The organism is Deinococcus hopiensis KR-140, assembly GCF_900176165.1.
Taxonomy (GTDB): Bacteria; Deinococcota; Deinococci; order Deinococcales; family Deinococcaceae; genus Deinococcus; species Deinococcus hopiensis.
In genome coordinates, this window is the sequence record NZ_FWWU01000008.1 from 165915 (window position 1) to 223585 (window position 57671).

At 59.9% G+C, this 57671-nt stretch carries 47 protein-coding genes and 4 pseudogenes (1 of these 51 only partly in view); 23 read left to right on the plus strand and 28 right to left on the minus strand.

Annotated elements, in window-relative coordinates:
- Nucleotides 1-348: the 5' portion of a hypothetical protein gene (locus B9A95_RS11315; RefSeq protein ID WP_084047389.1), read on the minus strand. Its footprint begins 51 nt before the window's first position; the window shows 348 of its 399 coding nt (coding positions 1-348); it begins with the start codon at nucleotides 346-348; the stop codon falls past the left edge of the window.
- A gap of 197 nt (nucleotides 349-545) precedes the next feature.
- A complete protein-coding gene (locus tag B9A95_RS11320) occupies nucleotides 546-746 on the minus strand; it encodes a hypothetical protein (RefSeq protein WP_084047390.1) in 201 nt (66 codons plus the stop codon).
- Nucleotides 747-1073: 327 nt separating this feature from the next.
- Here B9A95_RS11320 and B9A95_RS11325 point away from each other — a divergent pair, with 327 nt between their 5' ends.
- The gene (locus B9A95_RS11325; protein ID WP_139806698.1) at nucleotides 1074-3179 is read left to right on the plus strand and encodes a hypothetical protein; all 2106 of its coding nucleotides are present in this window, start codon (nucleotides 1074-1076) and stop codon (nucleotides 3177-3179) included.
- 358 nt (nucleotides 3180-3537) lie between these two features.
- Nucleotides 3538-4525: pseudogene (locus B9A95_RS11330) on the plus strand (transposase).
- On the opposite strand, the gene B9A95_RS11335 reads toward B9A95_RS11330, so the two are convergent.
- Nucleotides 4449-5051 carry a transposase gene (locus tag B9A95_RS11335; RefSeq protein ID WP_084047392.1) on the minus strand — a complete coding sequence of 201 codons (603 nt, stop codon included), beginning with the start codon at nucleotides 5049-5051 and terminating at the stop codon, nucleotides 4449-4451. The pseudogene B9A95_RS11330 and the gene B9A95_RS11335 sit on opposite strands and share 77 nt — an antisense overlap.
- 403 nt (nucleotides 5052-5454) lie before the next feature.
- Here B9A95_RS11335 and B9A95_RS11340 point away from each other — a divergent pair, with 403 nt between their 5' ends.
- The 10 genes and pseudogenes from B9A95_RS11340 to B9A95_RS11380 form a co-directional block, all read left to right on the plus strand.
- Nucleotides 5455-6987: a sensor domain-containing diguanylate cyclase gene (locus B9A95_RS11340; protein ID WP_084047393.1), complete on the plus strand. Its 1533-nt coding sequence runs from the start codon at nucleotides 5455-5457 to the stop codon at nucleotides 6985-6987.
- Nucleotides 6988-7533: 546 nt separating this feature from the next.
- Nucleotides 7534-8421 (plus strand): GAF domain-containing protein, encoded by an 888-nt coding sequence (locus B9A95_RS35385; RefSeq protein WP_245808258.1) that lies wholly within the window; start codon nucleotides 7534-7536, stop codon nucleotides 8419-8421.
- Entirely contained in the window at nucleotides 8422-9057 is a 636-nt protein-coding gene (locus B9A95_RS35390) for a GGDEF domain-containing protein (RefSeq protein WP_245808259.1), read from the plus strand. It abuts the gene before it with no gap.
- A gap of 270 nt (nucleotides 9058-9327) precedes the next feature.
- A complete protein-coding gene (locus B9A95_RS11350; RefSeq protein ID WP_084045069.1) occupies nucleotides 9328-9738 on the plus strand; it encodes a transposase family protein in 411 nt (136 codons plus the stop codon).
- A gap of 8 nt (nucleotides 9739-9746) precedes the next feature.
- The gene (locus B9A95_RS11355; RefSeq protein ID WP_245808063.1) at nucleotides 9747-10133 is read left to right on the plus strand and encodes a transposase family protein; all 387 of its coding nucleotides are present in this window, start codon (nucleotides 9747-9749) and stop codon (nucleotides 10131-10133) included.
- A gap of 1016 nt (nucleotides 10134-11149) precedes the next feature.
- Nucleotides 11150-13186, plus strand: coding sequence for a beta strand repeat-containing protein (locus B9A95_RS11360; RefSeq protein ID WP_139806699.1), 2037 nt, complete (start codon nucleotides 11150-11152; stop codon nucleotides 13184-13186).
- A 476-nt stretch (nucleotides 13187-13662) separates the two neighbouring features.
- Nucleotides 13663-14083, plus strand: a pseudogene (locus B9A95_RS32110) (IS4 family transposase); the annotation flags it as partial.
- An 87-nt stretch (nucleotides 14084-14170) separates the two neighbouring features.
- A complete protein-coding gene (locus B9A95_RS11370) occupies nucleotides 14171-14470 on the plus strand; it encodes a transposase (protein WP_084045091.1) in 300 nt (99 codons plus the stop codon).
- Nucleotides 14467-15318 (plus strand): IS3 family transposase, encoded by an 852-nt coding sequence (locus tag B9A95_RS11375; protein ID WP_084047242.1) that lies wholly within the window; start codon nucleotides 14467-14469, stop codon nucleotides 15316-15318. Before B9A95_RS11370 ends, B9A95_RS11375 begins: the two co-directional genes overlap by 4 nt.
- Nucleotides 15300-15940, plus strand: a pseudogene (locus B9A95_RS11380) (transposase family protein); the annotation flags it as partial. The gene B9A95_RS11375 and the pseudogene B9A95_RS11380, both read left to right, overlap by 19 nt.
- A gap of 1004 nt (nucleotides 15941-16944) precedes the next feature.
- Here B9A95_RS11380 and B9A95_RS11385 read toward each other — a convergent pair.
- The 7 genes from B9A95_RS11385 to B9A95_RS11415 form a co-directional block, all read right to left on the minus strand.
- Nucleotides 16945-20796, minus strand: a complete 3852-nt coding sequence (locus tag B9A95_RS11385; protein WP_084047396.1) for a beta strand repeat-containing protein — start codon at nucleotides 20794-20796, stop codon at nucleotides 16945-16947.
- 627 nt (nucleotides 20797-21423) lie between these two features.
- Entirely contained in the window at nucleotides 21424-24597 is a 3174-nt protein-coding gene (locus B9A95_RS11390; protein WP_139806700.1) for a hypothetical protein, read from the minus strand.
- 1 nt (nucleotide 24598) lies between these two features.
- A complete protein-coding gene (locus B9A95_RS11395; protein ID WP_245808260.1) occupies nucleotides 24599-27394 on the minus strand; it encodes a DUF11 domain-containing protein in 2796 nt (931 codons plus the stop codon).
- Nucleotides 27395-27547: 153 nt separating this feature from the next.
- The gene (locus B9A95_RS11400) at nucleotides 27548-29776 is read right to left on the minus strand and encodes a DUF11 domain-containing protein (protein ID WP_084047398.1); all 2229 of its coding nucleotides are present in this window, start codon (nucleotides 29774-29776) and stop codon (nucleotides 27548-27550) included.
- A gap of 67 nt (nucleotides 29777-29843) precedes the next feature.
- Entirely contained in the window at nucleotides 29844-30338 is a 495-nt protein-coding gene (locus B9A95_RS11405) for a hypothetical protein (RefSeq protein ID WP_084047399.1), read from the minus strand.
- 455 nt (nucleotides 30339-30793) lie between these two features.
- Entirely contained in the window at nucleotides 30794-31159 is a 366-nt protein-coding gene (locus tag B9A95_RS11410; protein ID WP_139806701.1) for a hypothetical protein, read from the minus strand.
- 68 nt (nucleotides 31160-31227) lie between these two features.
- Nucleotides 31228-33303 (minus strand): hypothetical protein, encoded by a 2076-nt coding sequence (locus B9A95_RS11415; protein ID WP_139806702.1) that lies wholly within the window; start codon nucleotides 33301-33303, stop codon nucleotides 31228-31230.
- Nucleotides 33304-34123: 820 nt separating this feature from the next.
- Here B9A95_RS11415 and B9A95_RS32115 point away from each other — a divergent pair.
- From B9A95_RS32115 to B9A95_RS11420, 3 genes are all read left to right on the plus strand, one after another.
- Nucleotides 34124-34366 carry a hypothetical protein gene (locus B9A95_RS32115; RefSeq protein ID WP_139806703.1) on the plus strand — a complete coding sequence of 81 codons (243 nt, stop codon included), beginning with the start codon at nucleotides 34124-34126 and terminating at the stop codon, nucleotides 34364-34366.
- A 341-nt stretch (nucleotides 34367-34707) separates the two neighbouring features.
- A complete protein-coding gene (locus B9A95_RS33600; protein WP_170928595.1) occupies nucleotides 34708-34920 on the plus strand; it encodes a hypothetical protein in 213 nt (70 codons plus the stop codon).
- Nucleotides 34921-34988: 68 nt separating this feature from the next.
- Nucleotides 34989-35216 (plus strand): hypothetical protein, encoded by a 228-nt coding sequence (locus B9A95_RS11420; RefSeq protein ID WP_084047402.1) that lies wholly within the window; start codon nucleotides 34989-34991, stop codon nucleotides 35214-35216.
- Between the two features lie 265 nt (nucleotides 35217-35481).
- On the opposite strand, the gene B9A95_RS11425 is transcribed toward B9A95_RS11420, so the two are convergent.
- A complete protein-coding gene (locus B9A95_RS11425; RefSeq protein ID WP_084047403.1) occupies nucleotides 35482-36042 on the minus strand; it encodes a site-specific integrase in 561 nt (186 codons plus the stop codon).
- A 92-nt stretch (nucleotides 36043-36134) separates the two neighbouring features.
- On the minus strand, nucleotides 36135-38174 hold the full coding sequence (locus B9A95_RS11430; RefSeq protein ID WP_139806704.1) for a hypothetical protein: 2040 nt from the start codon (nucleotides 38172-38174) through the stop codon (nucleotides 36135-36137).
- Between the two features lie 532 nt (nucleotides 38175-38706).
- Here B9A95_RS11430 and B9A95_RS11435 point away from each other — a divergent pair.
- Together B9A95_RS11435 and B9A95_RS11440 are read left to right on the plus strand one after the other, a co-directional pair.
- Nucleotides 38707-39165, plus strand: coding sequence for a transposase (locus B9A95_RS11435; protein ID WP_170928596.1), 459 nt, complete (start codon nucleotides 38707-38709; stop codon nucleotides 39163-39165).
- A gap of 516 nt (nucleotides 39166-39681) precedes the next feature.
- On the plus strand, nucleotides 39682-40842 hold the full coding sequence (locus tag B9A95_RS11440) for a branched-chain amino acid ABC transporter substrate-binding protein (RefSeq protein ID WP_084047406.1): 1161 nt from the start codon (nucleotides 39682-39684) through the stop codon (nucleotides 40840-40842).
- On the opposite strand, the gene B9A95_RS11445 is transcribed toward B9A95_RS11440, so the two are convergent.
- Nucleotides 40839-41054 carry a hypothetical protein gene (locus B9A95_RS11445; RefSeq protein WP_084047407.1) on the minus strand — a complete coding sequence of 72 codons (216 nt, stop codon included), beginning with the start codon at nucleotides 41052-41054 and terminating at the stop codon, nucleotides 40839-40841. The two genes, B9A95_RS11440 and B9A95_RS11445, sit on opposite strands and share 4 nt — an antisense overlap.
- 587 nt (nucleotides 41055-41641) lie before the next feature.
- Here B9A95_RS11445 and B9A95_RS11455 point away from each other — a divergent pair.
- Nucleotides 41642-42655, plus strand: coding sequence for an IS110 family RNA-guided transposase (locus tag B9A95_RS11455; protein ID WP_245808261.1), 1014 nt, complete (start codon nucleotides 41642-41644; stop codon nucleotides 42653-42655).
- Nucleotides 42656-42709: 54 nt separating this feature from the next.
- Here the strand turns inward: B9A95_RS11455 and B9A95_RS11460 are convergent.
- Both B9A95_RS11460 and B9A95_RS11465 read right to left on the minus strand, forming a co-directional pair.
- Nucleotides 42710-43703 (minus strand): annotated as a pseudogene (locus B9A95_RS11460) (transposase family protein).
- A gap of 121 nt (nucleotides 43704-43824) precedes the next feature.
- On the minus strand, nucleotides 43825-45183 hold the full coding sequence (locus B9A95_RS11465; RefSeq protein WP_084047409.1) for a replication initiator protein A: 1359 nt from the start codon (nucleotides 45181-45183) through the stop codon (nucleotides 43825-43827).
- Between the two features lie 1006 nt (nucleotides 45184-46189).
- On the opposite strand from B9A95_RS11465, the gene B9A95_RS11470 reads away from it, so the two are divergent.
- Both B9A95_RS11470 and B9A95_RS11475 read left to right on the plus strand, forming a co-directional pair.
- Nucleotides 46190-46429 (plus strand): hypothetical protein, encoded by a 240-nt coding sequence (locus B9A95_RS11470; protein ID WP_139806705.1) that lies wholly within the window; start codon nucleotides 46190-46192, stop codon nucleotides 46427-46429.
- Between the two features lie 123 nt (nucleotides 46430-46552).
- Nucleotides 46553-46972, plus strand: a complete 420-nt coding sequence (locus B9A95_RS11475; RefSeq protein WP_084047411.1) for a response regulator — start codon at nucleotides 46553-46555, stop codon at nucleotides 46970-46972.
- Between the two features lie 1248 nt (nucleotides 46973-48220).
- Here B9A95_RS11475 and B9A95_RS33605 read toward each other — a convergent pair.
- From B9A95_RS33605 to B9A95_RS34580, 4 genes are all read right to left on the minus strand, one after another.
- A complete protein-coding gene (locus B9A95_RS33605; RefSeq protein ID WP_170928597.1) occupies nucleotides 48221-48388 on the minus strand; it encodes a hypothetical protein in 168 nt (55 codons plus the stop codon).
- 336 nt (nucleotides 48389-48724) lie between these two features.
- Nucleotides 48725-49096 (minus strand): hypothetical protein, encoded by a 372-nt coding sequence (locus B9A95_RS11485; RefSeq protein WP_084047413.1) that lies wholly within the window; start codon nucleotides 49094-49096, stop codon nucleotides 48725-48727.
- A 385-nt stretch (nucleotides 49097-49481) separates the two neighbouring features.
- A protein-coding gene (locus B9A95_RS34575) for an IS630 family transposase (protein WP_212648311.1) occupies nucleotides 49482-50490 on the minus strand; the annotation gives its coding sequence in 2 pieces (ribosomal slippage) (nucleotides 49482-50013 and nucleotides 50012-50490; 1011 coding nt in all).
- Nucleotides 50491-50636: 146 nt separating this feature from the next.
- On the minus strand, nucleotides 50637-51062 hold the full coding sequence (locus tag B9A95_RS34580; RefSeq protein WP_212648312.1) for a hypothetical protein: 426 nt from the start codon (nucleotides 51060-51062) through the stop codon (nucleotides 50637-50639).
- 348 nt (nucleotides 51063-51410) lie between these two features.
- On the opposite strand from B9A95_RS34580, the gene B9A95_RS34585 reads away from it, so the two are divergent.
- The gene (locus tag B9A95_RS34585) at nucleotides 51411-51713 is read left to right on the plus strand and encodes a hypothetical protein (protein WP_084047416.1); all 303 of its coding nucleotides are present in this window, start codon (nucleotides 51411-51413) and stop codon (nucleotides 51711-51713) included.
- Between the two features lie 878 nt (nucleotides 51714-52591).
- Here the strand turns inward: B9A95_RS34585 and B9A95_RS11515 are convergent.
- The 4 genes from B9A95_RS11515 to B9A95_RS11530 form a co-directional block, all read right to left on the minus strand.
- A complete protein-coding gene (locus tag B9A95_RS11515) occupies nucleotides 52592-53149 on the minus strand; it encodes a hypothetical protein (protein ID WP_084047418.1) in 558 nt (185 codons plus the stop codon).
- Nucleotides 53150-53515: 366 nt separating this feature from the next.
- Entirely contained in the window at nucleotides 53516-53866 is a 351-nt protein-coding gene (locus B9A95_RS11520) for a hypothetical protein (RefSeq protein WP_084047419.1), read from the minus strand.
- On the minus strand, nucleotides 53863-54288 hold the full coding sequence (locus tag B9A95_RS11525) for a hypothetical protein (RefSeq protein ID WP_139806707.1): 426 nt from the start codon (nucleotides 54286-54288) through the stop codon (nucleotides 53863-53865). Before B9A95_RS11525 ends, B9A95_RS11520 begins: the two co-directional genes overlap by 4 nt.
- A complete protein-coding gene (locus B9A95_RS11530) occupies nucleotides 54200-54775 on the minus strand; it encodes a hypothetical protein (protein WP_139806708.1) in 576 nt (191 codons plus the stop codon). The genes B9A95_RS11525 and B9A95_RS11530 overlap by 89 nt, the downstream gene beginning before the upstream one ends.
- A 357-nt stretch (nucleotides 54776-55132) precedes the next feature.
- Here B9A95_RS11530 and B9A95_RS11535 point away from each other — a divergent pair, with 357 nt between their 5' ends.
- On the plus strand, nucleotides 55133-55357 hold the full coding sequence (locus tag B9A95_RS11535) for a hypothetical protein (RefSeq protein WP_084047422.1): 225 nt from the start codon (nucleotides 55133-55135) through the stop codon (nucleotides 55355-55357).
- 48 nt (nucleotides 55358-55405) lie between these two features.
- Nucleotides 55406-55900, plus strand: a complete 495-nt coding sequence (locus B9A95_RS11540) for a hypothetical protein (protein ID WP_084047423.1) — start codon at nucleotides 55406-55408, stop codon at nucleotides 55898-55900.
- 50 nt (nucleotides 55901-55950) lie between these two features.
- On the opposite strand, the gene B9A95_RS33610 is transcribed toward B9A95_RS11540, so the two are convergent.
- Genes B9A95_RS33610 through B9A95_RS11565 form a run of 5 tightly spaced genes read right to left on the minus strand, consistent with a single transcriptional unit; the run spans nucleotide 55951 to nucleotide 57563 of the window.
- The gene (locus B9A95_RS33610) at nucleotides 55951-56127 is read right to left on the minus strand and encodes a hypothetical protein (RefSeq protein ID WP_170928598.1); all 177 of its coding nucleotides are present in this window, start codon (nucleotides 56125-56127) and stop codon (nucleotides 55951-55953) included.
- Between the two features lie 6 nt (nucleotides 56128-56133).
- Nucleotides 56134-56514 carry a hypothetical protein gene (locus B9A95_RS11550; RefSeq protein ID WP_084047425.1) on the minus strand — a complete coding sequence of 127 codons (381 nt, stop codon included), beginning with the start codon at nucleotides 56512-56514 and terminating at the stop codon, nucleotides 56134-56136.
- Nucleotides 56511-56723 (minus strand): hypothetical protein, encoded by a 213-nt coding sequence (locus B9A95_RS11555; protein ID WP_084047426.1) that lies wholly within the window; start codon nucleotides 56721-56723, stop codon nucleotides 56511-56513. The genes B9A95_RS11550 and B9A95_RS11555 overlap by 4 nt, the downstream gene beginning before the upstream one ends.
- A gap of 51 nt (nucleotides 56724-56774) precedes the next feature.
- Nucleotides 56775-57080, minus strand: a complete 306-nt coding sequence (locus B9A95_RS11560; protein ID WP_139806709.1) for a hypothetical protein — start codon at nucleotides 57078-57080, stop codon at nucleotides 56775-56777.
- A 21-nt stretch (nucleotides 57081-57101) separates the two neighbouring features.
- On the minus strand, nucleotides 57102-57563 hold the full coding sequence (locus B9A95_RS11565; RefSeq protein ID WP_084047428.1) for a hypothetical protein: 462 nt from the start codon (nucleotides 57561-57563) through the stop codon (nucleotides 57102-57104).
- Nucleotides 57564-57671 lie beyond the last annotated feature (108 nt).

Consider the following 57671-nt stretch of genomic DNA (forward strand, 5'->3'; position numbering starts at 1 on the left):
CCTCGCCGCCTGCGGCTCCAGGTACTCGTACAGCGCCCACCGGAAATGCAGGGACTGATGCCCGCCCACCCGCTCCACCATCGCCACGAACCGCTCGCGCTGGGTCTTTTCCTGCCGGAAGGCCGTCTTGACCAGGCCCTCCAGTTTCTGATGCCGATCCGCGAGGTACGTCCGAGGGTCAGGGCTGTAGACGTCTCGCTCCAGATAGCTGTCAATCGCTCGCCGGACGTGGCCCGTCAGTGTCCCACCACCAAGGGCGACGATGGCGTCCAGGCGTTGCCGTTCCGCCGCGTCTTGCCGGAAGGAGATCAGGACTGATCCTTCTTGCAGCAGGACCCGTGGGAGCACGCCGGGAGGCCGTTTTCTGCCCGAGGGGGAGCGAGAGTCCGTCGTCATTGCGCCACCCATTGTGCCCCGAGGGGGGGCGGGACAAACGCCCGCACGCCAGGGGGGTCTGACGGGGGTGGGGCCTGAACGACCAGGACCTTGCGCGCGCCGCCATGTGGGAAGCCGCCGGACGCCCTGTCAATCTGGAGCAGTCACCCTTACTTCGCCAGCCAGGCGTGCATTTCACGCCAGCTTCCGCGCCCGTACCCGTCGTCTCCGCCACCACGCAGCTGCCGCCACTGACAGCTGCCCTCCTCGCGGCTCATGGTGGCCCACTCACCGCTCACGCGCTGGGCGTGGTACAGCTGCCGCTCCAGGGGAACGCGGCTCTGGAGAGGAGATAGGAAGCTGATCCTCACCTGCGCAGGCGACCTTGGTAAGGAGATGGCTACAGCTACAGCTTTTCGGAGCGCCAAGGGCGCTCGCCCCCCTTCCTCCCCTTGCTTCAGGCAAGGGGAGGAAGGGGGGCCTTTGGTGAAAAGGAACTCATTCTCACCCCCCACTAAAATGTTGCTTCACTATATCGAAGCTTAAGAAAATAAAGGACAGCGAAATCAGAAACTTGTCAATTCCGCCCTTGTAGAGGACAGATTCTCCATACCTTCAACCTTAAGAAGATGTTAGAAGTTTATCTAACTGTTAGTAAAGTGTAATTTTTCCCTCACTAATCTGGAGGAAGACGTCGGGTGAGCTTTCCCGATGTGTTCGCGCATTTTTTTTCTTCCTCCAGGAGTTTATCCATGCCCTATTCTCAAGCCATCGCCTTGATGGCCGCTCTCGCTTTAGGCAGTGCCGCCGCCGCCCCTCTCGCCACGGGAAACAGCGCGGGAACGAATGCTGGCACCAGCATCACCAACATTGCCGATGCTGTCTTTGATGACCCGGCAGGTGGCGCCACGGCCCTAACCTCCACCTCCAACACGGTCGTCACGAAGGTCAACGCCATCACTGGCTTTGACATTATCTACAGCGATGGCAGTACAGACGACGTCGCTTCCACAAACGCACCAGCAAATTACAGCAAGACCAACATTTTGCCCGGCGCAACTGTTTACAGCAGTTACCGAGTCGTCAACAACAGCAACATCGACAACTACGTCATCAACATCAGTGCTTATGGCAATCTCGGCGGTCCTTCCGTCAAGTACTACTTGGACGCGGACCAGAACGGGGCTCCCGACGATCTGAACAGCCCAATTACGTCCGTCACCCTGACCAACGGTGGGTACAAGGACATCGTTCAGGCCATGACGGTGCCCTCCATCGCATCTGCCAACAACCAGTACTACGCAAGCCCAATGGGCTATGCCCCGACCATGGTCATCAATGGGATCGGATTTGCGCCCTACAGTGAGCCTTCCAACCAGAACACGCCTGGTACGGCGGCCACCAACATGGACTTGCAGCCGACCACAGCTCGGATCTACGTTCCCGGTGCACAACTCGGCCCGAACGGCTACCCAGCAGGAGACGGTACGGGTACGTACGCTGATCCCAGTACTCCTACCACCAGCATCTCGAGGCAGGGTGACCAACAGACGGCTACAGTCCAGGCTGGGACCACGTCCGTCACCTTCATCGACACCATCAAGAACACGGGAACGCTCACCGACAGCTATGCCCTTCTGGACCGTCCTTCCGGTGTGGTAGTCACGACACCGAGCGGCGCTTCCATCACCAGCACGCCAACCGTAGAGAACGGCATCACGTACGTCACTGACAGCGGCGGCACACCCACGATCAAGAATGTGCCTGCTGGCGGTACGGCCAACTATCGGGTGACCTTCTCATACGCCACTGGGACGACTCAAGTTGGGTTTACGGTCGGAATCGATGCCTTAAGCGCTCCAAACGGTGTTCTGGAGGACACCACCTTCCACATGATCCTCGTGCCCAAGGTCCTGTTCGGTGACAAGACCAACACAGGGCCGGATGCCACACTGAACCCCAATCCCAGCGGCGCACCTGGAGCAACGACCACCCTGTCGATGCAGGTCAAGAACACTGGCGGATCCAGCGATACGTACTCGTTCACGAGTACTCAGGTGGCCTTCCAAGTCGTGGACACCAACGGTAACATCACCACGCAAAACGTGCCCGTCACGTACGCTGCGGACACGAATTGCAATGGCACCACGGACGCAAGTGAAACCCTGCCCTTGACGCTTGCCGCCAACACTACCGGGTGTGTGATTGCAACCGTAGCGGTGCCCAGCAACGCCATCAAGGGCCAGACGCCGGTGTTTACACAGACCCTGACGGGCGCCAGCACGATTACCGCACAGGACAGCAACGATACGGTGAATGTGACCCTGACGTTTAGCCCCACCCCCAGCAATAAGGGTGTGTTGGTGGCCAAGTTCACCGCGAAGGCGGGCGTAACGGCGAACAGCGAGACCGAGTCCAACACGGGGCTCACCAATCCAGCAAACTACACATTGAGTCAGACCACGTCTCTACCTGGGAGCAACGTCAGCTACCGGATCGTGGCGAAGAATGTTTACAACACCAGCGTGACAAAGTTCTATCTCAAGGACACCGTGCCCGCGAACACCACCTTGCAGTCCTACACCTTGACCAAAAATAATGTCCTCGTCGCACTCACCGATACGATTTTCAGCGTTGACAATGGGACAACTTGGACGGCGGTGCCCAATGGGGCGAGTGTCAATCCCTCTGCAGCTTCTGGAACGACTTACCTGGTGGCGGTCGACACGGATCACAACAATGTTCCGGACGCACTGGGACCCAACCAGACCCTGCAACTGGATTTTGTGGTGAAGATCAATTGAGCCAGACCCCTCTGTCCCCGGTCCAGCAGTTCTCCCTTCCGTAAAAGGCCCCCCTCCCCGCCGCCAGCTTCAGGCCAGCGCAGGGAGGGGGAAGCGTTTTGACGGAGGTTATCCGTGCGCCATGAGGAATCTACACCGAGCAGCTCAGGAGATGACAACTTCTCTTTTCATCGTTCAGAACGATGAAAAGCCGTTTTCCCGTGTGTCCCTGGACAGGGACGACGACAGGCAGTGTGTTGAGGTATGCGACCTACATGCCCTCCCTGCTGCACTACTGAATTGACGGCCCACTTCAAAACCTGTGTGCCCTTTCTACGCACCGACACCCTCCAGCGCGCCAGGGATGTGCATGAAGGCCATGATCACCGCCCAGCGTGTCAACCACCGCGACCTTGGTCCTCATCTTCCGGGAACCAGCTCCACCGAAGCTAAGAAACGGCGCGTTCAACGCGCCGTCCACGACGAGCAGCTCACGGCTCAGGTCTACCTGGCGCTGCTGTTGGCACACCTTCCCCCAGGAAAAATCCTCATGGGCCTGGACCGCACCACCTGGGAACATGGGGAGTCCCCCCTCAACCTCCTGGTGCTCGGTGCTTTCATCCACGGATTCACGATCCCTCTGTACTGGGTGGCCTTGGATCACACTGGCAACAGTGATACCCGGGCGAGAATGTGGGTCGTCTCCAAGCTGCTGGAAGCCCTTGCAGCGCGACGCTGGAAGGGCGGCCTGGTGACGGACCGGGAGTTCATCGGTGCCGAGTGGTTCCGCTTTCTGCGTCGCAAAGGCATTCTTCAAGCCGTTCGGATTCGCAAGGACACCGTGCTGGACGAGCTCTTCGCAGACGAACGGTTCCAGGATCTGCAACCGGGTCAATTCCGGATCATCGCCGAGAAAACGCAGGTTTTTGGGGAACGGATGTGGGTCGTGGCCACCAGGTCACCCGCGGGTGACCTGGTCATCATCGCAACAGATTTCGCCGTATGGGAGACATGGAAGCTCCATGGGCTCCGCTGGACCATCGAATGCACCTTCAAGTTCGCAAAAGATGCGGGGATTCGATCTGGAGCGCACTGGAGTCACGGACAAGAAGCGCCTGAAGCGCTTGTTCGGGCTCGTCACTTTGGCGAAGTTAACCTGCTTGCGAGTGGGGATCTGGCGCCATGAGATCAAACCCATCCCCGTTTTGGCTCATGGCCCGGCGGCCATGAGCCAGGTGCGTTACGGATCAGAACTCCTGCGCAACGTGTTGCGCTGGGTCCCGCACCAACTCAACGAAATCCTTGAAGTCTTGGCAAGTCCTTTTCCTCCACTGAAACGACAAAAAAGTGGAGTTGTCGACTACTGAGCTTCTGGCCGAATTTGCTGAAAGTAAAGCGGCTCTTCAAGGTTTTGAAGAGTGCCCCGATTTTCCACCTGCGCCGACCTGTTTGCTTCGCGGTTCTGGGGGTCCTACGCTGGGAGAACACGAGAAAACGTTGTTCCTGTCGTTCCTCCTGTTTGGCGTGAAGCCAGATCCAGTACAGCCACAGCGGCAGGTCTGACAGACCCTGGAAAAAGACGCGACGCTGTTGCGCTGTGATGTCTTTCAGACGCTGACCGTCCACGGTCAGCCGGTCTGCCCGCATTCCCACGGTAAATTCCAGCCCCAATGCCTGGAGGTCAGACATGAAGGCGGCACTGCCAAACCCGGCATCGGCGAGAAGATGAACCCGTTTGGCTCTGGAGCGCACTTCCAGGGGAAGCTGCCGGACCAGCCGCAATGCCAGGTCTGCCGGAGAGGGTGTTCCTTTCCCACGCCAGATCTTGATCCCCCAGGGCGAGCGGAGATCACCACAACAGATGTAGAGCATGACGACATGCAGGCCACGCACCCCGTTCAGGGTGTGCAGCCATCCAGCTCAGCGAACACGCCTTCTTTGGCGGTGGAAGTGGTGTCCATGATGATCTCGATGAGCGGTGGACGCCCCGGCGTCCACGGAGGTACGTCCGGAACGTGTCCAAGGCATGCTGGCGCATCACCCGCAGAAGGGTGCGTGCACTCTAGCGTTGGTGGTTGAGGAAACGGGAGATCCCCAGCGCTTCCAGGAAGTAGCTCAGGACAACCTGCAGGTTGTCCCGATATTGCTTGCGGCAACAGGAGGTGAGCATGGCAGAATGGGAGCCGTCCAGCACGGTCATTTCGTTGAATCACACCCTCAATATGAGCTGGGAAGCCGTCCAGGACGGCCTTTTCCCAAACTGAAAAATGTCAGTTCATTTACTTACACTCTAGGAATGTCAGGAGCGCCGGTCCCCCCAGATGAAGCTGCCCGCTTGTTAGACCTCGCGCAGTACCACATCCTCGATACTGCCCGCGAAGAAGTCTTTGACCGTATCACCCGCCTCGCTGCCCGGCTCCTCCGCGTGCCCGTCGCCGTCGTCAACTTCGTGGACGTGGACCGACAATGGGGCAAGGCCATGGTCGGCCTTGACGACACTGAAGCGCCCCGTGAGTACTCCTTCTGCGCCTGGGCCATCTTGCAGGACACCCCCTTCGTCGTTCCCGACGCTACCGCCGATCCCCGGTTTACAGACAATCCGATGGTCACGGGCGAACCGCACATCCACATGTATGCGGCTGCTCCGCTCGTCACGCCGCGCGGGCACCGTATCGGGACGCTGTGCATCACCGACGATCAACCTCATCCTCTGGATGAGGAGGACCTCCGTGCCCTGCAAGACCTTGCTGCCACCGCTATAAGCGAGCTGGAACTCCGTAGTCATGTCCAACGGCTCCAACAGCAGGTGGGGGCACAGGCCGAGCGCGAGGCGGACCTGCAGCGCAACCTCGCCCACGCGCAAACGCTCGAAGCCGTCCATGAACTCATGGACCTGCCCCTCTCGCCGGAAGACTCGGCCCACCAAGCGGCGGGCCTGATCGGGCAGGCCATTCACGCGGACTGGACGGGGCTGGTCATCTTCGAGAACGGCAAGCCTCACATCCAGCGGGTGTACGGAGAGGCGGACCTGCACCCTCTGTTGTTCGAACTGGCAAACCACCTCAACCTCAGTGACCGGAGCGTCACGCATACCCTGAAAGACCTGAAAGCGCCGTTCTATCTGGATGTGTACCGGGAACATCCCGAGGCCCGACCTGCGTTTATTGAGGCAGGCCTCCAGGCCGCGGCATGGATTCCGCTGGGTACGTGGCAGGGCAAGACGTTCCTGATGCTGACCTTGCGGGCAGATCAGGAGCGGGAATTGCCCTGGAGGGGAAGTGACCGGACCCTGCTGGAAGCAGCGGGGCGGAGCGTGCGGGCCGCACTGTACGAACGGGCGAGGATGGAGGCTTCTCTTGAGTCAGCCAGGGAGGACGCCTTGACGAGCGTGCTGAACCGCCGCGCCTTCGATGAAGACCTGGAACAGTGTCAGAGCCTGGGCGAAGCCTTCACGCTCGCCCTAATGGATTTGGACGGATTCAAGGGACTCAACGACACTGAGGGGCATGCGCAGGGCGACAAGGTGCTGCAACTCTTCGCGGGTGCGCTGAAAGCAGAGCTCCAGGGCCAGGGCAAGGTGTACCGGTTGGGAGGCGATGAGTTCGTGCTGCTGCTGCCGGGAGCGTGGGCGGCTGAGGACGTGGATGAGATGGTGGATGTGGCGGTCCCTGCGGCTCAGCAGGCGTGTGTGAGCCGGATTGGGGCCAGCGTTGGGGTAGCGAAGGCGGGAGAAGCAGGAACATGCATGGAGCTGATCAAGTTGGCAGATGCGCGGATGTACGAGGTCAAGCGCCGCCGCAAGGCACTCCGCACCGAGCGAAAAGTGTAACCCGGACGTCATGTTCCTCCAGCTCCAACACGGTCTGCCAGGCTTCCCACGCCCCAGCCCTGGCCTCCTCGTGGCAGCCCAGGTCGTCCGCGAGGGCCAAGCGCTCGTGCTCGTCCAGCCCAGCAGAGCCCAATGTCAGTGCCATGAGGTGAGAGCGAGAGACGCCGATGTTCCGTCCAGCCCAGCCTCAGGGAGACCGCGTACCGCCATGTTCCCCTGCTTCCGGGCCATCCAATTCCAGTCGCATTGTCACCAGTTCCGCCTGAGCGAAGTGCTCGCGGTGGGTGGCTGCCAAGCCCGCCGCAGTTGCAGGACCTGCGGAGAGGTCACCCGATAGGTGTCCAGCACGCGCTCCAGCATCCTGAGATCACTCTGATTGCTGATCCTGTTCCAGCGTACTTCAGTCCCCCTGGACGCGCTCGCGCACCTGCTCGGCGACTTCTCCAGGAGAGCGGTCCTGAGCTTCTACCTAAACACGGGCCCCACGCACAGTTTCACAGACCCCTTTCATACCCAACAATGGCCAAAATATTAAGATGCTGAACAATGCCCCGCGTACCCCAGCCGCCAGATGAGTATGTCCGTCTGATGAACCTCGCTCAATATGGCATTCTGGACACCCTTCCAGAAGCGTCCTTTGACCGCATCACCCGTCTGGCGGCGCTCCTTCTCCACACGCCCATCGCGGCCATCAACTTCGTTGATCAATTCCGACAGTGGAGTAAATCTGCCGTCGGCGTGCCTGACACCAACTCCTCTCGCGACGACTCTTTCTGCGCCTGGACCATCCTGCAGGACACCCCCATGGTGGTGGAAAACGCCTCTGTTGACCCCCGTTTCGCCGAGAACCCCATGGTTACGGGCGGACCGCACATTCACATGTACGCTGGTGCCCCACTGGTCACCCCTGCTGGTCACCGGGTGGGCAGCCTCTGCGTTATTGATGACCGCCCACATCCGCTCACGTCAACAGACCTCCAAGCGCTTCAGGACCTGGCGGATCTCGTGGTCAGCGAGCTGGAACTACGTGTCCGGAACGAGTACCTGAGCCGTACGCTGGGCGCGAAGGATCAATTCCTGCAGGACATGCAGCGGAGTCTGAAGCACGCGCAGGTTCTGGAGAGTGTGAATGAGCTGATGGACTTCGCGCTCTCCCCAGAAGACATGACGTTGTCCGCTTCTGCCCTGATTGGTGAAGCGTTGCAAGCGGACTACACGGGACTGCTCCGCTTTGAGGGGAAGTCCTTGAGGATAGAGGCGGGATATCAGCATCCCCGGGTTCCCGCTGTTGTCCTCGATGTTCCCAACCAGTTGCCCTCCTGGCCTCAGAGTGTGACGCGAACGCTCCGAGACGCCACTGCACCGCTCTACCTGGACGACTACCCGGCACATCCCAGAGCCATCAAACAGGTGGTAGACGCCGGCATCCAGTAGATGGCGTGGTTTCCTCTGGGAACCCACGGTAACATCACGTCGCTCCTCATGGCTGTCCGGCTCAAGGATCATCCTGTACCCAACTGGCGGACCAGTGACCAGGCCTTGATTACGGCGGTCGGGCGCAGTGTTCAAAACGCCCTCGACCGCTATACCGCCGTGGACTTGGCCCAGCAGCAAGCCCGGCGGGACGCCCTGACGGGACTGCTCAACCGGCGTGCTTTTGACGAGGACCTGGCTGCACAAGAGCGCCTGCACGTCCCTTTTTCCGTGGCGTTGATGGACCTGGACGGACTCAAGGGCGTGAATGACTTGGAGGGTCATGAGCAAGGAGACAAGCTGCTGCGCGTCTTTGCAACGACCCTGTCGGTCGAGCTTGGGGAGCAGGCACGCGCCTACCGTCTAGGCGGAGACGAGTTCATGGTGCTGCTTCTGGACTTGGAAGAGGAAGGGCTCCAAGAGGCGGTGGACGTGGCGGTGCTCGCAGGCAAGCAGGTAGCCCACCTGAAGGGAGCGAGCCTCGGTCTGGCGCGGAGTGATGAAGCGTCTGGGGCAACTCTGGTCGCCCTGGCAGATCAGCGGATGTATGAGGTCAAACGGCGTAGGCAAGCCTTGCGTGCGGAAGTACTGCGCTGAAGGTCATTTGGTCCAGATCGTTTGTGTTTAGCGTGGCCGCCTCTACAGCAGAACGGGTACGCTACCGCTCACGCGACGTAAAGATCATGGACAGCCGCGCCCCTCAACTTCATGGGTACTCTGCAGGAGCGTGGCCCTAAAGGTCGGCCAGATGGTGTGCAGCAGCGTCGTTCATCTCCAAGAACGGCGACTCCAATCTTTAGACCTCTTGCGAAAGTCGTAGGCTAAGCTGGGAGGGTGGAGCGAGACCGTCTGACACGCACGCTGAAGATGAATCGCAAGCAGTTCCGTCGACGCACCGGGGTCTACCCGGAAACGTTTGCTGAGATGGAAGAGGTGCTGACCCTACGCGAAGGACAGAAAAAGAAATCAGGCCGCCCCGCCGCGCTCAGCGTGGCGGAACAACTGCTGATGACCCTGGAATTCTGGCGCGAGTACCGGACCTTCGCCCACCTGGGTGACGACTGGGGTGTGCACGAAGCCACCGTGCATCGCACGGTGGAACGCGTGGAAGCGGCTCTGATTGCCAGTGCACGGTTCCAGCTGCCCAAGAAACGCGTGTTTCAGGAAGCACAACTCGTGTACAGCATCGTCGCGGTCGATGCTTCCGAAGTGCCCTGTGAACGGCCCAAAAAAAGCAGCGCGCGTGGTACAGCGGCAAGAAAAAGCGGCACACCCTGAAATTTCAGGTGCTGATGTGCACAGTGACGCAGCGCATCCTGGGCACCGCCACGAGCGCTGGGGCGGTTCATGACCTAAAGCTGTTTCGTCAGTCAGGCGTTCGTTTTCCTCACCAAACGGCGCTTATTGGAGATGCAGGGTATCAGGGCCTGTGGAGAAGCCACAGGCACGCCCTTACCCCCCATAAGGCGACGCAGGCGTCGCCTCTGTCCGCGGAGCAGCGCCAGGACAACCGTGTCCTCGCGCATACCAGGCAGGCAATCGAGCATATGATCCGTCGCATGAAGATCTTCCGTGTGCTGAAGGGCGTGTACCGACATCGGCGGCGTCGGTTTGCACTCCGGGTTCAGCTCATCGCAGCGCTGTGCAACCTCACCCAAGCCTGCCGATCGTGACTTTCGCAAGAGGTCTTTTGTATGAAGCGTTCCTTCCGGAAATGCCGTCGGCGGCTGAGGCGCAGTGACGCCTTGTGGATGCCGCTTTTGGTGATGGGGGTAGTGCTGACCACGCTCTTGATCACGCGCTAACTCCTGGCGCCCTCACCCATCCTGCCCAGGACTCAGCCTCGGGCGGGTTTCGCTTTTCTGCAGGGAGAAGGGAAGTCAGGAGCAGCACATTAAGCCCACCGGGGACCCCCTCCGGTAAGGGCAAGAGGGGCACGGTCATAGCGCACGGCCTTCCTGCACGGCCGGGGCGAACGCGGCGGCACTACCGCAAGTGATTCAGATACGCTCGGTTAACATAACAGGCGGAGTTCAATGATCGCCGCAATCCCTACATGCTTGGTGTGCAGCAGATCTGAAAGCTTCCCGTCAATGGACGTTCAGCTGCAAAAGATGCGGGGATTCGATCTGGAGCAGACCGGAGCGACCAACAAGGGGCGCTTGGAGCGCTTCCCTGGACTCAGGTTGAGCTCCTACGGTTGGGGAGCCAGCGCCGTGAGACCCAATCCATCTAAGTCCCATCCTATGACTGGCGGGTCAGGAGCTTGGTTCAGTTTGGATCCAAGATCTCGCGCAACGTGCTGCGCTCGGCCCCTCACCAACTGATAGAGACTCATCAAATCCTCGGCGAGCCTTTTCCCTCACCTGACCGAGTAAAAAGTGAAGTTGTCATTCCTGAAAGGGGAAAGAACCCTACCCCAGGCAAGCTGTCACATATCCTTTCAAAGCTTAAGAAAATAAAGAGAGTCTAAAACTAAAAATTCGGTGTTTCCTCGTATTAGGGGGAGTATTTTCGCTGTCTCAACCTTAAGAAAGCCTCCGAAATTTACCCCATTGTTATTAAGCGGTAATCTTCTCCTCACTAATCTGGAGAAAGGCACCGGGCGCCTTTCCTCGATGCTTCCGTGCGTTTCCCTCTTTCCCGCCGTAGGAGTTCCTCCATGTTTCACTCTCGTACCCTTGCCCTGATGACCGCCCTCACGATGGGCAGTGCCGCCGCCGTCCCTCTCGCTACAGGAAGCAGCGCGGGAACGAGTGCTGGCACGACCATTACCAACACCGCCGCTGCCGGGTTCGACGACCCCTCTGGCGGCGCTACCCCATCAACAGTTACGTCGAACACAGTCGTCAGCAAAGTCACTGCTATCGCTGGCTTCGACATCCTCTACGGAGACGGCAGCACCGACGATGTCGCCTCCAGCAATGCGCCCACGAACTACAACAAAACCAACGTCGTCCCCGACGACACGGTCTACTCCACCTACCGCGTCGTCAATAACGGCAACATAGAAAATTACGTTGTCAACCTCACTGTAACCGGGAGCTTACCCACCACACAGGTGAAGTACTACCTCGACGCGGACCGAAACGGTACGCCAGACGACATCAATAGCCCCATCACTTCTGTGACCCTCCCCAACGGTGGCTACGTAGACATCGTTCAAGTCGTCAACGTCCCAACAACACTTGGCCGCGGGACCGTGGTCTACGAAGGTCCCCTTGGATACGCGCCCGGCGGGACGATCAACGGCGTGAGCTACAACACGTACAACGAGTCGTCCAACGAAAACACCCCCGGCACCCCAGCATCAAACGGCGACCTGCAGCCCACGAGCATCAGTATCTACGCTCCAACTGCGGTGGTTGGCCCAAACAGCTACCCAGATGGAAACGGTACCGGCACATACACCGATCCCAATACGTCCAGCACCAACATCGTACGCCAAGGCGACACGCAAACGGCGACTGTGCAACCGGGGACGTCGACGGCCGCTTTCATCGACACGATCAAGAACACAGGGGCCATCTCCGATAGTTTCGTCCTCTCTACGTCCGCTTACACCAACATGACCAGCGTCGTTTTCAAAACGCCCAGTGGTGCTGCCATTACCAGTACACCAGTGGTCGAGAACGGCATCACCTACGTCACGGACAGCAACGGCAACCCTGTGGTCAAAAACATTCCTGCGGGCGGCACCGCCAACTACCAGGCCATCGGAACATACGATGCTCGGTACAGCACCACAAGCTTCACGGTGGCCATCGAGAGTACCAGTGACTCGGACAGCGTCACCGAAGACACCACGGGCCACGTCATCCTCGTGCCGCATACCCTATTCGGGGATCAGACGAACAACGGCCCCGACGCCACCTTAAACCCCAACCCCAACGTGAATCCAGGTTCAACCGCCACCCTGTTGATGCAGGTCAAGAACACCGGTGGATCTAGCGATACGTACTCGTTCACGAGTACGCAGGTGGCCTTCCAGGTCGTGGACGCCAGCGGCAACATCACCACGCAAAACGTCCCTGTCACGTACGCTGCCGACACAAACTGCAACGGCACCACTGACGTAGGTGAAACGCTGCCCCTGACGCTTGTCTCCAACGCCACCGGCTGTGTGATTGCGACCGCAACTGTCCCTGCCAACGCCCTCAAGGGGCAGACCCCACCCTTGACGCAAACCATGAGCAGCACCGGCAACATCACCGCGTTGGACACCAACGACACGGTCAACGTGACCCTGACGTTTACCACCACCCCCAGCAACAAGGGCGTGCTGGTGGCCAAGTTCACCTCAAAGGCGGGCGTGTCGGCAGGCAGCGAGACCGAGTCCAATACGGGACTCACCAACCCAGCGAATTACACCTTGAGCCAAACCACAGCTCTGCCTGGTGGCAACATCAGCTACCGGATAGTGGCGAAGAATGTCTACAACACCAGCGTGGCGAAGTTCTTTCTCCAAGACAGCGTCCCTGCGGACACCACTCTACAGTCCTACGCCTTGGCCCAAAATAATGTCCTGGTCGCTCCAGCTGACACTATTTTCAGCGTTAACAATGGGACAACTTGGACATCCGTCCTGAACGGGGCGAGCGTCAATCCATCCTCGGCTGCCGGGACGACGTACCTGGTAGCTGTAGACACGGATCACAACAACGTTCCGGACGCACTGGGTCCGAACCAGACCCTGCAACTGGATTTCGTGGTAAAGGTCAACTGAGCCACTCACAGGTGTCCCCGCGTGGGAATTTCTCCCATCCGTAAATGCCCCCTCCCGTTACGCAGGGAGGGGTAAATTTTTGCTGCGATTGACCCGAGAACATGGTTTTAACTCGACTTTGGCCATTGAAGAAGTCATGTGGTCCACCCGCCTCGGCAATTTTGACCAATTGGCTCTCTATGATTCCAGCGCTCGGTGTGACTTCCCGTCCTTCTCGCAGCCGAACCATTTCACGCATAGTCGTGCGTAGCGTCTCCCAGACCCCTTGCACGATCGAAAGCCTATAAGAGTGATAGATCGTTTGCCAGGGAGAAAGATCATGGGGCCGTAACCTGCCAGGCCACGGCCCCATGAAGAACAGAGAAGATGCTGCCCTCCTGACTACTCTTCAAAACGTCCGGAAGGAGTGAAAAAGCCGGCCCCAGTCGGGTGTACCTGCGGTGAAAGCACCCAGGAGCAGGGCGCCCTAGACCGCAATGCGGTCTGCGTTCCCCCTGGACGCCCGACGTCTTTCGGTCTTTGCTGCACTGATCCTGGCGATGATCCAAGCGAAAACGGTCGTCCTGCACACGCTCAAGAATCACGTTCCCCTGCCCGGTCGTGGAGAAACGCGGGACCAGCGTCTGCAACGAGAACATGCAACTTTCGTTGCCCGAAGAACTGTTTAGCCGCTTTGCTGTGTCCTTGCTCCCGGAGGGCGAACTTGATCTGATTCTTGATCGGACGAACTGGAAGCTCGGACAGCGTGACGTCAACGTCCTCCTGCTGTCCGCCGTATGGAATGGGTTCAGTCTGCCGCTGATGTGGACCCTTCTCGCGCATGGCGGCTCCAGTCGCCAACGAACGAGAGAAGCGCTTCACGGGCGCTTCGTCACCACCTGTCCTGAGCGCAACATACGCTGGACTGACCCCTTAGGACCGGACCAAGAGGCCAAGCACTTCGTCCCCGTCAGCCCGTAGGCTGACAGCACCGAAGGAGCCAAGATGCCCGGACGCACCCACAGCCGTGAATTCAAGCTTGACATCGTGAACCAGATCAATGGGGCTCACAAGACGACCGCCCAGCTCTGCCGAGAACATGCCCTGTCGCCCAGCTTGATTCACCGTTGGCGGAAAGAGGTCGAGGCGCGAGGTGAAGCAGCGTTCACCGACCAGGCCAAACCCGACCAGTCGTTGGAACAACGAATCGCCGAGTTGGAACGATTTTGCGGACAGTTGTCGCTGGAGAACACGATTCTAAAAAAGTCGTTGGCGACGTACCGCTCGAAAAACGGCATCAAATGATCGAGGATGCGCGACTCGCGTATCCCCAGGTGTCGGTACGTCGTCTGTGCGAGCTGCACGGCGTCAATCGCTCGTGGTTCTACGAACAGCAGGGCCGGGAGGAGGTGGACACCGATCAGGCGTTGTCCCAGGACATTGAGGCCGTGGTGATGGAGTTCAACGGGTACGGATATCGGCGTGTCACCCGCGAGTTGGCCCGACGGGGCCGCCCGGTCAATCACAAGCGCGTGTTGCGTGTCATGCGGGAACGACGGTTGTTGTGCCGTCCCAAGCGCCGCCACCGGGCGACGACGGATTCCAACCACAGCGAGAAGCGCTTTCCCAACCTGCTGCGTGACGCCGTTCCGGTACGGCCCAATCAGGTCTGGCAGGCAGACCTGACCTACGTGCGAGTCCGGCAAGGCTTTGTGTACCTGGCCTGCGTGCTGGACGGTTTTACCCGTGAGGTCGTGGGCTGGTCCATGTCAAAGTTCATGGACGCGGATTTGCCGTTGGCAGCGCTCAACAACGCGCTTTCGGCGCGTTGTCCTGCTCCCGGTCTGCTGCACCACTCGGACCAGGGCATGCAATACGCGAGCCGAGTGTACGTGGACCGCTTGCGGTCCGCAGGAATCACGCCAAGCATGTCCAGGACAGGCAATCCCTATGACAACGCCAAAATGGAGAGTTTCTACAAGACCCTGAAGACCGAGGAGGTCGATCTGCAAGAGTACGTCGATCTGGACGATGCCCGGCGACACATCAATTTCTTTATTGCGGACCTGTACAATCGCCGCCGACTGCACTCCAGCCTGGGATACGTCCCACCTGCCGAGTTCGCTGCCCGCTACACTGCTACCCAGATGTGACTTGCCCTGCGGTCCGCTCCATTGGGTTCACTTCACGCTGCATCCTCGCGGACCGGGCGTTCATCGGTGAGCACGGCTTCAAATTCCTGGAGCAGCGAGGGATTGCCCCCTGTATCCGCCTTCCCGCTCGAGCCACAGGAGGTGGGTACGGCTTGCCCGTATCCGCCGCATTCAGGAACGTGCAACCAGGGGAAGTCCGTGTCTGGCACCGTCCGGTCAAGGTCTATGGCGTCTCTCTCCGCGTTGCAGCAACGAAAAACGCTGCTGGTGAGATGTTGTACCTGGCGTATCGCGGGCACGCCGGACCGAACCTTAGACACCTGGGCACAGCGCTGGTAGACCGAGAACCTACAGGCCGCACTGAACGCCAGAGGCTTCAACCTGGAGGACACCGGGCTCAGCCGACCAGAGCGCGTCACGACGCTGCTGACCGTCGTCACTGTGGCGTTGCCTCACCGGGCACGTTCAGGAAGCACAACAAGGCATCAAACGCAAAGCACACGGACACCGTGCGGTGTCCGTGTTCCGGCAAGGCCTGGATACCCTCCAAGACCTCCTTTTGCATCCCTCCCCGAGCTCATGGCACACCTTGGCTGGTCTCATCCCGCGTTTTGAAGAGTAATTAGGCTGGCCTAAATTTCCAGCTGAAACCGCAAGAGATTCAGGAGGGGTCATCGGCTGAAGGACGTTCCTCTCGGCATCGGTGAGGTCGTTTGGGGAGGTGACGCCCGCATCATGCCCGCATGATCTCCGCCCCATCGTCCCTCTCTCTCATAAGCAGGTAAAATCCGCGCCAGCACATTTTTTAGACGCACTTAGCCGACCGCTCACCGTGGGCGTAGGCTTTCAAACCCCTAGATAATGAGAGAACAAAAATCCGTTCTGGTCGGGATTCCTCTCGACATACCCGAGCTCGGGAAACCGCGCACGTATAGCAAGTGACCCACCAGGTATTGCTGATCGCCCCCGCGAGTGCGGGGAGATGTTTAAACTTTACTGTGTGTACGGCGGACAGATCTGGAAGGCCCCGCGAGTACGGGGAAGAACGGCAACAGCCGCTACGCGCGTAACTTCGGTTGGAAAACCCCCGAATGGCCGGGGAAATGTCGTGCGCATAAGGACATCTTCCTGAAAGGAAAAACTTGACTTGCTCGAAACAGCAAAGTGTGGTTTTCATACGCCACGAGTGAGTTGCCCTCACTGAGAAGCACACCAGGCGTGGACAAGCCATAGCAAGCCGAGGCCATACGTTATTTCGGTATCGCCCAGTTCCTTCCAGGAGGGCAGCACAAAGCTGCAATGAGTCACAGATAACCAGGAAGCAATGAGGTCGCGCAGCAGCTAGATTAAATCCTTTGCTTTAATCAATTCTCTTTCGTTACCTTATCCATGCACACGATATGATTAACCGACTCTGCCAAGATTATTCTTGGCTGCCTTCGTCATCCATACTCTAAATCGGTATTACAACATGGGCTCCGTCAAACAAGAAGATGGTGCAGAGTGAGGGCCCAGCATCAAATGCTGGGCCCCTCGCTACCTGATTGAATTGTCACAGAGTAATAGTATGTCCTTCAGCAGTAATCTCATGACTCCAGTTATGAACTTACTGACCAAACGTCTCTATCAATTCACCTTGGCCTGGAAGCACAACTGCCCACTGCTCCCCGCGGTATCTGCGGCGGACATCACAGAGAGAACAAACTGCACCGTGTTCTGCGTGGTAACTCCACCCTTGGTGTAAGTGCCGAAGGTACCTTGGTCGTCTCCACTGCCCCTCGTAAGGTAAGCCGTGGACTGAATTGTGCTACCGTCCGCAGCGTATTGCGTCCACTGCATATCCTTACCACTGCCATATGCATCCGGCACAAAGGTGAGCATAGAGTTCAGAGGGTCAGTCAGGATATAGTTCTGCGCAGGTCCCCTTACGCTGCGGTAAGTGAGGCAATACTCCAGCACATCTTTGGGCCCAGCCTGAATAGTGCCCGTTGATGCTGTTCCACCAGCTGTGTTGCGAACAGTTTTGACGAGGTTAACCAGCGGCGTCACATTATTGATCGCTGTCGCATTCAAAGGTGATGATGATCCAACGTAGGGGTCAAAACTCAACGACGCTGTGTTGGTGATGACAGAAGATCCTGTGGGTAAGGACGAGTTCACAGTTACCTTAAACTGCACGGTGGCGGTATTCCCCGCAGCGAGCGTCGCACCAGGATAGACGTAGGCGTTGCCAGTACTCTTGACGGCCGAAGCAGTGACGAAGGGCATCGCTCCCGCTGCGTCTGTCTGTGCTGTGCCGTTGAGCGTGGTGGAATTGGTCACATACGTGGTATTGGCGGGAATAGGATCGCTCAGCTTCACGTTCGTCGCAGGTGCGGTACCCGTGTTTTTCACGGTGATCGTGTAGGTCACAGTGGCGTTCGACTGCACGCTGGAGGTGGGTGAGGACGTCTTGGTCAAGGTCAGGACAGGACGGAACTGCCGGTAGGTGCAGGTCGCGAGGTCGTACAGCGTCGGGGTAATGGTGGTGCTCCCACTGAGGTTTCCCACCCCCAGATCAAAGTTCGACAGTTTGCCGTTGTTGTCCGTGACGATGAGGGCTGATCCGGTGTCGGCAATCCCATTCAGGGGCGTGCCGGTGCTGACCGCGCCGCTGAGCGTAACAGCTGCGATGGGCGTGGCCACCTTCAGGTTGCCCGAAGTCATGCTCACCAGATCCAGTTTCCACAACACCGACTGATTGTTGGTTGGGCTGCCCGAGACCAGGTCAGTCATGATGGCCCACCCCATGCCGTCCGCGTCGAAAAAGATGTCACCACCGTCCGTTGCACTGACGGCAACGCCTTTGGGATCCTGAAGTTGACCCACGGTGCTGACGGTGGTCGTGGGAATACTCCCTACCCGTCCGCTCGTGGGAAAGCTGTATACCGTCCCATTCCCCACGACCGCATAAGCCGTGCCGTTCGGTGCCACGGCCAGGCGCGTCACTGTGCTGGTGAGGTCCGGGTACGTCTGAGGTTGGGCGATCTGAATGTTGGCGGTATTGCCCGTGTTGCGGACGTTCCCGCCTACGCCGGTGAAAGGATTGTAGTAGTACAGAAGCCCGTTTACGGCGCCGACGTAATACACAACGCCATCGGGCGCTCGGCCTACGGCAAATGCTCCCTGCGCCAACGTCCATACGGGTGTCAGGGTGGTCAGGGTGTTGCCCGTCAGCGTGTAGAGTTTCCCCGCCCACTGGCTGTCGGAAGAGACGCCGACGGGGGTGGTGCAGGCAAAGTTAGTGCCTGAGACAGTGATGGTAATGGTCGCGGTGTTACTGACTGCGCCAACGTTGTCTTTCACCAGGTAGTTGATCACTGCCGATCCTGTAAACCCAGTCACCGGAGTAAACGTCACGTTGCCACTGCTGTCCACGGTAAAGGTTCCCTTACTCGCCAGGGTGTACGACGTTTGCGTTCCAGTGGTGGCAGGATCAAGGTCAACTGTGGAGACGTCCACCGTTCCGGGTGCCGTGTCCGTGTCGTTGCCGGTGACATTGAGGGTGACCGGCGTGTTGAGCGAACCGTTGGCGCTGTCATTGGTGGCGACAGGCGCTGGGTTCTGAATGTTCGTGGTAGCTGTAGCAACGTTATCGGCCGGGTTGGTGTCTGCAAAACCCGTTGCCGGGCTCGCATAGGCCGAGTTGGTAATCTTGTAAGCGGCGTTTGCGACCGCTTTCCCGGTCACTGTGAACGTGAGCGTCGAGTTCTTGACGAACGAGGCGATTGTCACACCACTTTGAAATTGGGCCACGCTGATTGGACTGGTCGGGCAAGACGTGTTGTTGCTGCTCGAACTGCAGGTCACCGACGTTACATTAAAACCACTGACCGCAGGATCAGCCACCACTGCACCGTCTGCGGCGGTCGTTCCAGTGTTTATAACTTGAATCTCGTAGACGACATTTCCCGCATCGGCAACCGTACCCCCCCCCGTGGGCGTCATTTGCACCTTGGTGACTTTCACGTCAACGGACGCCGTGATGTTGGTGGGGTCAGACGCTGAGTTGTTGCTGTTGTTGCCGTCCAGGCTGGTCGAAGCAGGATTTCCGTCGTTCGTCAGATAGACGGTCGCAGTATTGGTGACGAGCGTAGGTTTGTTTGCCGAAACAGAAGTGGGGATGGAGATGTTTGGATAGGAGGCGCCGGCGGCAAGGGCATCGCTCCGCTTACAGGTCACCGTCTGGGAGACAACGGTGCAGGTCCAACCTGCTCCGGTGGCCGATGTCGGGCTCAAGCCGGTGGGCAGGGTGTCCGTGACCGTGACCCAACCGTTGGTGGCCGTACCCCCACCGTTGCTGACCGACAGCGTGTACGTCCCGCCTGCCCCCACGCTCATCGGCGTGTGGGTTTTGGAGATCAACATGTCCGGCCCACTGACTGGATCACTGGCCGTGATGGTCACGGAGTTGATGGCGTCACCGAAGTCGGCGTTGTAATGGTACGAGCTGCCCGAGAAGTCGTTGATGGTACTTTGAACAGTCGCGGTACCGGCCGAGAGGATCTTGACCGTCAGCTGGGTATGGATGACGTCACCCGCTTTTGCACCGGTGTAGTTCGCGGGACCAATGCACGTCAGGTTGTTGTGGTACGAGGTGCTGCTGCGGTTGTTCTCCCATCCGCACGCGTCTGCGTAAACTGAACTGTTCACACTGCCCGAGGGTGAAGTATAGGTCGTACTAACGTTTGTGATCTGAAAAATATTGTTCGGAAAATTGGTAAACACTTCGAGTTGTTCGTACCCACCCGGGGCTGTGGTTCCGTCAAGAGTGTATGTATACGTACCGCCAACCAGTACGTTTGTTGGACCACTAAATTGAGTAATCGAGTTGCGTCCCTGCGAGATCAGCTTCTCAACGTACAATTCCCGGTTTGATGGAGTGGAGACGGTACCTAGGCCGTCAGCAGTCGCTTCAATATGGTAGAGCTGAGTATTGCGCTGGGCTGGCGTAGCCGTGTCTGAGACTCGGCTGGAATAGGCCCCGCTGTTTCGGGAAATATCAACCAGGAAATAAAAGTCAGCGCAATTGGCAGGCTTATTCGACAGCCGATAGGGGGGGAGTGGAGTGGAACCGGCGGGCAGGCTAAATACACCCAGGCTGGTCTGTCCAAAGATGCTGATATAGGGGTTGGTGACACCACCGTCCAGGAAGATGCTGGCCTTGACGTTTGTTGCTGCTGCGTCACCTGTATTACAGACGCGAGCGCCCACCGGATAACGATTTGGGCCGACACTGACGTTGTTGCTGTCCAGCCCAATCACGTTCCAACTGATCGGGGTAACGCTCAGCACTGCTGCTGCAGATACGTGAGCCTGAAGGCCAAAAAGCCAGATCAGAACACTCCATAGCAATAATTGGCCCATACCAGAAACGCTTATAGGCCTGTACCTTAAATTGAGCAGCTTTCGCTGCTTGCTGGCCTGTTGTCGAGTCATCTTAAGCCTACTCCCCTTGGCCCTGGCCAGTCAGCCTCGAAGCGAAACGCAGAACGCGGAGCCGCGTAGAAAATATTCTTGGTGAGACTGGTACACCACCTGTGGGCCACCAGCACTTCACACTCGGAGGGCTGCCGTCAATTCTCATAAAAGGAGTATAAAAACTGGGCTCCTACACAACTCCTACAATAGATTTAGTATTCTTAGGGCGCCAGCGAGCTTCGCATCGCTTGCCTGACGGACTTTTTGTTTCGGGCATCCTACGGCTCAACTACTACTATCGCCTCATGTTAGGTAAACACCTGACGCTATGCCCTGTAGCAGACGTGTTGAGATGGGCCCGCTCGGCATTCCCTCAAACCTGGTCCGGCATCAATGGTGCGGTACAGGGAGGCATCCTGCTCAATCAATGCAGTATGTATTACTTTTAATGTCTTTTTTCAGTTGAACTGGTCTCCCTCGGGGCAGAAGACCTGGTCATTAAAAGGGGAAGGGGCAACGGTTCGCGTTACGCCTTCCCCTGCCCTGAGACACACTCAGGATAACAACCCATACCCACCGCTACAGGACGCGGCAGCAACCAAGAGACAAACCCACGCCCCTTGGCGTAAGCAACACTCCCGTATGTCACTTCCTGCTTCCCAAGGTTTCGTCCAGAGTTAAATCCAGTCGGATATAGAGGCCCTGTTTGCTGTAAGTTCCTGCCGAGGGTAAACCGTCGAACCCAGCAAAGTTGTACCCAGCGGTCAGCCAGGTGCCTGGCAAGGCCAGCACGCTGCCTTCTACGCCGTACCCCAGCACGTTTTGCCTGCTCTCAGGCTGCATCAGCATCCGTGCCCAGCCGCCGACACCGAAGCGGTTGGTGAGGTACAGGGTGCCGCCCAGGGAGGTCTGCACAGTCAGGCTGCCCGGATCGTTCAGCAGGTTGCGGGTGTCTACCCCGCCGCGCACGGCCCAGCTGGCCTGCCGGTACTCGGCGCTCACGCCACTGCTCAGTTCGGGCTTGTCACCCGCGAGGGTGCCCTGCACGTACCGCAAGTAACCCAGGCTGTTCAACGTGCGGTTGCGGTAGGCGTAGCCCACGGCGAAGCGCTGACCGTTGCGGCCCGCACCAAACTCGACAAGGCCGTCTGCCGTCAAGGTCAGGTTGGGCGTTACGCTGCCCGTAATCCCGCCCCGAAGCACGGTGCCGATTTGGCCCTCCCGGTACACGAGATCGACCCCTGTAGAAGCACTGTAGGTGTCGCCCCGGTAGTTCAGGTCCGCGCCTCCTGTGGCCTCCGCCTTGCCTTGACCCACGTCGTACATCAGACCGCCACGCAGGCCCAGCGTCGTTCGCGCATTCAGAGGCAGTACGGTAGAGACACCAAAGCGGGCGCGGTTGCCTGCCCCACTCGCTGTGGGCAGCTCATAACCGATGGCGTAATTCACGTTGCCCAGCGTGCTATCGAGGGTGACCGCTGCAGTCTGGCCTTTGCCCCACGTAATGTCGTCCTTAAGGCCGACCGTCACTTTGTCATTCACCCGGTAACGAACGTTGAATGCCGTGGTGGTGTCCAGATTGCCACTGAGCGGTTGGGTGTGCACCACGTCCAGGTCCAGTGGCGCCTGGTGGTACCCAGCGCTGACCACAGCCCCCAGTCCGCTGGTGTCACCAAAGGCGTACTTCAGACCGCCGCCCACACTGAACGCTGAGAAGCGGTAGTCGGTGCGCGCCGTCACGCTGCCACCCTGAGTGCTGGCCGTCTTGTGGTACTCGCCATCAAGCACCGCGCTCAGGTTGGAGCCGAGGCGGGCCGAGTAGTTGCCGTTTACGCTGAATCCCGGAGTGAAGGGCGCGAGGCCGGCGTACCCTTGATCCTGGTACCGCACCTTGAACGTGGCCGAATCGTCCCCGATCCGGGTCGTCACATCCGCGCTTGCCTGCAGACCCCCCGAGTAGGCCACCTTCGCTTCCGCGCGGGTGGTGCCGTTGTCATAACTGGCGCGGGCTCCCAGGGTCGTGCGCCCGTCAAGCTGCACAGCCGCTGCACCCACCTTGTAGTTCCGGCCCACCCGCTGCACCTGCACGCCGTACGCGAGGCGACGTCCGGCCAATGGTTGGGCCAGGCGGTAGCTGGCGAGCACACGCACATCATTGAGCTCTGCATCGAAGCGGTCCAGGGGACGCACCAGCGTTACGATGCCTGTGTTCACGTCCAGGATGTAGTCGACGTTGCGCCTGAGGGGCGTCCGTCCCAGTTCTTTGCCGGTGCTGCGTTCCAGCGTGACCACTTCGAGCGTCTCACTGCCCTCGCTCAGACCGGAGTCTGGCAGGCGCAGGATGCGGGTGCCATCGGGAGTCACGGAGGTTTCGGACACCCGGTCTCCGGGGACCCCCGCCACGAAGCCGCTTACCGTGGGATTGCTCTTGGTGGTGACCGTGAGGGCGGTGAGCTGCTCTCCTACGGGAAGCACGTCAATGGGCAGGGCGGTCCGGCGGTACGTCGCCCGGAACTGCGGGTGATCGTACACCGCTGCCACGGGATCAAGGCCCTGCAGGGGCGTCTCCTCCGTGCTCGCGTCACCGAAGACGGGCGAACGCACGTTGGGATTGTCCGTCTGAGGCAGGCCGTCCTTATCGGCAGCAGCGTAGAGCTTCCCAGCACCGATCGGGGCTTCAACGTAGGCGCGGGCCTGCACGGTTAGGTCCTGACTCAGGTTGAGGTCGCCATCCAGGCCCAACGTGGCGCTGACCATCCCAACGCCAACGCGCGAACGGTCGGGCGTGACCTCAAAGCGTGACGAGGTCACCTGATCGCCCAACAGGGTGTCAACCGTGAGGCTGGTGGGCGCACTTTGCGGCTGAAGTTCCAGGATGCCTTCCCCGTCCGTTAACTTCAGCTGATAGCCCGCCTCCGCTGGAGCGACATCGGGAATCCGGGGTTCGAGGTTGGTTCGCAGCGTCACTGTGGACTGTCCGGTGGGGGTACCGAAGGCGTCGAGCGCGCGCACCCGGAGTCGAAGGGGTGAACTGCCATTGGCGACGAGTTCCAACGGCGTGAGTTCGACGCGGGCAGTTCCGCTCGCCAGCACCACGTGTACCTCTTCCGATCCAACGCGCAGCACGTTCGGTCCGGGTTGGAGGGGAACACCCACGTAGGTCAGGCGCTGCACGCCGTGAACGCCGTCTTGAACTTCTGTCCCCAACCGGTCGCTTCCCACGACCTTGCCGTTCACGGTCACTGTAGGCCGTTCGCCTTGCGGCGCTTCTACCACGATGGCGATGCGGTCGCGCGTGCGAATGACGCTGTTGTTCAAAGGCAGCCTGATGACGCCGTTGTTTTCCTCGCCAGTTTGTACCGCTTGAATCGCCACTGCGGAGCGGAGGTCCGCCGCGTCAATCTGCCCGGAAAGCAGCTCCGTCCGTTCGCCGTTCAGACGAGCGAGCAGTGAGGGCGCGGGCAGGGCGCCCAGCGGCCCGCTGTGCCGGACCTCATAGCTCAGCACGCCGCGTTGCTGGCCGGGAAGCACCCAATACAGGATGCTGCTCGAACTCCGCTTTGGATCGGCGGTCACCACCCCGTTCAGGCGAGCGCTGCCGGGGATGTACTGAGCCCCTGACGGTACCTGCTGCGCGATGACCAGCTCGCGGGCTTGAACGGGCGCTTCGAAAGGCAAGTGAATCGTACTGGTTCGCTGCTCACTCGCCGCTGCACCCGCTGACGCTGCAGGCGAGGTGCTGACGCCTTGAGCGTGCGCAGGACCAGCCAACAGGAGGGCCGTCAGGACAGTGAGGGTTCGGGGCAGATGGGGTTGCACTTTAGTTCCTCCAGAGCAGGACCGGATCGGTTACGGCGGTATCAGGGCCGCCCGGAAACACGAAGCGGTAGGTGAGGGTCGTTTCTCCTGAAGGGAGGCTACCGGAGAGCGTGTTGCGTCCTTCTTGCAGCGTGGCCCCGGTGGGCAATGGATCGTTAAGGTTAACTTCAGACAGCACGTGAGGCGTTTTCACCTTCAACGTGACGGCGTAGCCCTGTGGCGTCAGCTGTACGGTCTTCTCCAGCCGCACATCGCCGACCGTGAGCGTGGTCTGCCGGGTGGCTGCAATGTCACCGGCCAGAGGTGCCAGCGGGAAATCCACAGTGGTCAAACCCCGCACATGCACAGTCCGGGTGCCGCTCAGGCCCTCGTCCTGCGGAACACCCAGGGGAAGGTAAGGCATGGTGTTGGGATCGAGCCTCAGCGCCTGGGTGCCGAAGGGCACGTTGGCAAAGTGGTAACGACCCGCTTTGTCGGTCAGGGCCAGGCGGCCCCCAGCGAGAATGATCCGCGCGCGCTCGACAGGCGTGTCGATCTGAGGGTCATACAGGCCGTTGCGGTTGCGGTCCACGAATACGGTGCCGAGGATGTCGGACAGTGGTGCGAAATTCAGCAGGTTCAGCCGAGTGACGGCAGTGGCAATATTGCTGGCAATGGCGCGCACCGTACCACCCGCGCCGTCTCCGACCACTTGCACCGTGTTGCGGAGCTCGGCGGTGGCCTCCGCCGTCACGCGGAGCTGATACGTAATCTCGACTGTTCCACCGGCGGGCAGGACGCCCACGTTCCAGTGCATCGCGCCATTCGAGATGTTGGGGTCCGCAAAGCCCTTGCCGTCCAGGATGGTGGTGCCCGCCAGGTACTCCAGCCCGCGGGCCGGCGTGTCGGTAATCACCGCGTTTTCCACATTGGTGGTGGCCGAGAGGTTGCGAATACGCAGGGTGTACGTCAACCGGTCCCCCGGCGTAACGGACGTACTGCTCACAGTCTTGGTGATTTGAAGCGCCGCGTTCCACACGGGGTTCACGACTTCATTGCTCGGTAGCGCTTCGCCAAACTCGGTGGCAACAAAGCTGAACACGTTTCTGAGGGCTTCACCGTCCAACGCGCGGGGACTGACCTTCACGGCCACAGTGAATGTGCGGGCCTCACCCGCCGCCAGGGTCCCGATATTCCAGGTCACGACCTGCTCGCCGACAGCGCCGCTCACCGTGCCATTTTCCGAAGCGCTCACAAAGTCGACGTGTGCCGGCAGTGGATCACGCACGGTGACACCGTTCAGGGGGCGATCGTAGGGGTTACGGACCTGCAGGGTGTAAACGATGCCCTCACCCTGAGAGAGCGTACGGGTGGCGTCGGGCACAGCAGTCTTGACAAGTTCCGGCAGTCCAGCCTCTACGCCCTGCACCCGGTCGCGGGTCGTATTGCTCGTGCCCCGCGCACCGTTCGCCGTAATCAGTGCTTCCAGTACACCCGTGCGGGTCGCCGTGTGGCAGATCCGCACAGAGGCTTCGGCGCCAGGATCCAGGGGCAAGGGCTGCGCGAGGGGTTGTCCGTCCGCCCCGACGAGGGTGGGCTGGGCCGCTCCTTGGGGATAGGTTACCGTCACGGTGAAGAGATCTCGAACGTCCCCCGTATTTTTCAGGGTGTGATCGAAACACACCTGCTGCCCCACCACTGCCAGTTCACGCGTCTGTACGTCGGCAGGGGTATTCTCCGGCACTTCCGGCTGGCCCACAGGCCCGATGGCAACGGCAGGCTGGTAGCGCACATCCACAGCAGCGCTGCCACTGACGACCTGCGAACCCGTCACGGCTGTGGCCACGTTGGGAATCACGTGGTTTTCAGCGGCCTCACCAGCACGCATGCGGAACGTCAGGGTAAAGGTGTCGTCTGGCTTCAAGCTGGGCACGCGAACTCGGAGGTTACGCACCAGAGTGGGCTCGCTGGTGCTCCAGCCCTGCTCATCCGCCGTGTATTCCAGAACGCCAGCGCTGGTCCTGGCACTCCCTGGGACATACACCAAGCCCTGATCCAATTGTGCGTACAGTGGGTCCGAAAGCACCACCTCGTCGCTCTCTCCGGCGCCTGCGTTCCGGCCCGTGACGGTAACCGTGGTCTCGTCGCCGGGACGAATCAGGGCCGGCTCGAACGTCTTGGTGACGGTTAAGGCCGGAGGTGGGGCCACGACAAGCTGACTGACGTTGTTGGCGTCCCCCTCATTTCCATCTGGGCAACCGGCAATGACGTTCACAAACGCTCTGCCTTCCATGCCCATTGTGGTCTGAACGCCCAGGCGGAGATCCGCCCGCTCACCAGGTGCAAGTTTGAGCCGCTGGACCACGGGCGCATCGGTCACCGGTGTGCGGTCATCCAGCACCAGCCGCAGGTCCGGTACAAAGGCGCTGCCGGGTTCAGCGCGAGTCAACAATGGAAACTCGAACGTTTCATTGCCTGCATTCACGACGGTGTAGCGAAAAACGGCTCCCGCACCACTCTTGATCGCGGCCGTTTGTCCAGGCGCCTGTACCGTGCCGTCGGGTTGCACACTCACGGCGCAGATGGACTGCACAACGGTAAGAATCACGCCTGACACGGCTGAGGAGACGCCGCCCGACTCCAGTGGATCGAACGTCGCCACCGCCTGATTTCGGATTTCCGTTCCAGCTGGCGTCGCAGTTGTGGCGGGAGCAGTGCCCGTTTGGGCCAGTCCTGTACCTATGGGGCCCAGGCCTGGCAGGAGGCCAGAGAGAAGACCGAGGGAGGCGAACACGGACAGCACGCGGGAGCGCTTCAAACAGACCACATCCTTACGGGAGAGAGGAGGCCCCACAAATGGGCCAGGAAAGGAAAGTCGGCAGGACAAAAAGAATCTCGTGTTTTTGACAGGCGATGAAGTGAGTGCGCCCCCCCGAAATTGTTCAGCGAGGGGGCGCACCACGTGGAGGAATTATTTGACTTTAACGGTCATGCTCACGCTGATCTGTCCACCTGCGGCCATGGTGTCTGCAGCGGTGATGTTGCTGTCACCGTTGGTATCCACCGCCACGTCCACGCGGGTCACGTTGGCCGGCGCCGCGTTGCTGGTGCTCCAGGCGCCGCTGTTGAAGCGGTACATCACGGTGCCCGTAACGTACGAGCCGCTGTAGGTGGCGCTGACACTCTGGAAGGTGGTCCAGGTGAACACGTTGGTCGTGCCGCCCGAGCCGTTCGTGTTGCTGTTGGATTCCGTGACCATGAAGTTCTTCAGGGAAGCGTTGAAGTTGTTCTTGGCAAGGATGGTGTACTGCAGGTTGTCGCCAGGCTTGGCCGCCGCCTTGTCCACGGTCTTGGTGACCAGCACGCCGCTCGCGGGGGGCGTCGTGGGGGTGTTGGGGTCGGTGGGCACGGCAGTGATGGTGATGAGGTCGTTGTTGTCCGTGCGGTTGATGCCGCTGTACACGCTGGTCACGTTCTGGCTGACAGCGAGGGGGTTGCTGCTTCCGTTGGACGAGGTGGCCAGGGCGTCGGCAGGAAGGTCGATCACGGCCCAGACCTTGAGTTCCGTGTTGGCCGCCACCGTGCCCGTGGTGTAGATCTTGTTCACCGCGTCGTAGGTCAACTGGGTGCCCAGCGCACCGTTGTTGTCCAGGTAGTACTTGACCTCAACGGTGGAGGCCGTAGCGGAGGTGGAGACCGGAACGCTCACCGAGCCATTCAGCTTGAAGGTGTCGGCGTACTCACCCGTGTTCGCGACGTCCATGAGGAACATGGCCGTGCGGTCCGTCGTGGTGTTGGGAGAGGTGCCCGTGCTGGCCGCCACAACCACGGCTTCCGTGGGGGTAGGGGTGGACACAGCGCCCAGAGCCGGGGTCGAGTCACCGAACTGGAGCTGGCTGGGGTAGATCACGTCGTTGGTGGTGTCGTCCGCCGTCGTGCCGGCATCGTTGCCCGAGTCGACACCGATGGTGACCGTGATGGGGCCGGGGTTGCTGTCCGCCACCGCGTCGTAGTCGGGGTAGGTAATTTCCACACGGTAGTTGGCCGCGCCGCCATTGGCCGCCACCGTCAGCGTGGGCCAGTTGTTGACCACGGGGAGCAGGCCGCTGCCGTCCGCTTTCAGGAACCGGACCGTCGCCGTACCGGCCGTACCGTTGGGCAGGGTGACCGGGATGGTGAAGGTACCGTCATTGTTGTTGATGGTGCCGGCGTTGGTGGGGAACAGGTTGACGGTGTCGTCGATGGTGCCGCTGTTCTTCACCTCGTTGAGGAAGGTCACCTTCTCGTTCGTGCTGTCGATGTCCGCCTTGGGGTAGGCGTACTGGTCGTCGCCGATCACGCCGATGTAGGTCTTGGGGTTGCCCGGAGTGGGATCGTTGGGGTCCGGGTACACAGGGGTGGGAACGGGCGTGATGGGCGGCAGGGGAGGATTGGGGGTGGGGGTGGGGGGATTGGTGACCGGGGGCGTCGTGGAGACCGTGGGGGTGTACACGACGGCACGCGCGAACTGCAGATCGCTCGTGGCTTCCTGCACGGTGTTCCCGCTGGGGGTGTTGGTGGGGTTGCCGTTGTTGTCAACGTACGTGTCGCCCGTACCGCGGGGGCTGACAGCGTACTGTTCGCCAGGGTTGGCGCCCGCAGGTACGGTGATGACCTGGATGATGCTGACCTTGCCCTCGTCCGTGTTCGTGGTGATGTCGTCGACGGGAAGCGTGACCTGAACGACCGCGAGCGCGTCACTTGCGCCGCGCTCACTCGCCTGGAGAATGCCGTCACCGTTGGCATCCACGAAGTACTTGACATTGGTGGCGGGGCGGGGGTTGCTGCCAGCGGTGGTACCGGTGGTGTCCGCAGTCAGCGACACCACGTAGTTGTTCACGTTACCGGCGTTGCTGACCGTGTAGGCAGACTGCATTTCGTCGCCGTTCTTGACGCTCAGCTCGTAGTTGGTGGGCAGAGTGCCACCCGCCGTGGTCTTATCGTTGGTGTTGTTGTAGTAGAAGATGTCAAAGCTGGGGTTGGCCAGGACGGTGGTGATGACTTCTTGCGAAGACGAGCTCGTCAAGCCGCCACCATTCGGGTCATCGAAGGAGGCCACCGCCACGTTCTTGATGGACGTTCCGGCCGTCACGCCGGCAGCAGAGGCGGAACCAGCGGCGAGGGCCGCGAGGAGGGCCAGAAACTTCGTGCTTGCTTTCATCTTGTTCTCCTTGTGTAAGGGCAGTTGGCCCGCAATACCTGATGGAATACTGGTGGGAAAAAGAGGCTTACTTGACTTGAGCACGGAAGCTGACCTTCATCTCGCTGCCCGCCTTCATCTCGCTGATCAGCCAACGCACCGCCTGATACTCGTTGGGCTTGGCCTCGACGTCCTTCGTTACGCTCTTGCCGTTCTCGGTGACAGTGACTTTCTTGGTGGGTGACGCGGCGTAGGTCTTGCCACCGTCAATGGAGTACTCGGTTCGCACCCCCGTTTGAGTTCCACCATCGGGCCCCTGGTACACCATCCCTGTGGGCACAGGCAAGCGCACCACGATGTTCTTTAACGTGCGGCTGGAGACGTTCCGGGCCACCACCGTTTGTGCCAGCAGGTCACCGGGGCGAACCTTCACATAGTTGGGCGTACGTTGCTCACTGCTTTTGCCATCCACGGTGACGGTTCGGACAAGCGATTGGCTGTAATCCAGTGTGAGGGGAGAGGTGCCTTGCGCCAGGGCCACCCCCAGCAGACTGAGTAAGACGGTTGGGGTGAGGGGTTTCATCAAGGACTCCTTAGGGGTGCGAAGAGGGCGATTCAGTTCGCCACTCCAGTCAGGCGAGGACTTTCGAAAAGGAGTGTAACGATGAGGTCCTTACAACCACCTCACCACAATGAGGAAGTATTAAGGTCTGCTTCTTAAGGGGAATCGCGAAATAAATCCTCCCATACGGCAAAAAATTGCTCTCCCGAGGAGGGTCCTTGCAAATCCTCTTAATGTTGATTGGGGAAGAAGGGGAACGAAGCCCGTGAGAAAGGAGGCCTGGACCGCAGGGGTCCAGGAAGCGAGAAGTCAAGGGGAATGTCGTGTGGGGCGTAGGTTCTTTGGTTGCCACTGGCAGACTGGTGGCGCGGAAAGTGGAGAAATGACGGGAGACCGCGCGGCTGTTGTGGGGGTCTACAGCGCTTGCGAAGTTTCCAAGACGCTTGTAAGGGAAAGAGACGTTCTGGCTGAGAACGTCACGGCAGGGCAAACTGAATATGGTCAGCGCCTACTGCGCCTTTGGCAATGGCAGGGGTAGACTGCTGGGCGCAGCGGTCATCAGAAGCAAAAGGGGCGGGCCTCAATTTCTGGCCCACCTGGTTGTATTGATTGGCTTTGATACAGAGCATTGAGTGAACCACCAGGGTGGTACCGGCCGCGCAGGCGTCCAGGACAGGGTGCAAGGTGGGCAGCAAGCTCGCCTGGTTCTGCTTGAGGTCTACACCCACTTCAACCGGCTCAACTCTCCTTGTGGCGGACGGCAAACGTCCCGACCCGGCAAGTATTACTTTGCTGGCCGCAACAAGGCGTGGAGTGACGGCCACAAAAATAAGAGCAGGCACGTCTCCCAAAGCTTTGGGAGACGTGCCTGCTGATAAGGTGCTTTGCTTCTCCCTGAGGCGGCAACGCCTCAGCCCAGGGTCACCACGAAGTCCAATTGCAAGGTGCTGTTGGGCCCCAGGGTATCCGGCACGTTGTCGTGATCGGTGTCGACCGCCACCTGATAGTTGGTTCCCGCCGCCTTACTGGTGATAGCGGTGGTGAGTGCCGTCCAGGTTGTCCCGCCGTCCGTGCTGTAGATGGTGTCAGCGTCTGCAACGGCTGTACCATTTCTGGTCAAGGCGATGGAATTCAAGGTGGTATTGGTGGGGACAGTGTCCTTTATGAAGAACTTCGTGACGTTGGTGTTATAGACGTTTTTGGCGATGATTCGGTAGCTGACATTGGTTTTGAGCGATGCCGTCGTTTGGGCCAGGGTGTAACCAGCCGGGTTGGTCAGGCCGCTGTTACTTTCAGTTTCTGTACCTGCCACCACACCGCTCTTCGCCGTGAACTTCGCCATCACAACGCCCTTGTTGCTGGGGGTGGAAGCGAAGATCAGCGGCACAGTGATGGTGTCGTTGGTATCTGTGGCCGTAGCCGTACTGGTTGCGCCTGTGGCCGTTTGCGTGAACGCCGGGGTTACGCCCTTGAGTGCGTTGCTGGGAACGTTGACGGTGGCGATCACACAGCCAGTCGCTCCAGAGGCCAACGCCAGAGGGAGGGTGCCGTTTGCTGAACCACTGCAAGTGGCGTCGGCCGTATAGGTCACGGCGACGTTTTGTGTGGAGATGGTGCCGCTGGCATCCACGACCTGGAACTGCACCTGTTGGGAGGAGAAGGAGAAGGTATCCGATGCCCCACCACTGTTTTTAATCTGCATGTTGACCGAAGCGGTCGAACCTGGGGACACACTGGGATTGGGGTTCAGAGAGGCGTCAGGACCTGTGTTTGTCTTATCACCGAACAGCAGTCCGGGGACATTGACCGTGTTCGTCGTGGTGTCTTCAGCAGTGGTGTTTACATCGCTCAGACTCTCAATGCTGAGCACAAAGTTCTGTGCACCGGCAGTGGAACCGTAGATCACGACCGTGCGGACGTCCGCCGTGCTCCCTGAGGGAACGTTTTGCACCTGCACCGCACCGCTGACCAACTTGTAGGTAATGCCGCCCTCGGTGACCCCTCCCGCCGTAATAGTGGCGCCACTGGGCGTCTTGAACTCGACCGTTCCCCCCGTAGGCGTGGTGGAGGTCAAGACGTAGCTGTCCGTAAGGGCACCCGTATTCTTGAGGGTATTGATAAAAGTGGTGGTGGTGCTGCCGAAGGCAACCGCGGCCGTCTGCGTATCGCCCGAACGGGAGATCGTGACGGTGTTCTGGCTGGGATCGGTGTAGCTGCCGCTTGCGCCAGCCGCTGGGTAAGTACTCGGGCCCACGACAGCGGTGGGGCTGTAGGTCGTGGCGCGGGTGTACTGCAAGTCTCCGTTCGTGGCCGGCGTACCTGGTGTGTTCTGGTTGGAGCTTTCGTTGTAGGCCGTGTAACTGAGGGTGGTGCCGCCCACAACGACGCTGCCGGCGGGGGCCGTTCCCTTTGGGGTGGCCGAGTACTGCGCACCGCTTGGCGCATTGTCCGGCAGGGTGATGACCTGCACGATGCCCTGGGTGCCACCGTTGGTCAGGGTGACCGAGGTGATCGGCGTGTTGCTGTCGGGCGTACCGTCCTCGTTGGTATCGAGGAAATACTGGACGCCACCCGCGCCGTTCGATGGAGCCGTGGCGGGAAGTGCGGTGGCGCTGCCAGTGGTATCCGCAGACAGATTCACGACGTAGTTGTTGACGTTGCCGTTGTTCACGACGCGGTACTTGGTCGTTACCGTCCCAGCCGGCAAAATATTACCCTTGTCATAGGTGGCTGCTGGGGTGGTGGCCGAGGTGTCATCGGCGCTGCTGTCACTGTAAAGAACATCAAAACCAGTAACAGGGTTTACCAAGGTCGTGACCGTGTTGGACGTCGTGGTCAAGCCCGTAACGCCACCACCAGGGTCGTCGTAGACGGACGTGGCAGTGTTGTTGATTGCCGTACCTGCAGTTGTCCCTGCGCTTGCAGCGTGGGCCCCTCCCAGCGCCAGAGCGGCCATTAGTGCCAGTGTTGTCCTCTTCGTGTTCATCCTCTTCTCCTCACTCTGGTGCTGAGTGGACGGGACATGACCAAAAGCGGCCCGTATCACCCAGAGCCTACTGGGAGCAGCGTAAAGAGAAGTTCCTTACAGGCAGCTCACAAATAAATAAAGCGTGAGAGAGGAGTTAAGATATTAAAACAAGGGGAAGGGCCTGCTAGACGGTGTTCCGCGCATGTAACATTCCGGAGAGCTCCTTTTCCCCTTAAGCTAAACCTTAAGAGGAAAGGTCAGAAACGCTTGGTGATCATCGCTTCAGGCACGTCCTCCGCCAACAAACACGCCTCATGGGACACTTGCCCCAGGTGAGTGGTTTCCCGAGCTCGGGGAGGTCGAGGAGAACTTCGACCAGGACAGCTTTCTGTTCTCTCTCATTCAGGGGTCCAGAAGCCTACTCCCATGGCAGGTGACCCACCAGTGGACCGTATGACGTGGACCTCTATGATAAGAGAACAGAGAACTGTCCTGGTCGAAATTCCTCTCGACCTCCCCGAGCTCGGGAAACCACTCACCTGGGGCAAGTGTCCCACCAGCGCTTTCATGTCCCTGGCCAACCTGTGAATCTGCGAGGGGTAGCGCAGGATCTGAGCCCTGAGGGCTTGGGTCAGCTGCACACGCAGGTCCAACAACTGACAGAAGCGGGTCCGGCCGTCTTCGGGGCCTCGACGGTTCCCAGCCTGCCGAGACAGGTAAAGCGCTTCATCGCTGCTTGCGCGTCATCCAACGGGTACTCCAGGCGTCGCCGAGGACAAACAAGTAGAAAAGTCGAAAAATACCGATCTTTAGAAAATGCTTCTACTATACTCATCATATGTTTAAAAAGCAGTTGAGGGCTGCGTTTGTAGAGGGGCCTCCGTTTGCAATCGCTGGAGGAACCCTCGTGTCCATTGCAGCCGGAAACTGGCACTTCCTGGAATACGCGATGCTCCTCTTGGGCTTCGCTTTCATCGTGCTTTGCTTGCAGCCTCACTACTGTCAATTGCGGCTGAGAGTTAAGTACGCGCATCTCAACCGCCTGACGTATCTCAAAAACTCTTCCAAAGACTGCCAGTAAGCGCCTCCTGCGCGGCCACCAGGTTTTCGTACGCCAGGTTCCGCACCCATCCAGTTCCCGGTACTCATCCAGGGACCGGCACCAACCCAGGTCCGTGAGGTAGCCCTTCTGGACGGCCTCGTCGATGTTCTGGGCCCGCTTGTCCCGCGCCCGAAGTCCCTGCAGCATCTGGGCTACCTCATAGGTGTGCTGGCTCACAGGGCACGCCGAGGCGTGGCTGAGCGGGTCAGCAAGGGCCTGTACCGCATCCGGTAAGGAGGCGAGCAGCGAGGGCGTCACGAGGCACCGCCTTTTAAGAAAACAGTGCCATCCTCAGCGTGCACCGTGTCTAAGCTGCTGTCATGGAATTTTTCGTGCCCGACACGCACCTCACGCGTATAAAGCACACACCTGATGGACAGACCGAACTGACGATGCTGTTGGAAGTTGGACGTCCTCAGGTTGGCGACCTCCTGATCAGTTCGGCGGACACCTGGAAGGTGACGAAGCTTGTTCCCAGGGTTGGCGAGCTTCGTGCCCTCGTTAGAAAGACACATAACTCTCGCTGGCGCTGAGGTCATGAGGCGCCGCCCAGCACGGATCTTGTAACAAAAATGAAGGAATAATCAACTAAGCTGGATCTATGCAGCAAGTGGCTGAGAGTTACGGCCCTGAACTCCTGACTCTGATTCAGGAGGTACAGAACAGACGTCCCGACACTGCTGTCCTGATCGGCGATCTGCTGGAACGCATGCGCCCTCACCACCCCGAAGCGACACCCGCCGCATTGCGTCTGGCCGTCTGCCTGCTCAAACGAAAAGGGCTCATTGAACACCGCGGCCCTGGCCTCTACCGCTTCCCCCACAACTAGTGGGTCACTTGCTATAGGTGTAGGTATTCACGGGACGACCTGAAGGGTCGTCGCTCCAGACCTTCCCAGAGGGGGCCACCCAGCATAGGCTCGCTGACAACGAGCCCTTCTTTTTCCTTCCCAAACGAACGGGGTCGGGTGCGCGTTTCATCCCCTTGCGGTTGCTTCCAACCACACAATGATTTGCATTGGGCTGCTTGTCCGTGTGTCGCCTTGATCTCGGTACCGCTCGAAAACGGGTGAGAGCCGCGGCGAGGCGGGCACTTCACGCGACTTGTGCCCTTTGCCGGACCATCAGCCGGGCATCATCCTCGCCGAGGTGCCCGCCTCGCCATCGGAGGGACAGCGCCTCATCGGTCCGCACCCCCGTGTGGGCCAGCAGCAGCAGCAGCGCCCACACCTCCAGGTGGCGCGCCGAACGTTTCGGATCACGGCTCACCTGGTCGCGCGCTTTTTCCAGGACGTCCTCCATCCGCCGCCTTGGGTACGGCGCATTCTTTTCCAGCGGGTGCCGGCGGTCTTTGGGCACGCGCGACCCTTCGAAGGGAACGGCCTTCGTCGCGCCGACCTCGCGCAGGGTCGCATAGAGGGTACGTCCCGCGGCGGCGCGGGCCTGGACGGTGGCGATGCTTTTGCCGGAAGCGAGCAGGCTGTTGACGTACCCCTGCACGTTCTCGCGTTCCGGGGACAGGACAGTCCAGGCGTGCTCAGCCATGAACGTGGTTAATTGCCTGACGCCGGTGCGGTAGCTCATCCGGGTGTGCGGACGGACGAGCAACCCGGCCTGGGCATGCTGGGTGAGGTACCACTCGGCGATCTCCCACAAGGTTGCCCCCGTCTTTTTCGGCGCAGGCCTTTACCGCCCAGCCAAGTCAAAGAGAGCCCGCCCCTGTTCGGGGCGGGCTCAACTGAAGTGATTTAGTTGATCTTGGTGACAAGGTCGAGTTCAAGTTTGGAGTTAGGACCCAGGCTGTCCGGGATGTTGTTGTTGTCCGCGTCCATTCCCACGAGATAGGTCGTTCCGGCCGCCTTGATGGCGATGGCCGTGGTGAGCCGGGTCCACGTGGTCCCATTGTCCGTGCTGTAAATTGTATTGGCGCTCGTGACCGCCGCACCATTCAGGGTCAGGCCGATAGACTGCAAGGTCGTGTTCGCAGGCACGGTGTCCCTGAGAAAGAACTTCGTCACGCTGGTGTTGTACACGTTCTTCGCCAAGATCCGGTAGCTGATGTTGCTTCCAGGCAAGACCGTGGTCTGGCCCAGGGTGTAGTTCGCCGGGTTGGTAAGTCCCGTGTTGGGCTCGATCTCGCTCCCTGCAGTCACGCCCGCCTTTGCAGTGAACTTCGAGATCAACACGCCCTTATTGCTGGGGGTGGTGGGGAACGTCAGGGTCACATTGACCGTGTCGTTGGTGTCCTGCGCGGTAATCGTGCTGGTACCGAGCAGGGTTTGCGTGAGGGTGGGGGTCTGCCCCTTGAGCGCGTTGCTGGGCACCGCCACTGTGGCGATCACACAAGCGGTGTCTCCAGAAGCCACCGTCAGGGGGAGAGTCTCGCCCGCGTCGGTGGTGCCATTGCAGTTCTCATCAGCAGCGTACGTGACAGGAACGTTCTGCGTGGTGATGTTGCCGCTGGCGTCCACGACCTGGAAGGCCACCTGAGTACTCGTGAACGAGTACGTATCGCTTGAGGCGCCCGCGTTGTTGACCTGCATGAGGAGATTGGCTGTCGAACCCGGGGCGACTGAGGGATTGGGGTTTTGCGTGGCGTCGGGGCCCGTGTTGGTCTTGTCACCGAACAGGACTTGCGGCACGAGAACAACGTGGTTCGTCCCGTCTTCCTCGCTGGTGTCGAAGTCGCTGGTGCTCTCGATGGTCACGTAAACGCCCAGACTAGTGGTCGAGGCAGCGTACGTAACGACCGTCTGGTAGTTGGCCGTGCCACCTGCAGGGACGTTCTTGACTGTGGGTGTCCCGCTGCTGTCCGTCACATAGATGACGCCGTTTTCGGTGACGGGCGTGTTCGTGATGGCAGCGCCGCTCGGCGTCTTGAAGACCACGCCGGCGGTCACAGTGGTGAGGGTGAAGTTATCGGTGAGTGCGCCCTTGTTCTTGATGGTGTCGATGAAGGTGACGGTGGTGGTGCCCGACCCCACCGTGGCGATCTGCGCGTCCCCCTGCCTCGCGATGCTGGTGGTGGGCGTGGTGGGATCTGCGTACGTACCGGTGCCGTTTCCGTCAGGGTAGTTGTTCGGACCCACCACCGCTGCGGGGATGTAGGCGTTGACCGTGGTGGGCTGCAAGTCGCCCGAGGTGGGGGACACACCGGGCGTGTTCTGGTTCGAAGTTTCGTTGTACGCGCTGTAACTCACGCCGTTGATGCTTCCGCCCGGATTGCTGCCCATGGGACTGGCCACATACTGCTGGCCACGACCTGAGGAACTCGGCACGGGGATGGCCTGGACGATGTCCTTGTATCCACCGTTGGTGAGGGTAACGGAGGTGATGGGGCTGTTGAGGTCGTCGGGCACACCGTCGCGGTCAGCGTCGAGATAGTACCGGACGTTGCTGGCGCTGCCGTTGGCAATGATGTTGACGACGTAGTTGTCGATGTTGCTGTTGTTGACGACGCGGTAGGTGGTGTAGACGGTCGTTCCGGGGAGGATGTTGGGTTTGGTGTAGTTGGCTGGCGCATTCGCGTAAGCCACGTCGTCGGTACTGCCGTCACCGTACAGGATGTCGAAGCCAGTAATGGCATTGACCTTCGTGGTGACGGTGTTGGAAGTGGACGTGAGGGGAGTGTTGCCACCAGTGGGGTCGTCAAAGACGGCGTCAGCGATGTTGGTGATGCTTGTGCCGGCGTTCGTTCCAGCACTGGTACCGGTGGCGAGGGGAACGGCGGCGGCGGCGCTGCCCAGGGCGAGGGCGGCCATCAAAGTGAGGAGACGGGAATAAGTCATGGAGGGACTCCTGGAAGGGGCGAGGAGGAAATGTACGAACGCAGCGGTGAGCTCGCCCGGTGTCTTCATCCATCTTAATGAGAGAAAAATAACAGAGTAATAACAGTGGAGTAAATTTCTGACGAAGCCTTAATATCGCGTCTGTGGAGGATTTTCTCTCCAGGACCAAGGAAATGTCGAATTTTTGATTTTGCCCAGCCTTTATTTTCTTAAGCTTGAGCAGGACACAGTGACATTTCAGTGGGGCAGAGGTGGGGGTAAGGCGGCTATTTAGCAGCTCCCTGACAGCCTGAACCTGGTCTGTCAAGTTGGCTGAGGAAAAGACCCTAAGAAGGGGATGGGAGGCGGCCATCCACGTGACTGGCCTGCAACGTTTGGCACAACTCCCGGGCCGGCCGGGTCTTGAGTGCGCCGAGTACCGCCCGTTTCGTCTTCCGCTCTTGCTCCTTCTTCGCCACACATGCTTTGGTACGCTCCTCACAACGCAGGTGGGTTGAGGGCCTATCCGGGAAAGAAAATAGAATGGTGGGAAATGGCGACCACTCAACGCCATCAAGGCCAGATCAAAGCGCAAGCCACGCTCTGGGAAGTGCCGGATGAACTGTGGCTGCGGTTGGCGTCCCTGCTGGTGATCGATAAGCCTAGGAAAAAGAGCGGGCGTCCCGCACGGGACGCCCGCTCGATCTTCAACGGCTTGATCTGGCTGGCTCGAACCGGCAGCCAATGGAGTCAAGTGCCCAGCTGCTACGGTCCGAAATCAACCGTCCACGAACGGTTCTGTGCCTGGGAGGAGCACGACTGTTTGCGGGTCGCCTGGAACATCGTGTTGGAAGAGTACGACCAGGAATTGGGCATCGCGTGGAAATGGCTTGCGGCCGACGGGAGCATGGTCAAAGCCCCGTTGGAAAAAAGGGGGACGCCGGCATCCCGCAAGCCACGGGGAGCAACCCCACCGACCGAGGAAAAGCCGGCTGTCAACGAGGCCTCTTGACTGATACCAAAGGCATTCCGCTCCCCGCTGGGGATCCACACCGCCACCCGCCCCGGCGGTGGGTCGTTGAGGTGGGCCACAGTCGGTTCAATCGCTTCCACCGCCATACACGTTGGGAGAAGCGGCAGGACCTCTATCTCGGCTTTGCCAAGTCGGCCCCTTGCCTCATGCTCTGGCGCAAACTTTCTCCCGTCACTCCTATTAAAAAACTTTCCGGATAGGCTCTTAATCCTGTCGCCTGACCTGGAGCGCTTTCCGTCGGCGCTTGGCCTCGCACAGCCGGGCAACCCTACGTCCTGAGCGTTCTCAATTGCACTCCAAAAGGGGGCCTGACTGTGCTGCCTTCACGCCACCCGACGGACATGAAAGGAGGCTGTCAGGGTGTAAACGCCATGCTGCTCCGCAGAACTTCACCGGCGACCTCCTCGCTGAGCAGTTAAAAAAAGTCTGCTCAACCAGATCCGAAGCTGTAACCATCACCCGTTCTCTTCCCGATCAACCCGTGACTGGAGCTCCATGAAGAACTACACCCTTATTTTGAGCACCCTCCTGCTGAGCAATGCCGCCAACGCCGCGACTGTCAAAATCGGTGTACTCGCGCCCGTCACTGGCTCCATCTCGGCCATTGGATTGGACGTCAAACGTGGCGCTGAACTGGCTGTGGCCCAACGTAGAGCCGAATTCGCCCGCATGGGCATCACGCTCGAAACCGTACTGCTTGATGACCAGGGTGACGCCACAACCGGCGCAGCGCAGGTTGAAAATGCCATGAAGGACCCCCTGTTGCTGGGCGTAATCGGGCCCACCAAGTCCGGCGTTTCGCTGAAAGTCGGCGAGATGCTCGCCAGGTCCACCAATCCCCTGCCGTTCATCTCTCCTGCGAGCACCAATGACGACCTGACCAAGAACAAGTGGACGTTCTTCTTCCGCATGACTTCCCCTGACGGCGCTCAGGCAGACACCGCTGCTACATACATTGCGCGGGAAATCAAAGCGAAATCCGTGTTCATCGTGAGCGACAACCAGACCTTTGCCAACGGCATCGCAGGCGTCCTCGGGGCAGAACTAAAACAGCGCAGAATCAGCACGCAACTGGGGGCAGCGAACGTCGGCGACGTCAAAGCGCAGGCTGCACTCGTAGAGCGCATCAAGGCTGCCAAACCTGACCTGGTGTTCTACGCAGGCCTGTATGACGGCGGCGGGCCCTTCATCCGGGCGTTGCGCGCGGCGGGCGTCACGACATCGTTCATGGGTGGCAACGGCCTGGACTCCCCTGAATTTGTCCGCCTGGCACAGGGGGACGCGGGTGGAACACGCTTTATCACCGGCTTCGGGCCTGTGCAGAACTACGTTAACGGGCAGAACTACATCAGTGACTTCCAGAAGGCCTACAACACGCCCCCCGCCGTTCGGTCCGCTTTCACGTATGACTCGATGAATACGATGCTTAACGCGCTTGCCAACAGCTACCACAGCCTCCGTAAGGTGCCTACCCGCGCCCAGCTGATCAGTGCCGTCCAGAGCGTCAACTCTCCCACCAACCGCAACGTGACTGGAGCCATCGCGTTTACGCCGACCGGTGAACGCCGCTCCTCACCTATGTTCGTCGTTGAGATTGACGCGCACACCCTCGCCACGAATGTCATTTACGGCACGCGTTATGCGGCCCCGCGCTAACCCCTGGTTCCGGCCTGATGTTGGCCCTGGAGGTTGCCGCGCAGAGCCTGCAGGGCGGAAAAGCTCTTGAGGTCCACCACGGTCGGCTCCAGCCCTGCCAGGGGGAGCACCTCGACCGGTCGTGCCACTGTCTTCCCGCGTTCACCCCAGACCAGCGGCAAGAACCCCCAGCCCTGGGGCCGAATCACCGTTACATTCAGGGGCGCGCTCACGCTCTGGCCCTCTTCAAAGGGGGCAGCACCAGCTTGCTCTCACCTGCGGGAAGGGCACTCACCTTTAAGCTCGACTTTGGCTACGAAAGAAGCCAGTGTGCGCGTACACTCGGCTTTTCCTCGGCCAGTGGGGTTGCTGCCCGTGGCTTGCGGGATACCAGCGTCCCCCTTTTTCCCAACAGGGCTTTGATCATGCTCCCGTTGGCGGCTTGCTCCGCCCACAAGGTCCCCAACTCTTGGTCGTCCTCTTCGAGGACGAGGGCCCAGGCTGTGCGAAAGTATTCATGTTCTCCCCAGGCGCAGAACCGCTCGTGGACCGTGGAATTTGAGCCGTATCGCCAAGGGGCTGCGTTCCTCCCAATTTCTTCCTGCTCCGCTCCCATATCCAGCCTCTACACCTGAAGACCTTGTATGTTCGTGGCGGGGCGCAGGACGGTAGACCGATGAAGACCCCGGCCACGAGGCCGTGCAACAGCAAAGCTCGCCGTCTTGCTTCTCCCGAGTTCAGCGCCCGAACGGTTGCGTGAGGATGAGCTCGCATAGGCAAGGAAGGGCGGCGCTGGGATGCCCCGAGGGAGGGAACTCAAGTGGAGAGCATCTTCGTCGGTATCGATGTTTGCAAAGCTCGCCTTGATGTTGCGATTCGTCCCACTGGAGAAATTTTTGCTGAGGAGAACTCGATTCCAGGTGTCGCACGACTTGCGGATCGCCTGAAAGCACTCGAACCGACTTTGGTTGTGCTGGAAGCGACGGGTGGGTTGGAGCGGGATCTGGTCCTGGCGTTGGTCCAACAAGGTGTTCGGGTCGTCGTGGCCAATGCGCGTCAAGTTCGCGACTTCGCCAAAGCAACAGGTCGACTGGCCAAAACAGATCAATTGGATGCCATGCTCTTGGCCTTGTTTGCGGAGATGGTCCGGCCTCCAGCTCGGAAGGTACCTGAGGAGCGGGTTCGTGCACTGGGAGACCTGGTCGACCGTCGACGACAAGTCGTCGACATGCTGGTCATGGAACGAAACCGCCTTCACTCCGTACGGGCGGAAGCGGTGCGTGCAGATCTGCACGCACACATCACCTCTCTGGAGAAACGCCAGAGTGAGCTGGATCAGGAACTGAAGGCCCTGATGGAGACCGATCTGCAGTGGCGTGCTCAGCGGGACCTTCTGATGAGCGTTCCCGGTGTGGGTCAGGTCGTCACGTTGACGTTGCTTGCCCAGTTACCTGAGCTCGGCCAAGTCTCTGGCAAACAACTGAGCGCCCTTGTCGGATTGGCACCGTTCAACCGAGACAGCGGGAAATCCCGAGGGCGACGCAGCATCTGGGGAGGACGCGCGGAGGTGAGGACCAAACTGTACATGGCGGCGGTCACCGGAATTCGTGTCAACCCGGTACTTCGGGATGTTTTTCAGCGTCTGGTTGCACAGGGAAAACCTAAAAAAGTGGCGCTCGTCGCGTGTATGCGTAAGTTGCTGGTCATCCTGAATGCCATTGTTCGTTCTCAAGTGCCGTGGCGCCCCGTGTCTGACCCGGCGTTGTCACACCGTGCCATCCACGAGACGCCACGGCACCCCTTGACTTCCCACACGGTTGCTGTTGCGCAGTAGCTGAAGGGGCAGCGGGGCGACGTGACCCGTCGCCCCGCTGCCCTGTCCATGGGCTCAGACCGTAGAGAGGTGCAGTCGGCGTTGCCAGCGGAGGTTGACGAGACCAGCGACACAGCCCCAGATCAGGCCGTGCCTTGAGGGCTGGTTCCGAAAGAACGCCTTGCAGGCGCGAAATTTCATGATGCGATTGATGACGTTCTCCACGGTGATCCGCACCTTGGAGATCAGCCGGTTCAGCTCCCGCTGCTCTTGGCTCAACTCGCCCTTCTTCGGGCGTTTGGCGGGCACAACAGTCTCCCGGTCGGGGTAGACCTTCTCCATACCGGTATAGCCGCGGTCCCCCCACACCCGGACGTGGCGGGGGAGGCGGGTCATCAGCCGGGAACACCGCAGCACCTTCATGTCGTGCGCAGGGCCGCCAGCGGTCGCACTGAGGTGGACAATCTGCCCCTCAGGCGTCACCGTCACCTGGGTCTTCAGGGTGTGATTGCCCTGCTTAACGCTGTAGAAACGCCTCTTGTCCTTGGGTCGCCCCACGGCCTTCTTCCCCGGCCTCTGACCCTTCTTGACCTTTGGCTGGCCTCGGGGCTGCTCCGTTCTCGGTCAACTCGGGGAACACCTCCAGAAACTCGTCCAGTGAGCGAATCTTCCGGGGCTTCTTGGCCTCTTTGCCGGGAGCTTCGTCGGGCTGGGCCTGGAGCGTCCGGGGACGTAGGGGAGCAGGCAAGGCCTGCTCCAACACCGGCAGCAAGCCGTGGATGTTCCGGCACACGTTCGCCGCGTCGAGGTCAAACAAGATGCCCAGGACGTGCATTGTGAAGTACTGGCGCAGGTAGAGCAGCGCGACCAGGAGCCGTTGGCTCAGGTCGAGCTTGAAGGTGTTGCCTGCCCCAATGCGCCGGACCCGTCCGGCGCGCAGCAGGGAGCGGCGGTGGGCCTGCTTCCACAACGGCTCCAACTCGATCAGGAGCTGGTCGAACTCAGCGGGATTCAGTCCCACCAGCCGCTCGAAGCAACGCGCTCGGGATTTGAGCTTCTCCAGCCGCAACACCCCTGAACTTCCCCCTCCACTGAGCTGCTGAGCAGTTACCTCGATTTCACCAATGATTGACCTCATTGGTGAAAATCAAAGTTGAAGTGATTACCCTCGGTGTACCCGGACTGCTCCCTTACTCACTCTGGCCTCTGATCAGTTGCTCCCAATTGTTGATGAGCTCTTCAGCCTCCTGGGTACCCTTGTGAAGAAGTTGAGTCAGGTCAAAGACCTGCAGGTGCCCCTCGATATACAGTCGTGCAGCCCGGTCCCGCAGTTCACGCCGTTTCGGCGAATTATCAAATTGACCCAGCAAGATGATGTGGACTGCACTCTCCTGCCGCTTTGAAGGTTGCTCAACTGGGGCTTCCGAATGGGGCCGCTCCTGATGAGGCTTTGTTGCCTGGCCTTCTGGTTGAGTGGCCAGAATCGTGTCGTACTTTTCTGGGTTTTCGAGAATGTCCGTGAGAATACCCGGGCGGTTGCGGATGCGGTGTCGGTACTCGGATTGGAGCAGGGCGTCGAAGCGGCTCACCGCCATTCGAACTGCCTCCAGCCTATAGGTTTGGGCCAGTCCCAAGGCCCGTCCACCACTGATCCCATACTGAACCAGAAGAGCTACCGCTTGTGGATTGGCGGACAGCGTCTCGCGGGAACGGAAGGTGTAGTGGACGTACCGGTCTTTTCCTCTTCCTTGATAGGTCACGTCGGAGAGAAACCCGGCCTCCTTCAATTCCTCGTGGGCTGGAGCCAGGGCCCTCAAAATGGTGTCGTTACGCATGCCGTAAAGGCCCAGATGGGTGGCCCAAATGGAAAGTGGCACGGAGTAAGCCATCACCGGCTGCTTTCCGGAATCTCCCGTTTCGCGCTGAAAGGACAGCGTGCGGAAGAGGGTCCGCGTCAAGGGCTGAGTCAGCTTTGAGAGAAGTTCCAGATCCAGAGGCCGGATGTGCCCAGCACGAATATTGGCCATAAGGCCGTCATCCAACTTGATGGCGATGAGCGTCTGGGCTCGCCACTGCCCGACTTGCTCAATGTCGATAGAATTGTCTTCGCTCCAATGCTTGACGATCAAGCTAAACGACAGGGTACGCCACCTGTGCTGCTTCCCGTCATACCAGCTGTCCACGATGTTATAAGCGGTGTGCTGCAGGCGGTAGAGCGATTCTTTGAGATTCTTATAGGCCCGTGCACTCGCGTCGATACCGCTGAGGCGCAGCAATTCACGAATAGAAAGGCGCACTGTATCGTCTGCGGGAAGGCCCTGGACCACAGCAGCGCTCACCAACCCCAGGAGAATATCGTTGTCGAGACCGTGGGGGACCTGGCTGTTGCGGGGCGCAGTACAGGTGACTCGGATCAGACCAAGCGAGTCGAGCTGGATGTCCTTCGACCACTCGTACAACTCCGTACGGTTGGGAGCGAGGACCAGATTGAGTCGAGCGAGATTGCGCTCATCGTGACGTACGCTCAAGCTCTGGTCCTTGCCTGCCATACCTAAAGTTTACACATCCGGCTGGAACTCTTCGGCCTCCTGATTGAAGATCATGTTTTTAAAAGAAATAAAAATAATGAATGATCAACATCATAGACCATCTGAAAACACTGTCTAGAAGGGATTCCATAGACCAAACTCCACAAAGTGCCACAGGCGAGTCCCACAAAGTGCCACACGGCTTTCCGCCGAGCTCCACAAAGTGCCACAGGGAGGAACCCCGTCACCCGCTCAGAACTCCACAAAGTGCCACAGGCGAGTCCCACAAAGTGCCACACGGCTTTCCGCCGAGCTCCACAAAGTGCCACAGGGGGAACCCCGTCACCCGCTCAGAACTCCACAAAGTGCCACAGGAATGGAGCGCCCTACAGAGGGCTTATTCCACAAAGTGCCACAGGCGAGTCCCACAAAGTGCCACACGGCTTTCCGCCGAGCTCCACAAAGTGCCACAGGCGAGTCCCACAAAGTGCCACACGGCTTTCCGCCGAGCTCCACAAAGTGCCACAGGGCTTTTCCCTGAATTCCACAAAGTGCCAACAGGGCGCCCTGGCGCACCTCCAGATCGTGTTGAAAGAACGTCTGTCCTCAGTTCACCATGTACACTCGGCCGTTTTGCATGATCAGGTCGAGGCCAGGATTGAGTGTGCCGAAACTCGGCCAAGTATTCCAAGCGCCCGTAAGACCATCAAGCCCGTAGTAGTGCACCGCCTTGAGGCTTGAAACACTGGCGGAGAAAGACCTTCCTGCTGCTCACCCTGCGCGTGGATCAGGAGCGGGAAATTCCCTGGCGAGGCAGTGACCGTACCCTGCTGGAAGCGACGGGGTGAAGCGTGCGGGCGGCCTTCCTTGCAGAGGCTGGAGTGGAGGCTGCTGCACAGACCGGACGTCAGGATGCGTTGACAGGGGTGTTCAACCGACGGGCGTTCGACGAGGACCTGGAGCAGTCCCAGGGGGCGGGAACGGGTTTCACGGTGTCTTAAAAGCGGAATTGCGGGGGCAGGGGGAGGTGTACCGCCTTGGGGGTGACGAGTTCGTGTTGCCGCTGCCTGGGGCGTGGACGTCAGGTGACGTGGACGAGGTGGTGGATGTGGCCGTGCTGATCGTGGAGCAGGGCTGTCTTGGCCAGATTGGGGCGAGTGTAGGTGCGGAAGTAGACGAGCCTGGGTCGCTGACTGAACTGGCCAGGGCGCGGATATATGAGGCCAGGCGCCGACGGAAAGCGTTAAGGGTAGGGCAGGGAAGTTAGGGGCGCGTTCATGCCCTCAACGAGAAAAGCCCTCAGCGCTCCTGTCGAAACACAAAAAGCGCATTGAATTAAAACGCAACTTAGGGGATAAATATACTTCTAATAAAGCCTTAATCTTGTCGAGTGACTCTCCCGCAACATTTCCTGCTGATTGATGACAACGTCGCCGATCACCACCTGGCCCAGGAAGCGTTCGGGGAACTCTGCCCGGAGTGCACGCTGACCTGCTACACCAATGGCCGAGAAGCGCTGCATGCCTTACGGCGCGGAACGGTTCAGGCGGAGGTGATCCTGCTGGATATCAACATGCCCGTGATGAATGGTTTCGACGTTCTCCGGGAGCTCAAACGCGACCTGCAGTTGGTGACGCTCCCGGTGGTGATGCTCTCCACGTCCAGCAACAAGGGTGACGTGGACATGGCGTACACCCTACATGCCAGTTCGTACTTTGTGAAGGCAACGGATTTTGATGGGTTCATCGCGCAGATTGACGCCTTCCTGGCGTACTGGCGCCAGGCCCAGCTCGCTCCCAAGCCCGTTTAGCAAAACCCCTCCTCTTCTAGCTCCAGCACGGTGCTGCCAGGCTTCCTCGTGGCAGCCCAGGTCGTCCGCGAGGGCCAGGCGCTCGTGCTTGTCCGGTCCAGCAGGGGCCAGACGCCGGTCCTCCTGATACGCGGCGTGCAGCTGGTCAGCGATCTCGACAGCAGTCAGGTCGGCAGGGCGCATGGGCAGAGGGTAAATGAAAAAGGCCCCATGCGCCGTGGTGCAAGGTGGGGCCAAAAACAGACATCCTGATTCTCAGAGGATGTAGCAAGAGAAGTACTTCTTTACTGCTGCTGGCAAAGAGCACCAGGGGAGCAGCCCCCACCCCCTGGGCCCCAACTGCCGCCGCCACTGCCCCCTCCGCCCCCACACATATTCCCACAATCACAGGCGTAATTGTTTAAACCGCAACTACCGGCGTACGAAATGGATGTCCAACCAATGAAACAGAAGGCGACCAACATAACCGCAACCCTTCTAATGGTATTCATATCCAATCCCCCATATGAGACAATGGAATAAGGAATTCCTGGCAATATCTTTGCGTAGCAGGGAGATCTCCTCTACGCCGAGGTATATCAAGGAATTACCCTTAGGAACACATTATTACTGCTGATGGCAAACAGCTCCCTTAGGACAGCCACCACCTGAAGATGGCGGGATAGAGCAAAAGCCATCATCACACCCAGGGAAAGGCCAAGGCGTTGCAGAAGCACCCAAGCTCACGACAACAAAAGCCAGAGCAAGAAACCTACAGATAATTTTCCCCATCGACAGATGATAATACAATACAAGCTTATATTTGAAGAGGATTTGAGAAATATCCTATCTCCTGTAGATATAGCAACAAATACCAAGGTTCTATGACGACCAGTAATATTTTGGAATAAGGGGTGATAATTAACAAAGTAGCTCCTAAACACGACAGGTCAAGGAGCTACTCTAAAGGGTTGTTCGTTACTGTTGGTGACAGATGGCGCCTTTGGGGCAACCCGAGCCACCTGGCTGACCCCCGCCAGCGTTGCAGAATATAGAGATTGGGCTACTACCACAATCATTAGCATAGGCCATTCCAGAAACAGCAGTCATGGTTGTGGCAACGAATGCAAGAGCAACGGCCCTACGTATGAATTTTTTCATAGAAGGACTATAGATCTCGGGGACTCTGCCATCAAGCAGATGTGAGCGACATTCCGCCACCATTTGTGGTAGGCGAAGAGCAGAAGTTGTCTGATACCTACCGCTTCTTCACCACCGCCCGGTACAGCGTCTCCAGTCCAGCAACATCGCACGCCTTGAACGCTGGTGCGAACGGTCGCCCCAGATGGACAGCAGTGACACGGCGTACTGGTCAAACGCCACGGCGAAGATCAGCACCACCGGCGCGTCGGCACTCTTGCCATTGACTAGCGGCACACCGTCGCGCACGGCTGCCCGGTCAATCTGCCCGCCTCACGTCTGATCGGTCTACCCGACGGCTATCAGCCCTTGCGCGGAACCGTGGTGCTGGTGCCCCCGCCCGAGGGCCAGGCCATAGTCAATGATCCGAATTCTTTCCTTGGGGCGCGTCAACATCCGCACAACTTTAACGATTTTCAAATGCCCCCTCCCCGCCACCGGCTGAAGCCAGGGCAGGGAGGGGGCAAGAGTTTGAGGTCAGCGGATGCCGAACACCGTCATACACGCGCTTGCCACTGTGCCCGAACGGCTTGGGTCCTTTGGTCGGTCCTGCATCTCCAGCACAAACGCATACTACGGTAGTGCGTCGTAGCTGTACTGCCGGCTGAGCCACTGCCCGTCCTGCCAGGGGAACGGTGTTTGAAAGTCCGTGCCGTAAAAGTCGAGGAGCGAGCGCTCCCCCTTGGCATCGCTCGATGCTCGGAAAGCGTAGGTGGTGATGAACTTGAACTTCGAGTTCGCCTTCTTCGGGTAGGCAATGGCAGCATTCGCGGCAGCGCGAGCCTTGCAGAACTCACTCTGCTCTACGGTCCAGTTCCGCTTGACGGCCAGGGCGTTCACGAGGGTGGCCGGCGTGTGGGCATTGGCGACGGGGATGGACACCTGGGCCGTGGCGGAGGCCAGCAGAAGGGGCAGGAGGGCGGTCAGGGCGTGTCGGGCAGGCATGGCCTCAGGCTACGTGAGGGGGAGGGAGCGTGCTGCTGGATTCTCGCCTCCACAACAAAAAAGCCCCCACCGTCCATGCCGAAGCACAGGAGTGGGGGTGAAGGCACACGACAAGCTATAAAAGCTCCTCTTCCCCCAGTAAAGCGCGCACCTCAGCCCCTCGTTGCTTGCCCTGCTCCGTGATCTGGTACGCCCTTAACATACTCGTGCTCAGGGTCGTCAAGCCATCCGTGACCAGGTACCGGGCTTCACCCCTTGCACTGTTGTGGTTCACATCCTCGGGCAAGAGGGTCAGCCAGTCTCTCAGGCGAACGGGTTCATCCGGCATGACGACAATCAGATGGTCAATGATCCGAAGTCTTCCCTTATTGATCTCGGCTGAAGTTTAGGACGGAAGGTAGCTGTGGAGGAGGCGAGCGGGGAGTCGGACATACCGGACGCGCGCCCATCCGACCTTGAGGCGCGCCTTCAATTCCTTCAATGTCTGTGCACAGAAGTTCCCCAGGACGTTCCGCTTGATGTAGGCCCACACCAGTTCAATGGGATTGAGTTCCGGAGCGTACGGCGGGAGATATTGCAGAGACAGCCGTGCTTCACCTGTTGCGAAGGCCGTGACGGCCTTCGATTTGTGGATGCCGGCGTTGTCGAGGACGACCACGACCTCTCCTGGGACATGCGTCAACACGTGCTGCAGGAAGCGAATCACGTCCGGACTCTTGAACGCGCCGTGTTGCGTGTGTTGCAGGAACTGGCCGGCAGTGGTGAGTGCACCGATAGTCGACACCTTGTCCCAGCTGGCTTTGCCATACACCACGGGCGTGTGGCCGCGCAGCGCCCAGGTGTGCTTCACCGTGCCTTTCAGGCTGAACCCCACCTCATCCAGGAAGACCAGGGTCGCTCCCGCCGTTACTTTTTTTGATCTCGGGCAGGACGGTCTGAATCCAGGTGGCCACCGCTTCGGGATTCTGTTCCAGCGCGCGTTGATCGGGCTTCTGGCGGGAGAAGCCCAACTGGTGCAGGATTCTCCGCACGTGGTCGCGATGATGCCAGATGTCGAAGTGACGACCGATGACCTCCCGGACGCGCGGGGTCGTCCAGCTCGCGTCGGGGAAGCCATGCACCTGTGCGCCTTCGTTGAGCAGTCGCTTCAGGGTCTCTCGCTGCTCTCCGGAGAGTGCTGGCACTCTCCCCGTGGTGATGGTGGCCTGCAGTGCACCTGGACCCTGGTGCCGCAGGAGGTGCCTCCAGGTGCGCAGAGTACTCATGGAGACACCCAGAAGCTCCGCGAGTTCCTTGCTGCTGTATTGCCCAGTTTCGAGCAGCTTGAGGAAGTGCAGTCGACGTTCTTCAAGTTGAGCTCGCGTCAGGCGCGAGGGCAGCCAACGGTCCGTCATTCACCCATTCTAACGTCCGCAACTTCAGCCGGGATCAATAGGGTACAGTGCCATCCGCATAACTTTAACGATTTTCGAATGTCCCCTCCCACAACTGGTCGAAGTCAGCGCAGGAAGGGGAAGGGGCGAGATGGTGGGGAGGCCGCCTAAGTCCAAGTTTGCTTCGGCGTGGGATACAGCAGGCGTCCCATGCTCCGCAACTTCCGGTGCCTTATCCACGCCGTCTGGACAAACCGGTGAGGCAACCGCCGCACACTCGACCACACCCGCGCTTCCTCCGGCGTGAACGTGATTGGCCTTGGATCCGCCTGCACATACACCAGCGTCTCCCTCTTCCCCTGCGCCAATCGCGTCCGGATGGTCTCACAGCCCGTCAACACCACCGTCTGCCAGCCTGCCGACGTGTGCAGGTGGGTGATCGCAGGCACAGCATCCTCCGGTTTCGGTGTCTTGTCCTGCTCCTGCAAAGTCAAGGTGAGCGCTGCTGTATCCGCCAGTTGAAACCCCTGACGCTCACGCGCTGCGTACGCCAGCGCCCCATCGAGTTTGGGAGCCGTCGCGTAGAGCGTCACTGGGCCATCTGCCGTGCGTACCTGATGTACCCGCTGCCCCCCTGGCGAACTTACCTGCGTGTCCTCCTCAATCCAACCGAACAGATCGCATAGGTGTCCGCGGTCGCTACGAATGGCCCACTCCGCTCCGTCCATGAGGCCTGGGAGAAAAACCGTAGGGTAAGGAAAGCCTGTGAGGTTCCACGTGGCCAACCGTTCATATGCCTCTTCCACGTGCGGACGCATGCAGGCCATCATGACCGTCAGATCAAACCCTTCCCCCGTTCGCGTTATTTGGTCTGAGGTGAACTTCAACCAGGGCTGATCCGCCTGATACACAACGGTGCGGCTCAGGCCGAGGCGGTGACGATGCGCGACACGGTGGCGACCGTCAATCAAAGGGGAAATCGCTGCGGGGCGGACCCGGTGGAAATCAGCGATCAGGGCAGCAACGTGCAGATCTTCTGGCAGAGGCTTCTTGCGGGACTGCAGTGCCTGACCAGGGAGCAGGGAGGCTGTGGGTTCGACGCGGTAACGGTCCCAGTGGCCTTCAAGGGCATCGAGGGAAGCGTACATGAGCGCGAGGGTGGCATGATGACCGCCCCGGAGGGTAGGCAGAGCGTTTGGGCTGAAGCTGGCCCCGAAGACGCCGCTGAACTGCCAGTTGCGTAAGGTCGGTTCCCCGCCTGGCATGAGGAACGACACGAGAGGCAGTGTGTCGGAAGGAGAGAAGGACAGCATCTTCATTCCAAGTTAATCTTTTGGACTGAACGCATTGTCACCGGACTTCCCGAAATGCCGAAACACAACGGCTCCCCGCTCTTCCGTGATATCAGCAAAGAGAGCCAAAAAAGTAGAGCGAAGTGCCGATGCACCTCACTCTGGGCTACAGGTGAGTGTAGCTCACTGCACAATCTAACACATCAAGCCAGTTTTTTAGGCACCCAACTGTTGCTGCCCTTGCAACACCGTAAGGAAGCCCTGTAGATCCTTCTGAGTGACTGGGGCAGAAAGATGCAGCTGTCCTCGGGTGTTCTGCATGCTCATTCCATACGGTATGACCGCGCCGATCAGGAGGTGGGGGAAGTTCTGTAGGAGCAGGTCCAACAGTCCTTCACCCACTCCTTTGGATAAGCCGAGGTGGACCAATACCAGGTCAGGTTGAGGGGACTTCCACCCACAGCCGTCGTGCTTCAGGAGGTTTAGGGCTTCCATTGGGGTCGCAACGACGTTTAAGACGGCTGGAAAGTCAAGTGCCTCGAACATGAGGCATAAGTGGAGGACCTCGGTGGGCTGATCATGGATCAAGAGTATGTTGCTCATCTTACTCATTAATCCTGCTGTGCAGACGTTGAAAAGAGCAGAGAAGAGCTATCCAGGCGAAGAAAAGTAAGTAGGAACCTCATCTTAATACCAGCTTAATCTGGGAAAGCAAACTCTTTTGTCACTGCGTTTTCTAGTCGGTTACGCGGTAGAACCCCTGCCTCTTTCGTCCAGTTGACTGAACCACCACCGAAAAAGGGCAAAGCTTGGTGCGAATCGTCCGTGCCTCAGTTCTGCAACCGGGGCTTGATCCAGCTGATGTACGCCGCTTCCAGGCCGCGTACCAGCACACGCAGCGTCTGAGCCGTGAGGTAAGGCCGTACGAGGGCGGGCAGGTACGGGCTGATGTACTGGCGCAGCAGCACGGCCAGCACCAGGATCACCAGCTCGCGGGCAGACGTGCCCTTGATCTGCGGGAGCATCTGGCCGATGACCAACGAGATGATGTTGCGCACCTCGGGAGCGAGCGCCAAGGCTTCAGCCATGCTCAGCCGCCCGTCCGCACGCACATCGTTGATCGCCTTCCGGACCAGGGCGTCGATGTGAGGCAGCACGCCGTCCAGCAGTGCCGAGAGCTCGCCGTCGTCCATGGGCGTCTCGACAGATGGCGGAGGATTCAGAGACGGCATTTGGAGGGGAGGTAGAGCGGAGGCAGTGCTCTCGGGCTTGACGGTGGGTGTGGGCGCCGACTGAGGACGCAGGGTGGGCGTCTCGGTCTTGGTGATGGTGACGCCCTGCTCGGCGCGCTGACGGAGGATCTCAGCGATGCGAGGATCTACGGGCATACGGACCTCGGGAAAGGGCCTCCTAGCCCCCGCGTGGGGCAGGGGCCGGTGGTATTGCGGATTGGTGGCGAATGGGAGGGAATCAAGCAGGCCTTACTGAGGCAACCAGACCAGTGGCCACCGCGCATGCCGCACAACCGGCAGGGAGGAGGGAAGTCCACGTCGTCTACCCCAAACCAGGCACGGACATGCACCTGTTCGTATCCGGGCAGCACTGGATCGTCCCACTGGGTCTCCCTCCCCGAGCGTGTTCCCCCCCGCGCCTGAGCAACCACCAGGAAGGCGAAGAGCAGGCCAGAGACGATCAGCAGCGGCAGCACGGCTGCTTCCTGGAAACGTACAGCGGCGCCAGCCGGGTCTTTTTCATCAGGACCTCGGTTTCGAGAGCACCCGCAGCGTGGCCGTCGTGCAGCCGTAGAGGAGGGCAGAGTGATTGACCTTGATGTCGGTTGCGTGACGGGCGGCGGGGCCGAGCAGGTCCGAGACTGTGGCGACGAAGATCTTCTTCCCACCCTTGCGGTCGCGCAGGATGACCTGCACGCGCGTGCCACACGGGAGAGACCGCTTGAGCTCCCAACGGACAGCGAAGTGGCCTGGAAGCCTCGTCTCGCATGCGCCCAGTGCGCTGGCGCGGGGCCGATAAAAGGTCACCGCGAGGCCTTGAAGGGCACTCGCGGTGGAGGAGAGCAGCAGCAGGGCGAGGAGCGCGGCCCTCATGTCGACTTCCGGGAGAGGGCGTACCGGTCCGACAACCACTTCGCGAGCCGCTCGCGGACGGTCCCGACCATCGCTCCCGCCACTGTCTGATTGAGGGACCTGGGGTGGACCGTACGCTCGAGCACGGCCAGGCGCTCAAGGCCCTGCGACAGCAGGAGCAGCAGGCCGTGCACGTACGCGACCCCACTCTCCAGATCCCGGGGCGTGACATGCGGCGTGATGCGCGTCCCCGGCACGATGTACGTGCCTACCAGCTGCACGCGCTCGGCCATCCTCCCGGGAAGGGCTGCCAGTCCCGGCCAGGTTGCTCCGGGAGGCAGGGGGAAGTTGAGTTCATTGCCGACGATGGCGACCAGCCCTTCCATCACGGTGAAGGGCCGCTCCACGGAGGGGCCGTGCTGGGCACGAACGTACTGGCTCATGTGACCTCCAGGGGGGTCCGCCCTGGCGTGGGAGCGTGGCGCTGAACCACTCGTCCTGTCCGTCTGGCGGCTCGGGATCGTTCGGGTCGTTGCCGTCCAGGTAGATGTACGCGTACAGCTTCCCGGCCGCCGCGAGGTCCACCAGGGAGATCCGGAGCTGAAAGGCGTTCAGGCCCAGTTCCGGCGTGCGTTCCGCAAGGGCGAGGCGGTTGAATTCCGTCTTTGGTTGCGCCTGCAGGACTTCGAGCAGGCGGGTGCCGATCTCGTCATCGGCGCGGTAGGCCGCGTGCGCGTAGGCGGGGAAATACCCAGGGTCCTGGAATTTGCGGAGGAGGCCGTCACGCACCGCCTGACGGATGCACTCACGGGCATGGTGCTTTTCCACGCCAGAGGCGGTGGTCATCTGACCCACGCCGTACTCCTTGGTGCGGTCCATATCGGCGATCCAGGTGGTGAACTGCTCGTAGGACGGGGGCGGGTCAGACACGGGGAAAGCTCCTTTCCGGCAATGTGGGCAAGCCTCGCCCACCCACCCGAGGGCGGACGCGATGAGGTCCAGGGCAACGCTGGTCGGTGGGCGAGGGCGGGGAAACCCCGAGGTCCAGAACTGCGGCTCAGCCTGGTGGCCGCGCGTGCAGGTCAGGACGGCGCGGATGCTGGAGGGCATGGTCAGGGCCTCAAAGCAGTGGTTCCTGGCTGTGGCTTGCGCTCGGCCTCGGCTTGCTTGGCGTCTCGAGCTACAGGTTGGCGCTGCGCCACTCCCACCCGCCTGGTACCGGAAGATCGCCACTGGGTCACCGGTGGGAACCAGCCCGGCTTCTTTCAGGCGCGTCTTCGTGGCGAGGTGAGCGGGAACCTTGCGGTGTACAGGCAGGTGGGGCATGCCGGGACCTCCAAGAAGAAGCCCGCCTCGGCGCGGGTGGCCGGTGCGGGCGGGGGGAAACGCTCGGCTTTAACCGAGAGGCTGGAGGTGGTGTTCCACCACACCGTCCCGAAGAGGTACGACACGCATGGTCAGAAAGTCCTGACCGTCAAGGTAACGACCCACGGGGAGCCTGGATTTGGCTGAGCAGGTAGAATAGGGCGAATTACAGCGAACATAAGAGGCTTTAGGAATATGACCTTTCCCGATCTTCCTGACTTTTCGAAGTCCCAGTGGAACACGCCCTATCTCAAAATTTCTCTTCAGTTTCTTGCGTTAACAGCGTCCGAGCGAAGGAATTACCTCCCATACACTTTTGACGGCCGCACCACACTGGATAATGGCTATCTCATCGAGTGTGATGATCCGATGGAGTTGATGCTGTTATACTTGCGAGAAGTCACTTTTTTGCCAGAGTTGTGGGAACATGATCCAGAGTTTACGCTCCTTAGTCTTTCACCCAGAGACCGTATAGACAAAGTCATAACGTTGATCGCTGATTTGCAAAATAGACTTGAAGGCCTTACGGAGCTTGATCTTCAAGCAAATATTGGTGAATGTCAGGAACAAGCGACGACTGTCCTGACTTTGCTGGGGTGGCCCATCGCTGCGCCCGAGACGCCTGCCACAGAAATTCTCGATACGTATACGTATGGAGGCTTCTCTAAGGCCGCTCGTCCTGTTTTTTGAGATATAACCTTGTGCTCAAAAGACCTTGTCAAACGTCGGGAGCCTGGACATCAGATCGTCACCCGCTCCAGGGATTCCTCCTGGGAGAGAGGCTTCTTCGCCGGTTTTGAGAGCGTCCAGCGCTTCGGCTTCCACTCCTGCCACTTCTCGGGCACAGGCGCGTGCACCACGGCGACATGCTCGGCCAGCAGGATGCCCTTCCCAACCTTCAGGAGTCGCCCGGTCACCTGCACCTACAAGGCACTGGCGTCCAGTCTCAGAACCTCGCTGCTCGCCTGCATCGCCACCACGAACGGCGCCGTGTTCGCCACAGCCGGGCAGACCTCCACACGGATGAACCCTTCGCCCCGGTCGAGCTTGATGAGCCTGCCGGTCACCGTGAAGCGGCTGCCGTTCGGGGTTCTTGCTGACCGGAAGGCCCCTTTCCGGGTCATTAGGGCGGCGAGCGTACCGTCTGGGTTGGTGCGCGGGTAGCTGGTGACGGTCACGCGCTCTGGGTGCCCGGGCTTCCAGTTGGTACGGACGCGGACACCGTTCACACGCACGCCGTGCTCGTACGGAATGGCCCAGCCCGTGAAGGTGAGAGTGGCGGAGTGCGGAAGAGCTGGGATCACGAGGCCTCGGACTTCTGCTCGACTGGGACGCACTCGGAGCGCTCGTAGAGGGCACAGGTGCCTTCCAGGTTCTTGCCCTTGTATTTGAAGAGGGCGGCGGGGAGCTGGTCTTGTGCAGGTTTGAGGCCTTCAGCCTCCAGCTGCCTGGCGCTGGCGAGGTCTGCGGGGTGGGTGTCCTTGTAGGTGGGGATGTCGCGTTTCTTGCCCATGTGATGTGCTCCTGCCAGGCCCGCTCCAGCGGGCCTGGGCGGGGTTGGGGTTCAGGTCGGCGCCTGAACTGGGAGAGGGCCGTAATACCCAAAAGCACGCGCTGCACGGCGGTCCGCGTCCATGATCTCCGCTCCCGAATCCATCGGGGAAACGTACAGGATGTCCTCGTGCAACGCCATTCTCAGATTTCCCTCTGGAACTGTCCAGAGCGTCAATGGGCGCGCGGCCGGCGTGGGGTCTGGATCGTCCGGTGAGGTCACCCAGGCGGCCACAGACCCCGCCTTGATCCACTGAATGTTGTTCGCGTCCGCCATCTCGCCCTCAGTGTGCCGTGCTGGACGCGAAAACGGATCCATGAAGGGGAGGGCGGTCCTGCATCAGTGGACCCGCCGGTAATCCTTCATCAGCAGGAACGACGCGAGCTTCTCACCGGTGTGCAGTTCGACCTCCGGACCGTCGAACGCGACGACCGTGACGACGCGGTCCCCGTGGTGCTTGTGCGCCCACCGGCTATCCACCTCGATGGAGACTGGCGGGGGCGGTTCCACAATTTGAGCCGTCGGTTGATTCGGGGACTGGGTGCTGCTGACCGGCGCCTGTCCCGTGATCATTTCCAGGGTCAGCGTCTCACCGATCAGGCGGTCGAGGCCCAGCTGCGTGAGCACTTCGAAGCCACGCCCCTTGGTATCCAGCGGCATGTCCTGCCGCGCGGCGTCCACGGCCTGCTGAATCTCAGCGTCAGTGAGGCGGGTGAACAACTCTCTGGGAATCCGGGAGGGGGTGGTCTTGGCGAGCTGCACCTGGAGTTCGGGAAGGCGGCTCTTGTTGCTGCAGAACATCAGCGCCCGCAAAGCCGGCGCTTGCCAAAGTGCACCACCTGGACAGCCGGCGCTGGGCAGCGTCCGGACTTGCCCTCTACGGTGTTCGCGCCCTGTACCGCGCCCTCA

Excerpts from the sequence above, each read along its gene's own strand:
- B9A95_RS11340 (WP_084047393.1), top strand. The coding sequence starts at position 5,455 with ATGTCAGGAGCGCCGGTCCCCCCAGATGAAGCTGCCCGCTTGTTAGAC.
- B9A95_RS35385 (WP_245808258.1), top strand. The coding sequence starts at position 7,534 with ATGCCCCGCGTACCCCAGCCGCCAGATGAGTATGTCCGTCTGATGAAC.
- B9A95_RS35390 (WP_245808259.1), top strand. The coding sequence starts at position 8,422 with ATGGCGTGGTTTCCTCTGGGAACCCACGGTAACATCACGTCGCTCCTC.
- B9A95_RS11350 (WP_084045069.1), top strand. The coding sequence starts at position 9,328 with ATGAATCGCAAGCAGTTCCGTCGACGCACCGGGGTCTACCCGGAAACG.
- B9A95_RS11360 (WP_139806699.1), top strand. The coding sequence starts at position 11,150 with ATGACCGCCCTCACGATGGGCAGTGCCGCCGCCGTCCCTCTCGCTACA.
- B9A95_RS11370 (WP_084045091.1), top strand. The coding sequence starts at position 14,171 with ATGCCCGGACGCACCCACAGCCGTGAATTCAAGCTTGACATCGTGAAC.
- B9A95_RS11375 (WP_084047242.1), top strand. The coding sequence starts at position 14,467 with ATGATCGAGGATGCGCGACTCGCGTATCCCCAGGTGTCGGTACGTCGT.
- B9A95_RS11385 (WP_084047396.1), bottom strand. The coding sequence starts at position 20,796 with ATGACTCGACAACAGGCCAGCAAGCAGCGAAAGCTGCTCAATTTAAGG.
- B9A95_RS11400 (WP_084047398.1), bottom strand. The coding sequence starts at position 29,776 with ATGAAAGCAAGCACGAAGTTTCTGGCCCTCCTCGCGGCCCTCGCCGCT.
- B9A95_RS11405 (WP_084047399.1), bottom strand. The coding sequence starts at position 30,338 with ATGAAACCCCTCACCCCAACCGTCTTACTCAGTCTGCTGGGGGTGGCC.
- B9A95_RS11415 (WP_139806702.1), bottom strand. The coding sequence starts at position 33,303 with ATGAACACGAAGAGGACAACACTGGCACTAATGGCCGCTCTGGCGCTG.
- B9A95_RS32115 (WP_139806703.1), top strand. The coding sequence starts at position 34,124 with ATGTTTAAAAAGCAGTTGAGGGCTGCGTTTGTAGAGGGGCCTCCGTTT.
- B9A95_RS33600 (WP_170928595.1), top strand. The coding sequence starts at position 34,708 with ATGGAATTTTTCGTGCCCGACACGCACCTCACGCGTATAAAGCACACA.
- B9A95_RS11420 (WP_084047402.1), top strand. The coding sequence starts at position 34,989 with ATGCAGCAAGTGGCTGAGAGTTACGGCCCTGAACTCCTGACTCTGATT.
- B9A95_RS11430 (WP_139806704.1), bottom strand. The coding sequence starts at position 38,174 with ATGACTTATTCCCGTCTCCTCACTTTGATGGCCGCCCTCGCCCTGGGC.
- B9A95_RS11435 (WP_170928596.1), top strand. The coding sequence starts at position 38,707 with ATGGCGACCACTCAACGCCATCAAGGCCAGATCAAAGCGCAAGCCACG.
- B9A95_RS11440 (WP_084047406.1), top strand. The coding sequence starts at position 39,682 with ATGAAGAACTACACCCTTATTTTGAGCACCCTCCTGCTGAGCAATGCC.
- B9A95_RS11465 (WP_084047409.1), bottom strand. The coding sequence starts at position 45,183 with ATGGCAGGCAAGGACCAGAGCTTGAGCGTACGTCACGATGAGCGCAAT.
- B9A95_RS11485 (WP_084047413.1), bottom strand. The coding sequence starts at position 49,096 with ATGCCTGCCCGACACGCCCTGACCGCCCTCCTGCCCCTTCTGCTGGCC.
- B9A95_RS34585 (WP_084047416.1), top strand. The coding sequence starts at position 51,411 with ATGCGCGACACGGTGGCGACCGTCAATCAAAGGGGAAATCGCTGCGGG.
- B9A95_RS11515 (WP_084047418.1), bottom strand. The coding sequence starts at position 53,149 with ATGCCCGTAGATCCTCGCATCGCTGAGATCCTCCGTCAGCGCGCCGAG.
- B9A95_RS11520 (WP_084047419.1), bottom strand. The coding sequence starts at position 53,866 with ATGAGGGCCGCGCTCCTCGCCCTGCTGCTGCTCTCCTCCACCGCGAGT.
- B9A95_RS11525 (WP_139806707.1), bottom strand. The coding sequence starts at position 54,288 with ATGAGCCAGTACGTTCGTGCCCAGCACGGCCCCTCCGTGGAGCGGCCC.
- B9A95_RS11540 (WP_084047423.1), top strand. The coding sequence starts at position 55,406 with ATGACCTTTCCCGATCTTCCTGACTTTTCGAAGTCCCAGTGGAACACG.
- B9A95_RS11555 (WP_084047426.1), bottom strand. The coding sequence starts at position 56,723 with ATGGGCAAGAAACGCGACATCCCCACCTACAAGGACACCCACCCCGCA.
- B9A95_RS11560 (WP_139806709.1), bottom strand. The coding sequence starts at position 57,080 with ATGGATCCGTTTTCGCGTCCAGCACGGCACACTGAGGGCGAGATGGCG.
- B9A95_RS11565 (WP_084047428.1), bottom strand. The coding sequence starts at position 57,563 with ATGTTCTGCAGCAACAAGAGCCGCCTTCCCGAACTCCAGGTGCAGCTC.